Origin of the sequence: Tsukamurella strandjordii (genome assembly GCF_039525985.1) — a bacterium.
Lineage (GTDB): Bacteria > Actinomycetota > Actinomycetes > Mycobacteriales > Mycobacteriaceae > Tsukamurella > Tsukamurella strandjordii.
The window spans coordinates 56,507-114,177 of record NZ_BAAAII010000011.1; the positions used below are offsets into that span (position 1 = coordinate 56,507).

General features: G+C 69.7%; 47 protein-coding genes (1 of these 47 cut by a window edge). 15 read left to right on the forward strand and 32 right to left on the reverse strand.

All coding sequences use genetic code 11. The features are described from left to right. Nucleotides 1–6 precede the first annotated feature (6 nt). From ABD108_RS18430 to ABD108_RS18445, 4 genes are all read left to right on the forward strand, one after another. A complete protein-coding gene (locus tag ABD108_RS18430; protein WP_220656834.1) occupies nt 7–1,839 on the forward strand; it encodes an acyl-CoA dehydrogenase in 1,833 nt (610 codons plus the stop codon). A 125-nt stretch (nt 1,840–1,964) separates the two neighbouring features. Next, the gene (locus ABD108_RS18435) at nt 1,965–2,630 is read left to right on the forward strand and encodes a hypothetical protein (protein ID WP_343931026.1); all 666 of its coding nucleotides are present in this window, start codon (nt 1,965–1,967) and stop codon (nt 2,628–2,630) included. 83 nt (nt 2,631–2,713) lie between these two features. Continuing rightward, complete coding sequence (locus tag ABD108_RS18440; RefSeq protein WP_220658491.1) at nt 2,714–4,672, forward strand: YhgE/Pip domain-containing protein; 1,959 nt, start codon at nt 2,714–2,716, stop codon at nt 4,670–4,672. A gap of 42 nt (nt 4,673–4,714) precedes the next feature. Next, entirely contained in the window at nt 4,715–5,749 is a 1,035-nt protein-coding gene (locus tag ABD108_RS18445; protein ID WP_343931081.1) for an acyltransferase family protein, read from the forward strand. Here the strand turns inward: ABD108_RS18445 and ABD108_RS18450 are convergent. The 3 genes from ABD108_RS18450 to ABD108_RS18460 all read right to left on the reverse strand — a co-directional run bounded on the left by ABD108_RS18450 (nt 5,727) and on the right by ABD108_RS18460 (nt 8,036). Further along, nucleotides 5,727–6,230 carry a hypothetical protein gene (locus ABD108_RS18450; RefSeq protein WP_343931027.1) on the reverse strand — a complete coding sequence of 168 codons (504 nt, stop codon included), beginning with the start codon at nt 6,228–6,230 and terminating at the stop codon, nt 5,727–5,729. The two genes, ABD108_RS18445 and ABD108_RS18450, sit on opposite strands and share 23 nt — an antisense overlap. A 7-nt stretch (nt 6,231–6,237) precedes the next feature. Next, nucleotides 6,238–6,666, reverse strand: coding sequence for a CoA-binding protein (locus ABD108_RS18455; protein WP_220656837.1), 429 nt, complete (start codon nt 6,664–6,666; stop codon nt 6,238–6,240). An 86-nt stretch (nt 6,667–6,752) separates the two neighbouring features. Next, the gene (locus tag ABD108_RS18460; RefSeq protein ID WP_343931028.1) at nt 6,753–8,036 is read right to left on the reverse strand and encodes an acetyl-CoA C-acetyltransferase; all 1,284 of its coding nucleotides are present in this window, start codon (nt 8,034–8,036) and stop codon (nt 6,753–6,755) included. 105 nt (nt 8,037–8,141) lie between these two features. On the opposite strand from ABD108_RS18460, the gene ABD108_RS18465 reads away from it, so the two are divergent. The 3 genes from ABD108_RS18465 to ABD108_RS18475 all read left to right on the forward strand — a co-directional run bounded on the left by ABD108_RS18465 (nt 8,142) and on the right by ABD108_RS18475 (nt 11,087). Then, a complete protein-coding gene (locus tag ABD108_RS18465) occupies nt 8,142–9,500 on the forward strand; it encodes a 3-oxoacyl-ACP reductase (protein WP_220656839.1) in 1,359 nt (452 codons plus the stop codon). Nucleotide 9,501: 1 nt separating this feature from the next. Beyond that, nucleotides 9,502–10,386, forward strand: coding sequence for a MaoC/PaaZ C-terminal domain-containing protein (locus ABD108_RS18470; RefSeq protein WP_343931030.1), 885 nt, complete (start codon nt 9,502–9,504; stop codon nt 10,384–10,386). Between the two features lie 137 nt (nt 10,387–10,523). Further along, on the forward strand, nt 10,524–11,087 hold the full coding sequence (locus ABD108_RS18475; RefSeq protein ID WP_343931031.1) for a hypothetical protein: 564 nt from the start codon (nt 10,524–10,526) through the stop codon (nt 11,085–11,087). 54 nt (nt 11,088–11,141) lie between these two features. On the opposite strand, the gene ABD108_RS18480 is transcribed toward ABD108_RS18475, so the two are convergent. From ABD108_RS18480 to ABD108_RS18490, 3 genes are all read right to left on the reverse strand, one after another. Next, a complete protein-coding gene (locus ABD108_RS18480; protein ID WP_220656843.1) occupies nt 11,142–11,738 on the reverse strand; it encodes a TetR/AcrR family transcriptional regulator in 597 nt (198 codons plus the stop codon). A gap of 78 nt (nt 11,739–11,816) precedes the next feature. Then, nucleotides 11,817–12,971: a glycoside hydrolase family 3 N-terminal domain-containing protein gene (locus ABD108_RS22140; protein WP_220656844.1), complete on the reverse strand. Its 1,155-nt coding sequence runs from the start codon at nt 12,969–12,971 to the stop codon at nt 11,817–11,819. Between the two features lie 980 nt (nt 12,972–13,951). Continuing rightward, nucleotides 13,952–14,689, reverse strand: coding sequence for a hypothetical protein (locus ABD108_RS18490; RefSeq protein ID WP_220656846.1), 738 nt, complete (start codon nt 14,687–14,689; stop codon nt 13,952–13,954). Between the two features lie 147 nt (nt 14,690–14,836). On the opposite strand from ABD108_RS18490, the gene ABD108_RS18495 reads away from it, so the two are divergent. Further along, on the forward strand, nt 14,837–15,331 hold the full coding sequence (locus tag ABD108_RS18495; RefSeq protein WP_305110322.1) for a universal stress protein: 495 nt from the start codon (nt 14,837–14,839) through the stop codon (nt 15,329–15,331). A 2-nt stretch (nt 15,332–15,333) separates the two neighbouring features. Here ABD108_RS18495 and ABD108_RS18500 read toward each other — a convergent pair whose 3' ends face one another. Beyond that, on the reverse strand, nt 15,334–17,190 hold the full coding sequence (locus ABD108_RS18500; RefSeq protein WP_343931033.1) for a hypothetical protein: 1,857 nt from the start codon (nt 17,188–17,190) through the stop codon (nt 15,334–15,336). Nucleotides 17,191–17,287: 97 nt separating this feature from the next. Here ABD108_RS18500 and ABD108_RS18505 point away from each other — a divergent pair, with 97 nt between their 5' ends. Both ABD108_RS18505 and ABD108_RS18510 read left to right on the forward strand, forming a co-directional pair. Beyond that, nucleotides 17,288–17,488: a DUF2613 family protein gene (locus ABD108_RS18505; protein ID WP_220656849.1), complete on the forward strand. Its 201-nt coding sequence runs from the start codon at nt 17,288–17,290 to the stop codon at nt 17,486–17,488. Next, entirely contained in the window at nt 17,475–21,728 is a 4,254-nt protein-coding gene (locus tag ABD108_RS18510) for an alpha-(1->3)-arabinofuranosyltransferase domain-containing protein (protein ID WP_343931034.1), read from the forward strand. Before ABD108_RS18505 ends, ABD108_RS18510 begins: the two co-directional genes overlap by 14 nt. On the opposite strand, the gene ABD108_RS18515 is transcribed toward ABD108_RS18510, so the two are convergent. Continuing rightward, nucleotides 21,725–22,942, reverse strand: a complete 1,218-nt coding sequence (locus ABD108_RS18515; protein ID WP_343931035.1) for an acyltransferase family protein — start codon at nt 22,940–22,942, stop codon at nt 21,725–21,727. The genes ABD108_RS18510 and ABD108_RS18515 overlap by 4 nt on opposite strands. Nucleotides 22,943–23,098: 156 nt before the next feature. On the opposite strand from ABD108_RS18515, the gene pgfA reads away from it, so the two are divergent. Next, nucleotides 23,099–24,451 carry a cell envelope lipid trafficking protein PgfA gene (gene pgfA, locus ABD108_RS18520; protein WP_305110326.1) on the forward strand — a complete coding sequence of 451 codons (1,353 nt, stop codon included), beginning with the start codon at nt 23,099–23,101 and terminating at the stop codon, nt 24,449–24,451. On the opposite strand, the gene ABD108_RS18525 is transcribed toward pgfA, so the two are convergent. Then, nucleotides 24,381–25,547 (reverse strand): polysaccharide biosynthesis protein, encoded by a 1,167-nt coding sequence (locus ABD108_RS18525; protein ID WP_343931082.1) that lies wholly within the window; start codon nt 25,545–25,547, stop codon nt 24,381–24,383. The two genes, pgfA and ABD108_RS18525, sit on opposite strands and share 71 nt — an antisense overlap. 60 nt (nt 25,548–25,607) lie before the next feature. Between ABD108_RS18525 and ABD108_RS18530 the strand changes: the two genes are divergently transcribed. Next, the gene (locus tag ABD108_RS18530) at nt 25,608–27,290 is read left to right on the forward strand and encodes an MmpA family trehalose lipid delivery protein (RefSeq protein ID WP_343931036.1); all 1,683 of its coding nucleotides are present in this window, start codon (nt 25,608–25,610) and stop codon (nt 27,288–27,290) included. 145 nt (nt 27,291–27,435) lie between these two features. Here ABD108_RS18530 and ABD108_RS18535 read toward each other — a convergent pair whose 3' ends face one another. From ABD108_RS18535 to ABD108_RS18555, 5 genes are read right to left on the reverse strand one after another with little or no spacing between them, the layout of a single operon-like run. Further along, nucleotides 27,436–28,113 (reverse strand): hypothetical protein, encoded by a 678-nt coding sequence (locus ABD108_RS18535; RefSeq protein WP_343931037.1) that lies wholly within the window; start codon nt 28,111–28,113, stop codon nt 27,436–27,438. Nucleotides 28,114–28,115: 2 nt separating this feature from the next. After that, complete coding sequence (locus tag ABD108_RS18540) at nt 28,116–28,805, reverse strand: hypothetical protein (protein ID WP_343931038.1); 690 nt, start codon at nt 28,803–28,805, stop codon at nt 28,116–28,118. 41 nt (nt 28,806–28,846) lie between these two features. Next, nucleotides 28,847–29,557, reverse strand: a complete 711-nt coding sequence (locus ABD108_RS18545) for a hypothetical protein (protein WP_220656856.1) — start codon at nt 29,555–29,557, stop codon at nt 28,847–28,849. A gap of 42 nt (nt 29,558–29,599) precedes the next feature. Continuing rightward, nucleotides 29,600–30,277 (reverse strand): hypothetical protein, encoded by a 678-nt coding sequence (locus ABD108_RS18550; protein WP_343931039.1) that lies wholly within the window; start codon nt 30,275–30,277, stop codon nt 29,600–29,602. A 33-nt stretch (nt 30,278–30,310) separates the two neighbouring features. Then, nucleotides 30,311–31,027 (reverse strand): hypothetical protein, encoded by a 717-nt coding sequence (locus ABD108_RS18555; RefSeq protein ID WP_305110332.1) that lies wholly within the window; start codon nt 31,025–31,027, stop codon nt 30,311–30,313. A 304-nt stretch (nt 31,028–31,331) separates the two neighbouring features. Between ABD108_RS18555 and ABD108_RS18560 the strand changes: the two genes are divergently transcribed. Next, entirely contained in the window at nt 31,332–32,672 is a 1,341-nt protein-coding gene (locus ABD108_RS18560) for a condensation domain-containing protein (protein ID WP_255585730.1), read from the forward strand. Between the two features lie 16 nt (nt 32,673–32,688). Here the strand turns inward: ABD108_RS18560 and ABD108_RS18565 are convergent, their stop codons facing one another. From ABD108_RS18565 to ABD108_RS18595, 7 genes are all read right to left on the reverse strand, one after another. Next, on the reverse strand, nt 32,689–33,315 hold the full coding sequence (locus ABD108_RS18565; protein ID WP_343931040.1) for an MBL fold metallo-hydrolase: 627 nt from the start codon (nt 33,313–33,315) through the stop codon (nt 32,689–32,691). After that, nucleotides 33,312–34,397: an S-(hydroxymethyl)mycothiol dehydrogenase gene (locus ABD108_RS18570; protein ID WP_220656861.1), complete on the reverse strand. Its 1,086-nt coding sequence runs from the start codon at nt 34,395–34,397 to the stop codon at nt 33,312–33,314. Before ABD108_RS18570 ends, ABD108_RS18565 begins: the two co-directional genes overlap by 4 nt. 43 nt (nt 34,398–34,440) lie before the next feature. Then, nucleotides 34,441–35,913, reverse strand: a complete 1,473-nt coding sequence (locus ABD108_RS18575; RefSeq protein ID WP_305110334.1) for an ATP-binding protein — start codon at nt 35,911–35,913, stop codon at nt 34,441–34,443. Then, nucleotides 35,913–37,586 (reverse strand): NAD(P)/FAD-dependent oxidoreductase, encoded by a 1,674-nt coding sequence (locus ABD108_RS18580; RefSeq protein WP_343931041.1) that lies wholly within the window; start codon nt 37,584–37,586, stop codon nt 35,913–35,915. Before ABD108_RS18580 ends, ABD108_RS18575 begins: the two co-directional genes overlap by 1 nt. 9 nt (nt 37,587–37,595) lie before the next feature. Further along, on the reverse strand, nt 37,596–38,225 hold the full coding sequence (locus tag ABD108_RS18585; protein ID WP_343931042.1) for a hypothetical protein: 630 nt from the start codon (nt 38,223–38,225) through the stop codon (nt 37,596–37,598). A 94-nt stretch (nt 38,226–38,319) separates the two neighbouring features. Then, nucleotides 38,320–38,538: a hypothetical protein gene (locus tag ABD108_RS18590; protein WP_305110336.1), complete on the reverse strand. Its 219-nt coding sequence runs from the start codon at nt 38,536–38,538 to the stop codon at nt 38,320–38,322. 27 nt (nt 38,539–38,565) lie between these two features. Further along, nucleotides 38,566–39,708: a glycosyltransferase family 4 protein gene (locus ABD108_RS18595; RefSeq protein ID WP_343931043.1), complete on the reverse strand. Its 1,143-nt coding sequence runs from the start codon at nt 39,706–39,708 to the stop codon at nt 38,566–38,568. A gap of 25 nt (nt 39,709–39,733) precedes the next feature. Here ABD108_RS18595 and ABD108_RS18600 point away from each other — a divergent pair, with 25 nt between their 5' ends. Next, complete coding sequence (locus ABD108_RS18600) at nt 39,734–40,501, forward strand: class I SAM-dependent methyltransferase (protein ID WP_344183382.1); 768 nt, start codon at nt 39,734–39,736, stop codon at nt 40,499–40,501. A gap of 62 nt (nt 40,502–40,563) precedes the next feature. Here ABD108_RS18600 and ABD108_RS18605 read toward each other — a convergent pair whose 3' ends face one another. The 11 genes from ABD108_RS18605 to ABD108_RS18655 form a co-directional block, all read right to left on the reverse strand. Beyond that, the gene (locus tag ABD108_RS18605; RefSeq protein WP_343931044.1) at nt 40,564–42,675 is read right to left on the reverse strand and encodes a magnesium transporter MgtE N-terminal domain-containing protein; all 2,112 of its coding nucleotides are present in this window, start codon (nt 42,673–42,675) and stop codon (nt 40,564–40,566) included. 522 nt (nt 42,676–43,197) lie between these two features. Beyond that, a complete protein-coding gene (locus ABD108_RS18610) occupies nt 43,198–45,324 on the reverse strand; it encodes a magnesium transporter MgtE N-terminal domain-containing protein (protein ID WP_343931045.1) in 2,127 nt (708 codons plus the stop codon). Between the two features lie 215 nt (nt 45,325–45,539). Then, the gene (locus ABD108_RS18615) at nt 45,540–47,477 is read right to left on the reverse strand and encodes a DUF5107 domain-containing protein (protein WP_343931046.1); all 1,938 of its coding nucleotides are present in this window, start codon (nt 47,475–47,477) and stop codon (nt 45,540–45,542) included. Then, on the reverse strand, nt 47,474–48,574 hold the full coding sequence (locus ABD108_RS18620) for an ABC transporter ATP-binding protein (RefSeq protein ID WP_343931047.1): 1,101 nt from the start codon (nt 48,572–48,574) through the stop codon (nt 47,474–47,476). Before ABD108_RS18620 ends, ABD108_RS18615 begins: the two co-directional genes overlap by 4 nt. 16 nt (nt 48,575–48,590) lie before the next feature. Continuing rightward, nucleotides 48,591–49,556, reverse strand: coding sequence for a carbohydrate ABC transporter permease (locus ABD108_RS18625; RefSeq protein ID WP_220656871.1), 966 nt, complete (start codon nt 49,554–49,556; stop codon nt 48,591–48,593). A gap of 11 nt (nt 49,557–49,567) precedes the next feature. Continuing rightward, complete coding sequence (locus ABD108_RS18630; RefSeq protein WP_220656872.1) at nt 49,568–50,512, reverse strand: carbohydrate ABC transporter permease; 945 nt, start codon at nt 50,510–50,512, stop codon at nt 49,568–49,570. A 1-nt stretch (nt 50,513) separates the two neighbouring features. Continuing rightward, nucleotides 50,514–51,872 (reverse strand): ABC transporter substrate-binding protein, encoded by a 1,359-nt coding sequence (locus tag ABD108_RS18635; protein WP_343931048.1) that lies wholly within the window; start codon nt 51,870–51,872, stop codon nt 50,514–50,516. Between the two features lie 74 nt (nt 51,873–51,946). Then, complete coding sequence (locus ABD108_RS18640; RefSeq protein WP_343931049.1) at nt 51,947–52,825, reverse strand: RNA polymerase sigma-70 factor; 879 nt, start codon at nt 52,823–52,825, stop codon at nt 51,947–51,949. Further along, nucleotides 52,822–53,865 carry an NAD(P)/FAD-dependent oxidoreductase gene (locus tag ABD108_RS18645; RefSeq protein WP_343931050.1) on the reverse strand — a complete coding sequence of 348 codons (1,044 nt, stop codon included), beginning with the start codon at nt 53,863–53,865 and terminating at the stop codon, nt 52,822–52,824. Before ABD108_RS18645 ends, ABD108_RS18640 begins: the two co-directional genes overlap by 4 nt. Before the next feature lie 68 nt (nt 53,866–53,933). Continuing rightward, entirely contained in the window at nt 53,934–56,465 is a 2,532-nt protein-coding gene (locus tag ABD108_RS18650; RefSeq protein WP_343931051.1) for an ABC transporter permease, read from the reverse strand. Between the two features lie 38 nt (nt 56,466–56,503). Further along, entirely contained in the window at nt 56,504–57,256 is a 753-nt protein-coding gene (locus ABD108_RS18655; RefSeq protein ID WP_343931052.1) for an ABC transporter ATP-binding protein, read from the reverse strand. A 54-nt stretch (nt 57,257–57,310) separates the two neighbouring features. Here ABD108_RS18655 and ABD108_RS18660 point away from each other — a divergent pair, with 54 nt between their 5' ends. Then, nucleotides 57,311–57,671, forward strand: partial view of a hypothetical protein gene (locus tag ABD108_RS18660; protein ID WP_220656878.1) — the 5' portion only. Its footprint extends 122 nt past the window's final position; 361 of the gene's 483 nt are visible here — the first part of the coding sequence; its start codon is at nt 57,311–57,313; the stop codon falls past the right edge of the window.

The window sequence follows — 57,671 nt, forward strand, 5'->3', positions numbered from 1 at the left end:
AGCCCCATGGGCCATTACAAGAGCAACGTGCGCGACATCGAGTTCAACCTCTTCGAGGATCTCGGTGTCGGCGAGGTGCTGGCGTCCGGCGCGTACGGAGACCTCGACGCGGACACCGCCAAGGAGATGCTGCGCGAGGCGGCCCGTCAGGCTGAGGGCCCCATCGCCGAGTCCTTCGCCGAGGCCGACCGCAACCCGCCGGTCTTCGACCCCGAGACCCACGAGGCCAAGATCAACGAGGCCTTCAAGAAGTCGCAGGCGATCTTCGCCGACGGCGGCTGGGCCTACCTGGGCCTGAACGACGAGCTGGGCGGCACCGACGTGCCCCGCTCGCTGTACTGGGGCATCGGTGAGCTGTTCCTCGGCGCCAACCCGCCCATCTTCATGTTCGCCGCCGGCCCCGGCTTCGCGCAGATCCTGTTCGACGAGGGCACCGACGAGCAGAAGAAGTGGGCCAAGATCGCGGCCGACCGCAACTGGAACGCCACCATGGTGCTCACCGAGCCGGACGCCGGCTCGGACGTGGGCGCGGGCCGCACCAAGGCCATCAAGCAGGAGGACGGCTCCTGGCACATCGAGGGTGTGAAGCGCTTCATCACCTCGGCGACCGTGGACGACATGTTCGAGTCCACCTTCCACCTCGTGCTGGCCCGCCCCGAGGGCGGCGCCCCCGGCACCAAGGGCCTCGGCCTGTACTTCGTGCCGAAGTACCACTTCGACGAGAATGGCAACCTGGGCGAGCACAACGGCGCCTTCGTGACCAACGTCGAGCACAAGATGGGCATCAAGTCCTCGACCACCTGTGAGCTCACCTTCGGTGGCCACGGCATCCCGGCCAAGGGCTGGCTCGTGGGCGAGGAGATCAAGGGCATCGCGCAGATGTTCAAGGTCATCGAGCACGCCCGCATGATGGTGGGCACCAAGGCCATCGGCACCCTGTCCACCGGTTACCTCAACGCGCTGGACTACGCCAAGCAGCGTGTGCAGGGCGCCGACCTGACCCAGATGGCCGATAAGACCGCGCCGCGCGTGACCATCACGCACCACCCGGACGTGCGCCGCTCGCTGCTCACCCAGAAGGCCTACGCCGAGGGCCTGCGCGCCGTGTACCTGTACACCGCCGCGCACCAGGACGTCCGCACCGCGACCCCGGTCTCGGGTGCCGACGAGGAGATGGCCTACAAGGTCAACGACCTGCTGCTCCCGATCGTCAAGGGCGTCGGCTCCGAGCGTGCCTTCACGCTGCTCGGCACCGAGTCGCTGCAGACCTTCGGTGGTTCGGGCTTCCTGCAGGACTACCCGATCGAGCAGTACGTCCGCGACTCGAAGATCGACTCGCTGTACGAGGGCACCACCGCCATCCAGGCGCAGGACTTCTTCTTCCGCAAGATCCTCCGGGACCGCGGCGCCGCCCTGGGCCACGTGGCCGGCGAGATCACCAAGTTCATCGAGGCCAACGCCGGCGGCCCCTTCGCCGCCGACGTCGCCCTGCTGAAGACCGCCGCCGAGGACGTGCAGGCCATGGCCGCCACGCTCACCGGTTTCGCGCTCGCCTCGCAGGAGGAGCCCAAGGAGCTGTACAAGGTGGGCCTCGGCTCGGTGCGCTTCCTGATGGCCTTCGGCGACCTGATGATCGGCTGGCGCCTGCTGCACCAGGCCGTCATCGCGCAGGCCAAGCTCGACGGTGGCGCGACCGGCGCCGACAAGTCCTTCTACGAGGGCAAGGTGGGTGTCGCGAAGTTCTTCGCCGCGAACATGCTGCCGCTGCTGACCTCGGTCAAGGACATCGTCGCCGCTGTCGACAACCAGGCGATGGAGCTGGACGAGGCCGCGTTCTGATAGCCGCCTCCGGCCTCTGATTCGACGGGCGCCCCGACCACCACGACACGTGGCGGTCGGGGCGCCCTCGTTCCTCCACCGTAGGATCGACACCTGACCTGCGCCCTCGAACAGCGGAGACTCTCATGGCGGATGCACAGCCGGACGACGTCCAGATCAGAGCCACCGATCTGGGTGTCGACGGGGAACACGGGCCGTTGTTCCAGGGCATCGACCTGGAGATCGCCCCGGGTTTCCACGCCATCCAGATGCCGGCCGGACCGGAGCAGAACGCGCTCCTGCTCACGCTCGCCGGACGGCTGAAGCCCAGCACCGGCACCGTCCAGGTGATGGGTGACACCACGCCGGCCGCGATCCGCAAGCACTGCGCCATCGCCGGATTCGAGGGCATCGACGAGCTGGACGACTCCGTGACCGTGGAGACCGTGCTCGCCGAACAGCGGCGGTGGCTGGCGCCCTGGTACTCGATGGTGCCGCTGAGCGCGGGCCGGCTCGAGATGGACCAGGTGTTCGGCCCCGTCGACCGGCCCGCCCCCACCGACCTCATCGTGGAGCTGAGCGATCTGCAGCAGCTCCTGCTGCGCATCACGCTGGCCCTGCTGAGCGACCGCCCCATCGTGATCGTGGGCGATCTGGAGCAGGTGCGCGACAACCCCGGTCGCGCCGAGGCCGTGCAACGCCTGGGTGCGATCGCAGCCCGCTACACGGTGATCGTCGGCGTCACCAATCCCCTGGGCGGCGATGCGCCCGCGCACACCGATCACGACCGCCGCGCACTCCGGAAGGACTGACGATGCCCGAGAACGAGAAGCCCGATACGGACACCCCCGAAGGGGAGAAGAAGTACCTCTCGTCGAAGCAGTCGCTCGTCCCGATCGCGGCCGGACTGGCCTTCGGTTCGGAGATCAAGCGGTTCGGCCGCAGCCGCATGACGCGTGCCGCGATCGTGGTGCTGATGCTGCTGCCGCTGGTGTACGGCGCGCTGTACCTGTGGGCGTTCTGGGATCCCTTCGGCAACGTCAACAAGATGCCCGTCGCACTGGTCAACGCCGACAAGGGCACCACGGTCAAGGACCAGAAGATCAACGCCGGCGCCGAGGTCGAGAAGTCGCTCAAGGACGACAAGAGCCTGGACTGGAACATCGTCTCGCCCGAGCAGGCGCGGCAGGGCGTCAAGGACGGCACCTACTACTTCATGCTGGAGCTGCCGGAGAACTTCTCCTCGGCGATCGCCTCGCCGATGTCGGGCAAGCCCGAGAAGGCGCAGCTCAAGGCCGTCTACAACGACGCCAACAACTACATCAGCTCCACCATCGGCCAGACCGCGATGGCGCAGGTGCTCAACGCCGTCTCCACCCGCATCTCCGGCCAGGCGGTGAACCAGGTGCTGTCGATGATGATCACCGCCGGATCGGGGATCGAGCAGGCCGCCGACGGTGCCGGGAAACTGGCCGACGGCCTGGTGACCGCGAACGACGGTGCCGCCAAGCTCGCCGACGGCCTGGCCACCGCGAAAACCGGTTCGGCGCAGCTGAAAACGGGATCGCAGCAGCTCTCCGACGGCATCAATCAGGCCACCGATCCGATCATCGCGGTGACCCGCGCATTGTCCGGCCTGGGCGGTAACACCGCCGAGCTGCAGCAGAGCGCCACCGCACTGGTGGAGGCGGCCGATAAGGCGGGGGTTTTCGTCAAGTCCCAGGACACCGTGCTGGCGGGGATCGACGCCGCGATCCGTCAGCTGGCCGCGAGCCCCGATCCGGCCGCGCGGCAATCGGCGGACACGCTGCGCACGGTGCGAGGTCAGCTCGCCCAGGCCTCGGTGACCGAGCAGACCAAGCAGCAGATCATCGCCGCGCAGAACGGGGCGATCGCCCTCACCGAGCAGTTGCGCACACCGGGCAGCCCGTTGCAGACGGTGCTGGCGAAGGTGGGCGGCACGGGCGAGGACCTGACCGCCAAGCTCAGCCAGTTGCGCGACGGTGCCGCACAGGTCGCCGCGGGAAACGCACAGCTCGACAGCGGCATCACCCAGCTCTCGGCGGGTGCCGGACAGCTCTCCTCCGGCACGGTCCAGTTGCGTGACGGCAGCCGCGAGCTGGCCACGAAGCTCGACGAGGGCGCGCAATCGGTGCCGAAGTGGTCGCAGGAGCAGACCTCCCAGGTGGCCTCGACCATCGGCGGGCCCGTGCAGCTCGATGCGACGCACGAGAACCGGGCTCCGAACTTCGGCACCGGCATGGCGCCCTTCTTCCTCACCCTGGCCTTGTTCTTCGGCGCGCTGGTGCTGTGGATGGTGTTCCGGCCCTTGCAGAACCGTCCGATCGCCGCAGAGGTACTGGCGATCCGCGTGGTGATGGCCAGCTATCAGCCGGCCGCCGCGATCGCCCTGTGCCAGGCCGTGATCCTGTACTGCGTGGTGCGATTCGCGCTGGGCCTGCAGGTGGCGCACCCGGTGGGGATGCTGTTCTTCATGATGGGGGTGTCATTGGCCTTCGTGGCCTTCACGCAGGCGGTGAACGCCCTCGTGGGTCCCGCGGTGGGCCGCGTGCTGATCATGGCGCTGCTGATGCTGCAGTTGGTGAGCTCCGGCGGCATGTATCCGGTGGAGACTACGGCCAGACCGTTCCAGATACTGCACAAGTACGACCCGATGACCTACGGCGTGAACGGATTGCGGCAGCTGGTGTCCGGCGGCATCGATCACCGGCTGTGGCAGGCGGTGGCCGTGCTGGTGTTCCTGTGGGTCGCCTCGGTGACGATCTCCTCGCTCTCGGCGCGACGGAACCGGCTGTGGACCCTGGACCGCCTGATGCCCCCGATCAAGATCTGACCCATCTCCGCACCCGCCGCGCCCACCGACCGCATCCCCGCCCTGACGGGGCTGCGGGCGCTGGCGGCGTTCGCGGTGTGCGTGACGCACGCGGCGTTCTGGGCCGGCGATTTCACGCCGGACGCGTGGGGCGCCGCGTACGCCCGCCTGGAGACCGCCGTCCCGGTGTTCTTCGCGCTCTCCGGTTTCCTGCTGGTGCGGCCGTGGCTTTCCGGGACCGCCGATGTGCACAGGTACTTCACGCATCGCGCGTGGCGGATCCTGCCCGCCTACTGGACGGTGGTCACGGCGGTCTACGTGATCTACCTGTGGCGTCCCGATCCGTCGACCTCCGGTCACGGCTGGGGCGGGTACCTGCGGAACATGCTGTTCGTGCAGGTCTACGGGGTGGGGCACGTGCACACGGGCCTCGCGCAGATGTGGAGCATGTGCGTGGAAGTGGCCTTCTACCTGGTGCTCCCGTTGCTCGGTATCGCGGTGGCGCGCTGTGCCCCGCGGTCCTGGGTGGTGCCCGCGGCGATGACGCTACTGTCCGCCGGATGGGTGGCGCTGGTGACGGCCACCGAGCTGTTCGGCAAGACGGCCCGCACCTGGCCGCCGAGCTACGCCGCCGCGTTCGCCGCGGGAATCACGGTGGCGCTGTACGTCGATCGCGTGCGGTGGACGCGACGGCGGCGGTGGGCGCTCCTGGCGGTGTCCGCCGTGAGCTACGCGGTCCTGCTGACACCCGCCGCCGGTCCCATCGATCTGGCGCTGCCGAATCCCGGGCAGGGCGTACTGAAGTACCTGCTGGAGGCGCTGATCGGCGGGCTCCTGGTGGCCTGGGCGGCCAGCGGACCATCGCGCATGCTGGCATCGCGCCCGCTGGTGTGGCTGGGCGGAATCAGCTACGAGTACTTCCTGATCCACGTGATGGTGATGGACGTGGTGGTGCTGGACCTGTTCGGCTGGTCGCTGTTCCAGGGGTCGACATGGCCGATCGTCGCGGTCACCACGGTGCTGACCGTGCCCGTGGCATGGCTGCTGCACACCGGGGTGGAGCGGCTGCGGCGCGCTACCCGCGCAATCGCGCGATGACGGCGTCGATCAGCTCGTGCCGCTTGTGCGACGGTGCGTCCCACAGCTTTCCGGTGAGCCCCTCGAGCGCCGCGACGGCGGGCTGCAGTTCGGCGAGCGCCTTGGTGCGCTCGTCCTCGGGGAGCTGAGCGGCGGCGATGATCCGGTCGTCGAGTTCGAAGACGGCGTCGTCCAAATCGTCCAGATCGCCCGGGGTTCCCTTCACCGCCGAGTCCGGGGGCGGCGGCACCGCGACCGGGTTCCCGCCGCCGTGCACATCCGCGATCGCGTAGCGGACCCGCTGGTGCAGTTGGGCTTCCGGTGCGCTGGAGGTGGACCACTCCGCGGGCGCGCGGCCGGGACGGCCCGGGATCAGGTCGGAGGAATGCGCGAAGGTCTGGATCTGCTTGTTGGAGTCGCGCAGGAACCAGACGACCCCCACCAGCAGGGCGACGGCCACGACCGCGACCACCACCACGATCACGATTCCGAGAGTGCTCACACCCATATCAGCTCACGTTCCCTCGTTTGACGATGTGCGACCGGCGCTGCTCGATGATCAGGCACCGGTCTTCGATGTAGAGCAGGCCTGCGGATTCCGCGATCTCGCGCGCCTCCGCCGACCGGATCCCCAACTGCAGCCACAGCGCGGTGGCACCGGCGGCCACGGCCTGCCGGGCGATCTCCGGGGTCTGCTCGGAGGGCCGGAAGACGTCGACCAGGCCCACCTGTTCCGGAATCTCGGCCAGCGAGCGGTACACCTTCTCGCCGACGATCTCGTCGGCGTGCGGGTTGACCGGGATGATTCGCCACCCCCGGCGCTGCATGTAGGCGGGAACCTCGTTCGCCGCCTTCTCGGGATCCGCGCTGGCCCCGACCACCGTGATGGTGTCGTAGTCGCGCAGGATCCGCTCGATCAGCTCGTCCGTGGCGGTCATTGCCTCAGTGTAGGCCCGGCCGCAACGACTTCGGGCCGTCCAGGTGCTTGCAACAGCACCCGAACGGCCCGAAAGGTCGTGCGGAATCAGCCCTCGATGATGGCGGTGATGCCCTGACCACCGGCGGCGCAGATCGAGACCAGCGCGCGACCGCCGCCGTTCTCCTTGATCTGCTTCGCGGTCGAGGCCACGATGCGGCCGCCGGTCGCGGCGAACGGGTGGCCGGCCGCCAAGGAGGAGCCGTTGACGTTGAGCTTGCTGCGGTCGATCGAGCCGAGCGGCTTGTCCAGGCCCAGCTTCTCCTTGCAGTACTCGGGCGACTCCCAGGCCTGCAGTGTGGCCAGCACCACGGAGGCGAAGGCCTCGTGGATCTCGTAGAAGTCGAAGTCCTGCAGCGTGAGTCCGTTGCGCTCCAGCAGCTTCGGCACCGCGTAGGTGGGCGCCATGAGCAGGCCGTCCTTGCCGCCCACGTAATCGACGGCCGCGTACTCGACGTCCTTGAGGTAGGCGAGCACCGGCAGGCCCTTCTCCTTGGCCCACTCGTCGCTGGACAGCAGCACCGTCGAGGCGCCGTCGGTCAGCGGGGTCGAGTTGCCGGCCGTCATGGTGGCATCGCCCAGGGAGACGCCGAAGACGGGCTTGAGGGTCGAGAGCTTCTCGACCGAGGAGTCGGGGCGCAGGTTGTCGTCGCGGGTGAGGCCGAGGTACGGGGTGATCAGGTCCTCGAAGAAGCCGCGGTCGTAGGCGGCCGCCATGTTCTTGTGGCTCAGCGCGGCCAGCTCGTCCTGCTCGGAGCGTGCGACACCCATCTCCTTGGCGGTGATGGCGGCGTGCTCACCCATCGACATGCCGGTGCGGGGCTCGCCGTTGCGGGGGATGTCGATGCCCAGGTTGCCCGGGAGCTTGCCGACCAGCTTCACGCGGTCGACGTTGCCCTTGGCGCGGTTGAGGTCGAGGAGCACCTTGCGCAGGCCCTCGGAGACGCCGATGGGGGCGTCGGAGGTGGTGTCGGTGCCGCCGCCGATGCCGGCCTCGTACCGGCCCATGGCGATGCTCTGGGCGACGAGGTTGATCGCCTGCAGGCCGGTGGCGCAGGCCTGCTGCACGTCGAACGCCGGGGTGTACGGGCTCAGCGGGCTGCCCAGCACCGACTCGCGGATCAGGTTGAAGTCGCGGCTGTGCTTGAGGACGGCACCGCCGACCACCGCACCGAGCTGCTCACCCTGCAGGTTGAAGCGGCTCACGAGGCCGTTCAGCGCTGCGGTGAACATGTCCTGATTGCTGGCCTTGGCGTACGCCCGGTCGGAGCGGGCGAACGGGATCCGGTTGCCGCCGAGAATCGCGACCGGACGAATTTCGGAGTTTGCCACGGGTTTCTCCCAGTGATCGAGGGTTGCTACTACCGAGTATTCTTACTCTGGAGTAAGTTGCTTGTCGATAGCCTATCGGAACCCCACACGGATGAGGAACCTCACATGCCTGATGCACCCAGCACAGACTTCTACGCAGCGTTCGTGAAGTCGGGCCCCGGCTCCTTCCTGGCCAGCCGTCTCGGCCTCCCGCAGCCCCCGTCGCTGCGCCGCTACCAGCCCGGCAAGCCCGCGCTGGCCGGCCCCGTCCTGCTCGGCGGCAGCGGCCGCCTCGTCGAGCCGGTGCGCGAGCTGCTCTCGGACTACGACCTCGTGGTCAACAACGGCGGCGCCCGCGGCGCCGAGAAGCTCGGCGGCGCGGTCTTCGACGCCACCGGCATCACCAACATCGACGATCTCAAGGGCCTGTACGAGTTCTTCGGCCCGCAGATCCGCTCGCTGGGCAACAGCGCCCGCATCGTGGTGCTGGGCACCACCCCCGAGCTGATCGAGGACCTCGACGAGCACATCGTCCAGCGCGCGCTGGAGGGCTTCACCCGCTCGGTGGCCAAGGAGCTGCGCGACGGCGCCACCGCCCAGCTGGTGTACGTGCACCCGAAGGCCTCCACCGGCGCCTCCGGCCTGGCCTCGACGCTGCGCTTCCTGCTGTCGGGCAAGTCGGCCTACGTCGACGCGCAGGTCATCCGGATCACCGACAAGGACGCCGAGGCACCCGCCGATTGGGACAAGCCGCTCGCCGGCAAGGTCGCCCTCGTGACCGGCGCCGCCCGCGGCATCGGCGCCACCATCGCCGAGGTGCTCTCGCGCGACGGTGCGCACGTGATCGCCGCCGACATCCCCGCCGCCGGCGAGGCCCTGTCCGAGGTGGCCAACAAGGTGGGCGGTACCGCGCTGCCGCTGGACGTGACCGCCCCCGACGCCGGGGCCAAGATCGCCGAGCTGGTGAAGTCGCGGCACAGCGGCCTGGACATCGTCGTGAACAACGCCGGCATCACCCGCGACAAGCTGCTCGCCAACATGGATGAGGGCAAGTGGAACTCGGTGATGGCCGTGAACCTCAAGGCCCCCAAGCAGCTGGTCGACGACCTGCTCGCCGCCGGTGCGCTGAACGAGGGCGGCTCCGTGGTGGACGTCTCCTCGATCGCCGGCATCGCCGGTAACCGCGGCCAGACCAACTACGGCGCCACCAAGGCCGGCGTGATCGGCATCGTCGACGCCTACACCCCCGTGCTGGCGGAGAAGAACATCACGATCAACGCCGTGGCCCCCGGCTTCATCGAGACCGCCATGACCGCCGCGATCCCGCTGGCCACCCGCCAGGCCGGTCGCCTGATGAACTCGCTGCAGCAGGGCGGCCAGACCGTGGACGTCGCGGAGACCATCTCCTACTTCGCGGCCCCCGCCTCGGCGGCCGTGACCGGCAACGTGGTTCGCGTGTGCGGTCAGAGCCTGCTGGGTGCCTGACATGGCGAAGAACGTGACCGTGCTGCAGGCCCCGCCGTCGAGCCTGTCCGTGCTCACCCGCGGACTCAAGGGCATCCTCCCGGTGATCGGCAAGCAGGGAAAGCTCACGCCGGAGACGCCGCTGCCCACCCGGGCCGTGGAGCTCACCGTGGACGTCGACCCCGCGCGGGTAGCCGAGTACTGCGATGTGGTGGGACTGCAGAACACCGGCGAGGTGCCGGTGATGTACCTGTACGTGCTGTCCTTCCCACTGATCATGGACCTGTTCCTGTCGGACGATTTCCCCGCGGCGGCAGTCGGTTCCGTGCACGTGGAGAACACCATCACGCGGCGCCGTGCGGTGTTGCCGGGCGAGAAGCTGACGCTGCGCACCACCGTGGGCAACCTGCGGGAACACCGCAAGGGCATGCTGATCGACTTCACCACCGAGTTCACCGACGCCGAGGGCGCCTCGGTGGCGTCCGAGGTGTCGACGATGCTGATCCAGCAGCGCACGTCCCTGTCGGGCGAGCCGGCCGGCCCGGCGCCGAAGGAGGGCCGCCCCGGCGCCCCCGATGCGCTGCTCTCGGTGGACGGTTCGCTGATCCGGCAGTACGCCTCCGTGGGCGGCGATCGGAATCCGATCCACATGTCGCCCTTGGGCGGCAAGGCCTTCGGGTTCCCGTCGTCGATCGCCCACGGCGCCTGGACCGCCGCGGCCGTGCTGCGCATGGTGGAGGGCCACGTGCCCGATGCGGTGATCTACCACGTGCGGTTCGGCCGACCCGTGGTGCTGCCCGCGAAGATCGGCCTGTTCGTGACCCGCACCGACGAGAGCACCGAAATCGTCGCGAAGGATCTCAAGAAGGGTTACCCGCACGTGACGGCCACCGTCACCCCGCTGTAGTCCGCTGTTCGACGGTGCCCGCCCGGCTTCGGCCGCGGCGGGCATCGTCGTTTCCGGGCTGGTCGACCCGGCGAGGTGGGCGGGGCACCCGTCCAGAACAGCGATGCGCGCCGTGCCGAATCTCGTATCGTCGCTGCATGCCGCCAGACCGACAGGAGCAGCGCAACTGGACCCATTTCGGGTACGGACTGGCGCTGTTCATCCTGCTCGACGTCGCGGCGCTCCTCTGGGCCGGGACATTCCCCGGTGACCCCGGCCTGGGAGTGCTGTCCTTCCTCGGCGGTGTGGTCCTGCTCGTGGCGTGGCTGGTGTACCTGGCGGCCTGGACACGCACGATCCGCCGCTTCGCGTGGCAGCTGCTGATCATCCCACTCATCGGGGCGATCGCGATCGGGCTGGGCGTGACGAACGCCGTGCCCCAAGCCCGGTGGAATTACGACGAGCCCCGGCTGCGAACCGCCGCCGAGCGGATGCTCGCCGATCCGCGGGTGGACCTCAATGACTACGAGGAACGGACGATCGGAACGCAGCACGTGTACTCGGCCAACAAGACGGGCGGCGTCGTGCGGTTCCACATCGCAGGCCCGTCGATCAGTACCACGAGCCTGGCGTACCACCCCGAGGGAGTGACACCGACCAACCCGACGCGGACGCGCGTCCGGCACATCGACGGCCGGTGGTGGCTCGAACTGTCCGACTGATCACTGCGACGACCCACCGGCCGAGCCTCCGGCGCGGCCGGCACCGTCGGAGAGCTACTCCGGGCGTTCGCCGCGGATGCCGCCCCAGAGGAAGGAGGTCATGATCTCCACGGCGCGGTCGAGTTCGACCTTCCCGGTGGCGAGGCGATCGGCGATGGCCTCGCCGGAGCCGACGAGGGCGACGGCGTAGAGCTCGAAATCGGTGTCCTCGGGCGCGTACTTCGCGGCCTCGCGCAGCAGCACCGCGGTCATCTCGACCACCCGCTCCCGGTTGGCCTCGACGAGCGTGGCGAAGGACGCCTGGCCACTCGCCTCGCGGTACATCACACGCCAGGCGTCGCGGTTCTGGTCGACGTACTTGAGGAAGCCCTCGATCACCGAACGCAGGCGCTGCGAGGGTGGCAGCGAGGGGGTCGCATCGAACTCGATGCTCCGCATGAACTGGCCCACCTCGCGCGTGACGCACGCGGCGAACAGCTCGTCCTTGGATCCGTAGTACAGGTACAGCATCGGCTTGCTGATCTCCGCCTCGCGGGCGACCGCATCCATCGACGTCTCGTAGAAGCCGTTGCGGGAGAACACCTTGATCGCGGCGTCGAGCATCTGCTGCTCGCGCACCGCGCGCGGCAAACGCTTCGTACCACCAGCCACCGACACACTCCTTACTCTCCGGTCAGATACTACGGCACGTGGTTACCGCGAAGTAAGTTCCGCGCAGATCCACCTGTTTCAGCAGCGCACGGCGTGCTTCGCCCGCGCCACCCGGAGCACGGAGGCGTCCAGTCGCTGCAACGGGAGCTTGCCGGCCTTCACCGCGGCCTCGACCTCGGACACCGCGGCGCCCAGCTGGTCGGTGGAGATCCACAGCGCGACGTCGGCGCCCGCCACCAGGGCCTTGGTCACCGCCTGCGGCACGGTGAAGTCGTTCGTGATGGCCTTCATCCCGGACAGGTCATCGGTGAAGATCGGCCCGGCGAAGGGCGCGGCGCCGTATCCGACACCGTCGCGCAGCAGACGCATGGTGTTCGCACTGAGGCTGGTGGGCAGCCCCTTCTCGGTGAGCCCGGGAACGGTGAGGTGCCCCACCATCATCCCCGCGTCCTCCTGCGCCGCGGCGCGGAAGGGCACGAGGTCGCGCTTCTGCAGCTCGCTGAGCGGCGGCACACTCACACCGCCCTGGTGCGAATCGCCCGACGACCGGCCGTGTCCGGGGAAGTGCTTGAACACCGGGTACACGCCGCCGTCGCGCAGGCCCGCCGCGAAGGCCTTGGAGTACTTCGTCACCACCGCCGGATCATCGGAGTACGAACGATCGCCGATCACCGAATCATCGGGTTGCGCAGAGACATCCGCATCGGGCGCGAAATCGACGGTGATCCCCATCGAGGCCATCAGCTTGCCGACGCGCTTGCCCTCGGCCCGCGCCTGCTCGACCGTCTTGGTCTTCGCCAACTGCCGCGCCGACACCAGGTTCGCGCCGGGCACACGGGAGACGCGCCCACCCTCCTCGTCGACCGAGACCATCAGCGGCACCTTGCCCTGCGCCGAAACCTGTTTGAGCGCACCGCCACTGAAGATCGCCTTGTCGGTCCAACTGCCCACGAAGACTCCGCCCACGCCGAACTGCTGCACGGCGCGACGCGCGTCGGCGGCGTCCTTCACGCCCACCATGAGCAACTGCGCGATCTTCTCCCGCACACTCAACGTGCGGAGGAAGTCCGTCTCGCAGCTCACCGGGCGCGCGGCGGCCGACGACGGCGCCGTGGTGCTGCTCGGCGGTGGGGCCGCTGCGGTCGTGGACCCGTCCGGGCCGGAGGGCGTGCCGCACGCGGCGAGTCCGGCCGCGGCGATCACCATGATCGTGAGGTTTCGAAACAGTCGCATCGTGGTCAGTCTCGCAGATCCCGGCGACGGGGTCAGCCGCAGCAGCTTTCCGGTGAGCGTGGTGGCGTACAGCGACCGCGCGTCCCAGCCGGGTCCGCGGCCGAACCGCACCGAGGTGACACCGCGATGACCGGTGTCGATGACGCACTGCGCTCCCGTCTGCGGATCGAGGCGCACGATCTTCCCGGGCAGGTCGAGCGCGGCGTACACGGCACCGTCGGGTCCCACCGTGAGATCGTCGGCGAAGTTCGCCGGGCCGAGGCCCGCGACGGCGTAGTGCCGCGGCTGCGCGGGTCGCGCGGGGTCGATCGCGTAGAGGCCGGTCCGGGCCGACGTCGCCGTCGATGCCCAGAGGCGCCCCGCGGCACCGTCGAACCAGAGACCGTTCACCGATTCGCCGGGCAGTGCGAACGGGGTGGGCGCGGCGCCGCGCGCGGACGCGACGATCCCCTGCTTCGGCCCGAGAACCGTACTGGTGACGAACCTTCCGTCGGGGAGCTCGGCCAGACCGTTCGGCATCGTCAGCCCCGCGGCCCAGGTGCGCGGCGCCCCGGTACGGGGTTCGAGTTCGGCGATGGTGCCGTCCGTCTTACCGAGCAGGCCCGACGGTGCGCTGTTCGCCGTCGTGACGAACACCCGCCCGTCCCGGATCACCAGACCGCCGGGATTGGGCAGGTCCACCAGCCGCTCCAGCGCCGCGGGCGAGGCGCCGCGCAGCACCTCGCCGCGCCCGGTGACGGCGTTCTGCTTCGAGACGTACACCGCCCCCGCACCGTCGAAGGCGAGATTCTCCAGCGTGCCCATCCCCGCACGCAGCACGGTGGTCCGCCAACCGCCGCAGTCGGCCGCGGGCGCCGCCGCGGCCACCGGGGCGACGGCGAGGCCCGCCGCGGTGGCCAGGACGACGGCCGCCGCAGCGAGTCGGGTGGGGTGAATCCGGTTCAGTCGCACGGGGAGCAGTCTGACAGGTCCCCGATCGATCAACCCTTGGCGACCTTGGCGACGGCGGCCACGAAGACCCGGTCGAACAGGGCGGCGTCGGGTTCACCGGTCATGCCGATCGCGGTGACCGACACCGAATAGCCGCCCACCTGCGCGAAGCCCAGCAGCATCCGCTGCGTCACGTTCTGTCCGGCGGTGGTGGACACGTTCACCTGGTGCAGGACCACGGCATCGGTGGCGCTGGTCTTGGGGGCGTCACGCAGGGTGGTGGTGATCTCCGAGCTCACCTGCTGGCCCTGCACCGACATGTCGGCGCGCATGGAATTGCACTTGCCGGCGAAGTTCTCGCGCAGCTTCGCGATGTCGGGCTTCTCGCTGGCGACGGTCTCGCTGACCGCGCCGGTGTCCGTGCTCCCCGTCACCAGGCCCACCTGGCTGACGTCCAGCTTCTTCGTCGCGTCGGTGAGCGCGGTGGCCGATGCGCATCCCGCCGGGCTGAACTTCGCCGTGGAGGCGGCACCGGACATCTGATCCACGACCTCCTTGAGCTGCGCGTCCGACACCGGCACCACCGTGATGCCGGCCGGGAGCTCCGCGGCCGTGAGCACCAGATCCTTGGCCGGCGTGGTGATCGACGGTGCGCTCGACGGCGCCGTGGACTCCTTCGCCGGCTCGGCCTCCCCCTTCGTCGATCCACCGCAGCCCGCGGCCAGGACCGCGATCGCGGCCAGCCCCGCCGCGACCTTCGTACGCCGCCTCTGTCCGTACGTTTCCATCCCACATCCCCCTATCGAATAGTGAAATTCGAATGTACCGGCATGCCGGAAAGTGGGACCGCGAAGCCCCAAATTGCACCGTGCAACAACAGGGTTCCGGCGTAGGCTCGGAGGTACCAGGAAGCCGAGAACATCGAGGTGATCCCCATGAGTGCACCCGTCAAGGTTCTGATCGCATACGACGGCACCGAGTCCGCACAGCGCGCCGTGAAGTACGCCAGCAAGGTCCTCGCCCAGGGGCGCGACGCCGAAGCGGTGGTCGTGACCGCCTGGGAATCGACCATCCATCAGGCCGCCCGACTGTCGGCCATGTCCGGTGTCGCGGGCGCCGGAGCCGCCGAGACCGCACTCACCCGCGAGAGCGATGTGGTGCACACCGAGGCCAAACGGACCAACGCCGAGGGCGTCGAGCTGGCGCAGGCCGCCGGGTTCACCGCCCGCGGAGAACTGGTCGAGGTCGCGACCACGGTGTGGACGGCCATCATCGGCGCCTCCGACGCCGAGAACGTGGACGTGATCGTCACCGGCAGCCGCGGCACCACCGGCCTCAAGGCGCTGTGGCACTCGTCGGTGTCAGAGCACGTGCTCCGCGGTTGCAAGCGCCCCGTGATGATCGTCCCGTCGGGCGTCCCCGAGCTCTAGGCTCACCCGCGGCCGTCGCGCACCTTCCCGACCATCGCGGACATCAGGGTCCCGATCGGAGCGGGTGACGTTGTCGTCAGGCGCAGTTCCGATCCACCGCCCTCGATGAGGAAGGCCGTCGACTGGCTGCGACCCGCGGGAACGGACACGGTCGTGGGCGTACCCGACTCCAGCTCCGCGGTGATATCGGCGGGTCGCGTCAGGTGAGTGGTGAGCACCACCACCCACTGCCAGTCGAAGAGCGGCTGCGGCAATTCGATCGTCGTGGTACCCGCCAGCGTGGTCGAGGTGACGAACGCGGGCGCCGCCACCTCGAGACCCGCCTGGACCAGCGCGCCGTCGGTGCCGATGGTCGCGAGGTTCGCGTAATCGGTCGAGCGCGCGACCCGTGGCGCGCCGTCGCCGTAGAGCCCGCGCAATCCCGTCTCCAGATCGGGTGCGGTGCGCAGCATCTCGGAATCGATGCGCTGGTCCAACAGCACGCCGCCGGACCCGCGGGCCGACGCCAGCGTCGCCTCCAGGCGCGCCGCGTAATCGCCGGTGGGATCGAGGTCCCAGATCCGCGAGAACTGCACCGTGCTCACCGCGCCGCCGACCATCGACACCGCGACCAGCAGGACGACCGCCGATCCGGCCACCCCGTCCCGCACCCGGGCGCGACCGGTCCGGCCCCGCCGCCCCCGCGCGTACGCCCCGACGCCGATCGCGACGAGCAACGCCCACACGACCGCGATGTCCGACTGCGCGCGGTTCGACAGCGCGAAGAGCACGGTGGTCGTCTCGCCCGCCCGGGACCAGTACACCGGCGCCAGCGACAGCACCGGATAGACGATCAGCGCCGCCGCCCACAGCAGCCAGCCGCGCCGCACCAGCCACACGGTGACCGCGCCCACGATCAGCGCGACCGCGACACCGGCGAGGAACTGCGGCCGGGTCACCTCGACCCAGGGCACCGCCGTTCCCATCCGCACCCAGCGCCACGGCCCACCCGCGACACCGGGCACGACGGTGTGCGCGAAGGCGTGCACCAGCCCGTCCACCGTCTGGCCGAAGCGCCGACCCGCCGGGAACTCGGCCGGATAGTCGGTGGTGGCGACCACGACCGCTCCCCAGATCGCGGCCATGCCCGCGAAACCCGCCCACAGGAACCGACCCGACCGGACCGCGCGACGCACCGCGCCCCGTCCACCCCGCACCGTGAGGAACAGGAGCGCGGCACCCACGGCCGCGGGCACGATGATGAGCGCCTTCTCGCTGCACGCCAACCCGAAGGCGAGGGCACCCAGTGCCACCACGGCATGCCTGCGCCGACGCGTCCGCACGAAGGCCACGGACTCCGCCACCGCCGTGGCCAGCGCCGCGTGCAGCGGAAGGCTGTTGAGGGCCGCCGACACCCACGTCGACGAGGCCACCGTGAACGGCGACGCCAGGTACACCGCCGCCCCCGCGACGACCGCGGCCGCGGACGGGGCGGCGAGCACGACGAGCGCCCGGATCACCGCCAGCGACGCCGCCACCTGCCCCAGCACCAGTAGAACGGCCGCGACCTCCCAGTTCGCGTGGAAGGTCCGCCCGAACCATCCGGACACCGCCAGGGGCAGCGGCATGGTGTGGCCCGAGTACTGGAGCCCGTCGATCACCGGGCCCGCCACCTGCGCCTTGAACAGCAGATCGAAATCGTCGCCGTAGAAGTAGCCGCGGTGCGCCAGGAACCCCCGTAATACCGCCTGGCCCAGGAGCAGGCCGCCGAGCACCCCCACGGCCCATCTCGGCAGGCCGAACGGGCGCTTCCATCGGATCCGGTCGACGACGGGACGTTCCCACGCGCGTCCCGGCCGCAGTGCTGTGGCGTGACTCACTGCATCGACGTTAGCAATCGCAATGAAATCGGTCACGGCACCACACACACGCCTTCGGCGACCGGGACCGGAGCACCGGACCTGTAGACTCCCCTGCATGGACCGCACCTCGATCATCGCCAGCGCCACCGCAGCGCTCGCCGGCATCGTCGTCGCCGTCGCCCTCGCACTGGTGAGCGGTGCGGCCGTCGGCCAGTCCACCCCGTCCACCGATGTCGGCGCCGTGAACCCCGACAAGGGCTTCCTGCAGGGCTCGTCGAACTACGGCGAGCGCGACGACTCGGGTGCCAACAAGTAGCGCCCAGCTCCGCACCGAACCGCTCCCCCGCCGCGCAGGCGCGTGGGCGTTCGTCGCCCTCCTGGCACTGAGCTTCCTCAGCTCACCGGGCAAGATCGTCGCCGATACCAAGCTCGATCTCACGGCCAACCCGATCGGCTTCCTCGCCCGTGCCGCCAACGTCTGGTCCAGCCAGTCCCCGCTCGGCCAGGTGCAGAACCAGGCATACGGCTACTTCTTCCCGCACGGCACCTTCTTCGCCCTCGGGCAATTGCTGCACGTGCCGCCGTGGATCACCCAGCGGCTCTGGTGGGGGCTGCTGCTGTTCGCGGGATTCTGGGGGATCGTCCGGCTCGCGGAGGCCCTGAACACCGGCTCGCGCGGCTCCCGGATCGTGGCCGCCGCCGCCTTCGTGCTGGCCCCGCAGGTGCTCACCACGCTCGGCGCGATCAGCTCCGAGACCGCGCCCGTGATGCTCGCCCCCTGGGTGCTGCTGCCACTCGTCCAGATGCTCCAGGGGCACGACGCGCCGCTGCGGAACCTCGCGGCCAGGTCCGCCGTCGCGGTCGCGCTGATGGGCGCCGTGAACGCCGTGGCCACCGGTCTGGCCTGCGCCGTCGCCGCGCTCTGGTGGCTGCTGCACGTGCGCTTCGGCGCCGGGACCCGACGGTTCTGGACCTTCAGCGCGTGGTGGACGGTGTGCGTCGTGCTCGCCACCACCTGGTGGATCGTGCCGCTGCTCATCATGGGCCGGGTGAGCCCGCCGTTCCTGGAGTTCATCGAGTCCGCGCGGGCCACCACCCAATGGGCGTCACTGCCCGAGGTGCTGCGCGGCACCGTCTCGTGGAGCCCGTTCATCTCCGACGAACGCGCCGCGGGCGCCATGCTCACCACCGCGCCCGCCGCGGTCGTGGTCACGGGTCTGCTCGCCGCCGCCGGTATCGCGGGCCTGACGATGCGGCACACCCCGAAGCGGGGCGTGTGGATCACGGTGCTGCTGGTGGGCCTGGTGGGCATCGGCGCGGGCTACGCCGGCGGACTCGGGTCGCCGGTCGCCGAACCGGTGCGAGTGTTCCTGGACAGCGTGGGCGCGCCGCTGCGCAACGTCTACAAGCTCGAGCCCTTCCTCCGGCTGCCGCTGGTGATGGGCATCGCCCACCTCCTGGCCCGGGCGCCGCTGCCCGGCACCGTCGGGCTGCGGCGCGCGCGGGCCGCACTGGCCCACCCCGAACACGACCGGCTCGCCGCCGGCGCGCTCGCCGTCGTCGTGGTGCTCGCGCTCGCGGGCGGCATGGCCTGGGTGGGGAAGCTGGCCCCGCGCGGGCCCTACGAGACGATCCCGGACTACTGGGGGCAGGCCGCGAGCTGGCTCTCCGACCACGCCTCGGGTACCGCCCCCGGGCAGGCCCGCGCCGAGCGGGCGCTGGTGGTGCCCGGCGCCCCCTTCGGCGCGCAGCTGTGGGGCCTCACCCGCGACGAGCCGCTGCAGCCGCTCGCCGAGACGCCGTGGGCGGTGCGCGACGCGATCCCCCTCAACCCACCCGGCGCGATCCGCGCGCTCGATTCGGTGCAGCGACTGTTCAGCGCCGGCACACCGTCGGCCGGGCTGGCGGCCACGCTGCGCCGCCAGGGCATCGGCTACCTCGTGCTGCGCGCCGATCTCGACCCGGACACCTCCCGCTCGGCGCGCCCCGCGCTGGCGCGCGCCACCATCCTGGGTTCGCCGGGGCTCTCCGAGGTCGCGCGGTTCGGCCCCGATGTCGCGCCGCCCACCGTCGAGAAGGTCACGGTGGATTCCGGTCTGCGGCCGCCACTTCCGGCGATCACGATCTACAAGGTGGACGACCTCGACATCGGCGCCGGGCCGTACCTCGCGGACCTGCGGTCGATGCCCCGGATCGCCGGCGGCCCCGAGTCGCTGCTGCCGCTGCAGACCGAGGCCGCCGCGGGACGGCGGGAGCTGGGGCCCGCGCTGCTGGCCTCCGATGCCGCCGCCGCGGGCCTGCCGCCGGGACCGCTCACCGTGACCGACAGCCCGAAGAACCGGGAGACCGACTACGGCAAGGTGGACGATCACAGTTCCTCGATCCGGGCGGCGGGCGACCCGCGCCGCACCCTGAACCGGCTGCCCGACTACCCCGTGGACGGCGCGGGCCTGGTCGACGGGACATGGGCGGGCGCCTCGGTCAGCACGTCCAGTTCCGCCGGTGACGCCACCCAGCTGGGAACGGTGCTCCCCGGCGCCGGGCCCGCCGCCGCGGTGGACGGCGACAAGGACACCTCCTGGGTCTCCTCGGGCCTCGATCATGCTGTCGGCCAGTGGTTCCAGTTCGATCTCCCTGAACCGCGATCCGACCTCGCCGTTACGGTGACGGTGGGCCGTGCCCTCGGGCCCGCGGTCAGCCGGCTGGTGATCTCCACCGAGGCGGGCAGCGTGTACTCCGATCCCGTCACCGCGGGCACGCCGATCACACTGGTCGCACCCTCGGAACCCACGCGCTGGCTCCGGATCACCGCCGCCGAGACGACGAATCGTTCCTGGGGCAACCAGTTCGCGATCTCCGAGGCACGGCTCGCCGATGCCCGGACCGACACCACCATCCCCGCCCGACACGATGTGGTGCTGCCCCCGTCCGGTGCGGCGAACCGGTGGATGTTCGGGCAGGAGAGCATGGGGCGGTCCGGCTGCGTGCCGACCCCCGGCCGCGACGGCACCGACGGCCCCGTGCAGTGCGCCGATATCGGGATCGGCCCCGAGGAGCCGGGGGCGTTGCGGCGCACCGTCGATGGGCCCGGCGCCCCGGCGGTCACCCCGTCCCTGACCCTGCGGGCGCGCTCCGGACAGGCGCTCACCCGACTGCTCGCCGAGCCCGGCGCACCGTCGTCCTTCGCCGATGCCGCCGTGACGGACGGCCGGGGCAGCGGCGCCGCGGCCTCGGACGGCGACCCGAACACGGTGTGGAGCGCGCCGCAGTCCGCGACCGCACCGACCGCACCGAAACCGATCCTGCGGCTGCGACTTCCGAGCCCACAATTGGTCTCGGGCATCCGCCTCGAACTGCCCCGCGGCGAGGCGCCGGCCCGGCCCACCCGGGTGGGCATCGATCTGGGCACCGGCCGCCAGGTGCGGGAGGTCTCCGAACAGGACGATTCCGTCACCGTCCCCCTGGAGGCCGCGGTCACCGACTCGATCGCGATCTCGCTGCTCGACTGGGACGAGCGGATCAACATCAACGCGCTCGGATTCCCGGAGAAGATGGCGCCCGGTCTGGCCGATGTGCAGGCCCTCGGGCCCGACGGTGCGCCCGTCCCCGGCTCGCGGCCCGCCGCCCTCGACCGCGCGGTGACGGTGCCCTGTGAGACCGGGCCCACCGTCCGGATCGGCGACCGCACAGTGCGATTCCGCATCGACGCCACCGCACGCGCCCTGCGCGACGGTGCGCCGATCCGCGCCGTCGCGTGCGAACCGGAACCGCTGCCCCTGCCTGCGGGACGGCAGGACGTGATCGCCACACCGGGTGCCGGGTTCAGCGTGGAGACCCTCACCCTGGACACCCCGGCGGCGGCCGCCGGGCCCGCCGACACCTCCTCGCCGCGGATTCAGAGCTGGACGCCGGACCGCCGCATCCTGGCCGTCCCGCACTCCGAGGCGGACCGCGTGCTCGTGGTGCCGGAGAGCCGGAACACCGGATGGTCGGCCACCGCGCCCGACGGTACGCCGCTGCGCGCGGTCACGGTGAACGGCTGGCAGCAGGGCTGGGTGGTGCCGGCGAGCACGGACGGCAATGTGACGCTGCGGTTCTCACTCAACGCGCCGTACCGGATCGGCCTGTTCGGCGGGCTGATGCTGCTGCTGATCCTGGCCTCGCTGGCGATCACCCGCGGCGCGCCGGCGGGCCGCGCGGAACCGGTCCGGGCCTGGCAGCCGGGCATCGTCGCGGGGCTCGGGCTCGGCCTGGCCGCGTTCGTCCTGAGCGGATGGCCGGGCCTGGTCCTGTGGGGTGTCACCGGGCTGGCCGCCGCGCTCGTCTCCGGCCTGCACGTGAGCGCCGACCGGCGGGCAGCGATCCGGGTGTTCTCCGCCGCCGGATTCGTCGCCGCCGGAATGCTGGTGCTCGCAACGGGTCCCTGGCACGCCGAGACCGGTTACGTGGGCCACGGCCCGTGGCCGCAGGGTCTCACGCTCACCGGCGTGCTACTGATGGCCTGGTCCGCGATCCCGCTGCGGCGGCGCGAGCCGCCCGCTGAGTCCGCCGACTAGGGCGCGGCCTCCTCCTCGGCCTCCTCGATCACCGCATCGCGCGGGGCGGGGGCGGACCGTCGGGCCTCGTAGCGGGCCAGTGCACGCCGGGCGGGCTCCTCGATCCAGGCGTAGCTGAGGGCTGCCACTGCGGCGGAGAAGACGATGGTCAGCGCCGAGACCCAGAGCATCTTGCCGTTGAAGGGCAGCATGCTGAACAGCGGGAACATCGCGCTGAGCACCACGAGGTGCCAGATGAAGATGCCGTACGACCAGCGGCCGAGTGCGAGCATCGGGCCGGAGCCCAGCCGCCCGGGCGGCGTGCTCCGCGGCGCCAGCACGAGGGGCGCCAGGAGCAGCAGCGCGAGCAGTCCACCGAGCGCCATCCGGGTGGCGAACTGCCAGTTCGTGGGGCTGGTCGCCAGATCGACCGGCCCCCCGAGCGGCGTGGCCACCACGGCGAAGACCAGGACGGCGGCGGGCCAGCAGATCCGCCGGGTGGCGAGGCGGCGCAGCGTCCGGTAGCGGTCCGTGGGTGCGAAGGCCACCTCGGCCAGCACGATCCCGGCCGCGAACCACGGGATGTACGCGGGCAGCCAGTTGTGATGATTGACACCACGCGGAAGGGCCAGCAGATCGCCCACCCACGCCCAGCTGAGCGACAGCGCGGCCACGGCGAGTACCACCGGGATCCGCCACCGCGCCCGCGGCCCGCGCAGCCGCATCAGGAGCACGGCGGCCAGTGGCATCACGAGGTAAAAAGCCATCTCGACCGAGAGGCTCCACATCTGCGTGAGACCGTTCACCAAGGCGTAGGGCACGAACACCTGCGTGAGGGTGAGGTTCGCCAGCCAGGTGGCCGCGGCGGGGGCATCGCCTCGCGGCAACAGCGTGAGGGCGACGACCACCACCAGCAGGTACGCCGGCATGATCCGCACGAGGCGGGAGCGGTAGTAGCGGCCGGTGTCGGGGCGCGGTGCACTCGTCCATGCCGCACGCGCATGCGCCCGCCAGAGCAGGAAACCGGAGAGGGCGAAGAACACCGCCACCGCCATATCGAACCGGCCCCACACCCGCCCCATCACGGAACCGTCCACCTGGCCGGTCTGGAAGGCGGTGTGCGTGAGCAGCACGGCCACCGCCGCACAGGCCCGCATACCTTCGAGCGCAGGCACGAATCCGGCAGCGCCGGCGGGCGTTGCAATCGTGAAGTCGCTGGTATCGGGTCTGGTCATCGCCTCCGCAATCTACCGGGGCCGCCGTGTGAGGGGCCGGTGACCGCCGGTGCCCCTGTTACGCTCGGGTACTTGAAAGGGGCACGTCACCCTCGTGCCGCCGTGGGCGCATGCAACCCAGCCTGCACCCGCGCAAGACCGTGAGGAGACATTTCGATGGCGGAAGGCCGCAGCCGGCTGGCACGCGTAATCGGTCCGATCCTGATCTTCCTGGGCGCCCTGCTGATCACTTCCGCGATCGCCGGGCCGACCTACGTGGCGGGCAAGCTCAAGACGATCCCGCTGGACCTGGACGTCACCACCGTCGCGAAGTCGGTCAAGTCCGCGGATTCCCAGGCGGACGCCGAGTTCCCGGCCAAGCAGCTCGATCTGTGCTCGATCAACAAGCAGCGGGCCGTGGTCAACGAGGTCTCCGTGACCACGCAGACCCGCACGCTGGTGACTTCGCCCTCGGACAAGTCCACGATGACGGTCCAGTCGGGCAGCTCGATGGTGGTCCCGTCCGTCAAGACCAAGGGCGAGCCCCGGCACCCCGCGCTGACCGACGCCGCGAAGGGCGAGCGCCCCTGCGACGACGGCCTGGTGCAGGCCTGGGTCGACCGGGTCTCGCTGGACCGCGAGACCGGCGCCCCCACCGGCAAGACCTCGGAGACCGTCTACAGCCCCGGTGAGAGCGCCCCGGCCGTGAAGGTGGCCGACCGCAAGGGCCTGCAGTACCGCTTCCCCGCGGACACCAGCTCCGAGAACGGCAAGTACGCCTTCTTCGACCTGATCACCCGCAAGAACGTCTCGCTCGACTTCGTCGAGGAGAAGGAGGTCAGCGGGACTAACACGCTGCACCTGCGCGGTAAGCAGGACTGGGTCGACCTCTCGACGGTCCGCGACGGCAACGATCCGACGCTGGGCACCGTGCTCACGATGCCCGCCGGCTGGTGGGGCATCGGCGGCGTGGACGCCAAGGACGACATCACGCTCAACCGCTGGGCGAAGGTCGACGTCGAGCTGTGGGTGGACCCGAAGACCGGCGTCATCGTCGATCAGTCGCTGCACTACAACCAGCAGTTCCGGCTCCCCGGCCAGGTGGCACCGAACACCCCGAAGCCGGTCCGCGATTTCAAGCTGGACGTCTTCGACGCGCAGCAGCGCTGGGTGGACGAGACGGTGCGCTCGCAGGCCGAGTACGCGAAGACCGAGCAGAACAAGATCGCCATCGCCAAGTCCGTGGTCCCGATCGCGGGCGGCGTGCTCGGCGTGATCGCCCTCGCTCTCGGTGTCTTCGCGCTACTCCAGGGCCGTACCGCGACCGCGGGCGGCAGTGGTTCGGGCGGCTCGGGCGGCGGCCGGCGGTCTTCGGGCGGCGACGCCAAGACCCTGCCGATCGACGACGATGCCCAGACGGCCGCTGCACCGGTCGACGATGAGCCGGTGACGGAGGCCTTCAACGCCCAGCCGAAGCCCGACGAGTCGCAGACCGAAGCGATCGACCTGAGGAACCGCGACCAGAACTGATCGCGATCACCGATCCCACCACCATCACCGCCGCGGCCGCACACAGCGCCGCGGCGGTGATCATTTCTCCGACGGTGTGCGGCAGCGTCAGCAGCACCGCGGCCTCGACCGCGAGGATCACCCAAGCCAGTGCCGACATGCGGGTGCGCTCGGTGGCGATGCTGTAGAGCAGCAGGCCCTGCAGCAGCGCCAGTAGCGCGCCCTGCGCGGCGAACAGCCACAGCCAGCCCTGCACGGGCCGGTACTCCTCGCCCGCGAGGAGGGTGGCGAGCGGCGCGGCGACGGCCGCCCCCGCCACGCACAGGATGCCCAGCCCGGACAGCAGCAGCACCATGGTGCGCAGCGCCGAGCGCGAGCGCTCCGGCGTCGCGAGCTGCGGGAAGAAGACCACACCCACAGCCTGCGGCAGCCAGAACGCGACCTTCGCCGCCACCGCGCCCAGGGCGTAGGTGCCGGCGGCCGTGGCGCCGAGCACGGGCCGCGACAGCAGCAGGTCGAGGGAGGCGAAGACCGCCAGCACCAGCTGCACCGAGCTGGCGCCGAGCACGGCGCGCACTCCGGCGTCGGCCGAGGCGTCGTGCCCCGTCGGGCTTCCGGCCAGGGAGCGTCCGACGACGGCCGCCACCAGGGCGCCGATCGTAGTGCCGAGCAACGCCGGGCCCACGCCCAGGAGCAGGCCCGGCACCGTGAAGACGAGTTTCCCGAGGCCGGCGATGCCGAGCAGCACCGCGAGGCGGCGGAACCGTCGTTCGCCCTGGAGCAGGCCCTGCTCGACGGCGAGCAGCACGAGCGCCGGTGCGGCGGCCAGCGCGGCCGCGGCGGTTCCCACCCCGGTGTGCAGTCCAGCGGCCGCGAGCGGGACGGCCAGGGCCGCGAGAACGGCGCTGCCGAGCGCGATCCGCCAGCCCAGGCGGCGCATCTGCGCGGCACCGGCACCGCGGACGATCTGGCGGGCGACCACGGTCTGCAGGGCCAGCGCGGGCACCGCGAGCACCAACAGCAGTTGCAGCAGCGAGGCGAACTCGCCGTAGGAGGCCGGCCCCAGCCAGCGGCTGGCGGGCAGATGAACCAGGTACGAGCACAGGTTCGCCAGCATCGAGCCCAGAGTCACCCACGCCAAACCCACGGCCCCATTGTGTCAGTAGGCTCGGCGACGATGAGATCGCGCGATGCGGCACTGGCCGCCTGGTCCGCGGTCCTGGCCTTCGTGATCCTGGGACCGCTGGCGACGGCCGGGCGGTACCTGCTGTTGCGCGATGCGGTGTCGACGCCACGCTCGTACGTCACCGATGCGGCGCTCGGCCTCGGCGGCAACGCCGCGCGCGCCACCCCGCAGGACTGGTTGATCGCCCTCGGCTCGCAGGTGGTGGACGGTGGCCTGCTGGTGACGGCACTGCTCTTCGTCTCCCTCGTCGCGGCGGGCTGGGGTTTCGGACGGTGCGCTCTGGCGGTGCTGTCGGCGGTGGGGCGTCCCGCCGGCACCGGATCCGGTCTGGCAGCGGCCACGGTGGCGTTGTGGAATCCGTTCGTCGCGGAGCGGCTGCTGCAGGGGCATTGGAGTCTGCTGGCCGGGTACGCGGCGATCGGCTGGATGGTGGTGGCCGGTCTGCGGCTGACGGGGTGGCGGCAGGTGGGTGGTTTCGCGGCCGCGCTGGCCGCGGGTGGTCTCACTCCCACGGGTGCGGTGTTCGCACTGATCGCGGGGCTGGTCGCGGCGCCGCGGCGGTGGGCGGTGCAGCTCGTGCTGTTCGTGGCGGCGGCCGCGCCGTGGCTGTACCCGTCGCTGGTCTCGGGCAGCGGGGTGCGGGCAGATCCGGCGAGCGTCGCGGTCTTCGCCGCGCGCGCGGAGCCGGGGCTCGGCACGGTCGGTTCGCTCCTGGGGCTGGGCGGGATCTGGAACCGCCAGGCCGTGCCCGACGGTGCGCCCTGGCTCTGGACGGCGCTGTTCGCGGTGCTGCTGGTGGGTGGTCTCGTGGTGCTGCGGTCGGTGCTGACGACGCCGCCGCTCGGCCGGTTCGCGGTGCTCGCGCTGGCCGCGGTACTGCTGCCCGCGGTGGCGGCGACGGGTCCGGGGATGGCGCTCCTGGAGCAGGCGGTGCAGGCGATCCCGGGGATCGGGCTGCTGCGCGACGGGCAGAAGTGGGTGGCGCTCGCGGTGCCGCTGTACGCGACCTGCGCCGCCGCGCTGGTGGCGGCGGTACCCGCGGTCGCGCGGCCCGGTGCCGCGGTCGCGGCGATGGCGGTGCCCCTCGCGGTGCTGCCGGGGCTGGCGTGGGGCGTGGGTGGCGCGCTGGTCCCGACCTCCTATCCCGGATCGTGGCGGCAGGTGGCCGCGGCGGTGCCCGCCGATCACGGAGCGGTCGCAGTGCTGCCGCCGGGCATGTTCCGCACCTTCGCCTACGGTCCCCCGGCCGCCGTGCTCGATCCGGCGCCGCGGATGCTGCGGGCGCCGGTGCTGCAGACGGGTGAGCTGCGGGTCGGCGGGAAGTCGATCGACCGCGTGCCCGGCGCCGCCTCCGATGCCGAGGAGGCTCTGGCCGCGGGCGGCCCGCCGTTAGCGGGTCGGCTCGCGGAGCTCGGAGTGGGCTGGGTGCTGGTGGAGGCCGTGATCATCGACGGTGCCCCCGCCTTCCCGACGGTGCCGCTCCCCGGACTGTCGCTGGCCGTCGATACACCGCAGTTGCGGCTCTACCGGGTGCCCGGGGCGATCGCCGCCGCGGACGCACCGTCGGGTCCGGAGCGGGGCGGCGCCTGGGCGGCGCATCTGGTGTGGCTGGGCCTGTTGGTCAGTGGCGCAGCGGTTCTCGCGGTCCGACGGGGCCGCGACCTCGCTTCCTGACCGCTCCCTCCCCCACGCCGCGCCAGCTCCCCTCTCGCACACCGATTCCCGCACATTGCGTTTCGTCCCCCATCGGAGGTTGTTCTCCGGGAGGGGGACCACCTGTGCACCAGGGGAATCGGTGCGGGGCGGGGGACGCGCCGTCTCACATGAGGCGGGGGCGGTACTTCGACAGCCGATCGGGGACCTGCAGCGGCAGGATATCGGCGGGAGTTCCGCCCACCTGCTCGACGAGTCGGCGCTGCAGATCGTTGCGGTCGAACTCCGCAGGGATCCGGTCCGGCTCGGCGACGCCGAAGGTCATGGCCCCCTCGTGGTCGTCGACCACCACGCCGGTCACGATCAACGACGGTGACAGCGGGTCCACATCCGCGTCGGGGACGGCGACCAGTGTCGGTTCCTCCAGGCCGTGCGGTGCCCGATCGTCGTCGAAACCGATGCGGCTCATGGCCTCCGCTACCGTCATCCCGACCAGGCTCTCGGACGGGATCACGCTGGAGCGGAGTCCACGCTGCGCAATGAGCGTGGGCGTCAGCACGGCAACGGACCACGCCATCATGCCGACGCTGTACCACTGACGGATCAGGGCGTAGGAGATTGCGGACGCTGCCAGCAGTCCCACGCCCAGCCATCGAGCCGTGCGACGCGCGGTCTCCGCGTCCAGGTCGCCGGAAATCATCACCAGTGCGCCGCCGAGGAAGGCCGCAGCGGAAGGCCAGTCGCTCCTCATCGCTTGGATCGCGCCGATGAACAGCAGGAGGAAGCCGATCACGCTCAGTCCTCGACCGCTGGGCAACCCGAGTTCGACTCTGTCGCGCGCCATCGCTATCGACCCTCCTGCGCCGTGCTCGCCGACTCGGCCGTCGCGGGCGAATGGAGCGGGCGGAGGTCGGCGGGGAATCCGCCGACGCGATCCGCGAGTGCCTGCTGCCACTCGGCGCGGTAACGCCTCGTGGGCCCGGGCAGCGAATCACGTGATGCCACACCGAAGGTGATAACACGGTGCGTGGGCTCGATCGTCACCGCGGTGACGATCAGTGAGGGATCGTTCGGATCGATATCTGCCGGCGGGATCGGTACGCACACCGGCCGAAGCAGGCCACCGGGCTGCCGCCCGGCATCGAATCCCACGAGACGGGTGGCCTCGGCGACGGTGCGTTCCACGAGTTCCTCGGTCCGGAACCGGCACGCTGGGACTTCGCGGCGCACCTTGGGGGTGAGGAGGACCACCACAGCGACCATGACGAGGGCCAGAGCGGTCCAGAACCACGAACCCTGCTGATAGGCGAGGGCGGCCGCGACCGCCATGGCGCCGCCGGCGAGTAGCCAGCTGATCCACGACAACCGGAGCGACCGCGCCGCCTGCGTTCCCGCCGCCGCGAGCGCGCCCGCGACGAAGGCGAAACGCATCCCGTTCCCGTCGAGATAGGCGCTGACGCCGTTCAACCCGAAGAGGACGACGTAGAAGTACCACCACCGGCTCACCCGGGGCCCCATCACGATCCTGGTCGTCACATCGAAGATTCTATACGGCGAATCCTGGGGCGAAGGCGTGGTCAGGTGCGGCGCTCACCCGCGGGAACCGACGGGACCCGCAGGCCCGCAAGACCGGCGGGTGCCGGTCGGGCGGGAAGGGGCCGGAGGTCGGCGGGGAAGCCGCCGATCCGGGATACGAGTTCGCAGTGGTAGCGGGCGTAGGCCGCGCGCCCTCGGGTGAGGCCGGCACCGTCGGCCACACCGAAGGTGATGGTGGACGCGTTCGGGTCCACCGTGACCGCGGTGACGATCAACCCGGCGCCGGTGAGATCGACGTCCGCGGCGGGCACGGCGACGAGCACCGGCGGCCGGAGCCCGCCGGGTTGGCGATTCGCCCGGAACCCGAGCAGCCGCGTGGCCTGCTCCACGGTGTGCCCCACCAGTTCCTCCGTGCGCACGCGGGAGTCGGAGGTGTTCCACCGCCGGTGCCAGCAGGTGGCTCCCACCACGACGGCGAGCACGGAGCCGATGATCACGCCGAAGATCTGGCCGCCGGCCAGGCCGAGAACGGCCACCGTCGCGAAGCCGAGCACCATGACCGCGGTGAGCACCGTCTCGGCCCGTCGCGAGGGCGCGCCGTACGCGGCGATGCCGGACGATACGGCCAGCACGAAGGCGGCGACGGCCCAGTTCCCGATCGAGGCTTCGAAGGCAGCGCCGACCGGGCCGTAGGCGGCGGCCACCAGCGCACCGCGGCGGTTCGGCGGCGGCCCCATCTGAATCCTGGTCACACCAGAATTCTAGACCGTGAATTATGACTTTTCAGAGACAATCTATGCCGGCAGAGCGGAGCCGAGCGGGCCACCCGACGATGCGGCCACCCGATCGGCGAGCTGCCGCTGCAACTCGCCACGGTCGAACTCCGCGGGCAGGGAATCCGGCTCGGCGACACCGAAGGTCATCGACATATCGCTGTCGTCGACCACGACGCCGGTCACGATCAACGACGGCGACACCATGTCCAGATCCGCGACGGGGACAGCGACGAGCGTCGGCGCATCGACGCCGTGCGGCCCACGGTATTCGCCGAATCCGATGCGCCGCTTCGCCTCCACCACCGTGAGCCCCACGAGGTCCTCGAACCGGAAGGCGCCCGTATCGGACGAGCGCTGGGCGAAGATCCACGGCGAGAAGACCGCGATGGCCCACAGCATCACGCCGACGCTGAACCACTGATGATCCAGCGCGTAGGCGGTCACCGCGACCGCCACCAATCCGAAACCCACACAGCGGAGGCCCCGACGAGGACCCCGCGACGGCAGGTCATCGGCGAGGAAGACCAGGGCGCTGCCGAAGAAGTTCATCGCGGAGCGCCAGTCACCGCGCACCGTCTGGATGACCGCGAGCAGCAACAGCAGGCATCCACCGATGCGCCCGCCGATGCCGATACGGGGGCCGCCCGCGTGCGGGCCGCGTCGGTCCCGCAGCCGCGCCGCTGAGAACATGGCCACGGGCGCGATCGTAGTCGAATCTCGGATTGCGAACTAGGACTTCTCCGAGGCGGCGGAGCTGGGGAAACGGCTGGGCCGGATGTCCGCGGGCCCGCCACCGACCAGGCCGACGAGCCGGTCCTGCACCTCGCTCTTCGTGAGCGCGAGGCTGGTGGAGCTCCCCGCGGCCGGAATGGCGGGATCGTCGGAGTCAGTGATGCCGAAGGTGATCGTCGCGGCCTCGACGGCGGTCTCGGTCCCGGCGGTGACGACGACCGCGACCGAGGTGACCACGAGGAGCGGATCGCCGAGATCCTGCTCCCCCGGAGGCATGGGCACCAGCTCGGGCCGCGCGAGGCTGTTCGGCTGGCGGCGATCGTCGAAGCCCAACAGGTGCGTCGCCTCGGCGACGGTGCGCCCGACGAGTTCCTCGGTGCGGATCCAGCAGGTGGGCACGTCCCGGCGGATCTTCGGCAGGAAGGCGATCAGCACCAGCGCGATCATCGCGCCCAGCGCGACGGCCAGCCAGTCCCGTTCGACGTAGCCCAGGATCGCGGCCGCCGCCCCCAGAACGCCGGCGAGACCGTAGGCGATGTTCCGTTGCCGCAGCGATCTCGCGACCTCGGATGCCGCAGCGGAGAGGATCGCGAGCCAGAGGAGCACGGTGGCCCACTGACGATCCTGCACGCTGGCGACAACCATGACCGCCACCACGGCGAACCACGCGTACCACCAACGACCGGACGGGACACCCAGCTTAGGCCTGCTCACGACCTCATTCTAATCATGCAAAATTCCGACACGGGGTGAACCACTGCACCAGATCGTTTCTTTTGCGAATTCATAGCAACCCAAGCGCATGTTCACGCTCTTTTCCTTACCTAAAGTGCATAATAGCGGACGAACCTGAAAGCGCCACCCCGAGAATTGTCTAATTTCTCACTCGGTTTACATCTTTTGCCGCGCTACTGTTTTGGGGATCATGTTCTCCATGATTTCGGGATTCGCAGAACACTGGCAGTGCCCCACCGGGGAGTGGGTCGTCTGGACTCCGGACTCGACCACCCGCGCGGCGATGGAAACTGCCCCCGACCTGGGGGTTGAGACATCGTTCATTCAGGCCGATCACCTTCGTAGCGGCATCGAAGGTGAATCGTGCGTACGCCGTCTGGTATTCACCTCATTCACTGTGCACGATCACTTCGACGCAGAAATCATTGCGAATGTATTCACTGAATTCGTGCGCGCACATGAGGCTTTTCATACGGCGTTTCCGGTCAGCACCGACCTCCGTCCTCGGGGTCGAACGCTGCGCCCCGAGCAAATTTCGCTAGCTGTTTCGGCGCGATCCGTCGATCATCCGGGGAGCACCGTCAAGCAGCACCTGATGGACTCGGTGCCCACCCTGCACGAGTGGGCGGCGTTCGCGTTCGCCGTGAACGGCATCGAGAACGCGGGTCCGGACGCGGTGGACCCGCACTTCCAGGTGGTGGTGGGCTCCGACCACATGTTCACCGATGGCGTCTCGCAGGCGATCAGCTTCTTCGAGATCCTGTCGCGGTACACCGCCGCGCGTGCGGGCACTCCGTACACCCCAGTGCCCGTGCGCCCGTACCCGCAGTTCTGCGCGGAGCAGCGGGCGCTCGCGGGCACGCTGACGCCCACCCACCCCGACGTGCAGCAGTGGCGCGAGACGATCGCCCGGGCCGGCGGCATGCCGAAGTTCCCGCTGCCGCTGGGGCTCGCCCCCGGCCAGGCGGCTCCCGGCAAGATCGCGGTGCACAGCTCGTTCGTCGACGTCGAGCAGGCGGCCCGGTTCGGTGCAGCGGCCAAGCGTGCGGGCGGCAACATGAGTAGCGCCCTGTTGGCCGTGATGGGCCAGGTGCACCACTCGCTGACCGGCGAGCGGCTGTTCACCATGCTCATCCCCCGCGCGGATCGCTCCGCGACGGGCGATGCGATGGCCGTCGGTTGGTACGTGACGCTGGTGCCGGTGCAGTTCGATGCCAGCGGCTCGTTCGAGCAGACGACGCGGAACGCGCAGGAGGCGCTCGGCGTCGCCCGGCAGTTGGACCGCACCCCGGTGTTCCCCGTGATCGACATGCTGGCCGACGATCCCGCGTTCCCGGTGGAGCACGGCTTCACCTCGCCGATGCTCTCCTACATCGATGTCACCCGGGTCCCCGGCGCGGAACTGGCACGGCAGCACGACTTCTCGGTGTTCGCGAACGCCACGCCCTCGCGTGAGGTGTTCATGTGGATCAACCGCGACGAGTCGGGACTCGATTTCAACGCGATGCACCCCGACACGGTGCAGGCCGAGCGGGCGGTGGACACCGTCTTCCGGCTGCTGCGCGACCACATCGTCGAGGTGGCCGACGATGCCCGACCCCGTCTGGTGGCCAGCGCGTCCTGACGGTTGACCGCCGGGGTCAGTGACCCCGGCGGATCCACTCCTCGAGGTGCGGCGATTCGGTGCCGATCGTGGTGCCGTCGCCGTGCCCGGTGTGGACGCGGGTCTGCGGCGGAAGCGCGAACAGCCGATCCCGGATCGAGTCGATGATCACCGAGAAATCACTGTACGAGCGGCCGGTGGCCCCGGGGCCACCGGCGAACAGCGTGTCGCCGCTGAACAGCTCACCGGATTCGGGCAGGTACAGGCACACCGATCCCGGCGAATGCCCCGGCGCGTGGATCACCTGGATCTCCGTGCCCGCCACGGGTATCCGGGTGTCGTCCGCGAGATCCTCGTGGGCCACACCGGCGTGGGTCATGTCCCACAGGACGTCGTCGCCGGGGTGCAGGTAGATCGGGGCGTCGAGGCGCTCCGACAGCTCGGGGGCCACGGTCACGTGGTCGTTGTGGCCGTGGGTGCACACGATGCCCCGGACCTTCCGCCCGGCCACGGCGGCCACGATCGGATCGGCGGTGTGCGCCGCGTCGATCACCACCACCTCGGAGTCGTCGCCGATCAACCAGACGTTGTTGTCCACGTCCCAGGTGCCACCGTCGAGGCTGAACTGCCCACTGGTGACCACCTTCTCTACGCGCAGGCTCACAGCACGACCACCGAGCGCAGCACCTCGCCGCGGTGCATGGTCTCGAACGCGGCCTCCACCTCGTCGAGCGCGATCCGCTCGGTGACGAACTTCTCCAGGGGCAGCCGGCCCTGCTGGTACAGGTCCACGAGCTGCGGGAAGTCGCGCTCGGGTAGGCAATCGCCGTACCAGGACGACTTCAGGGAGCCGCCGCGCGAGAAGAAGTCGATGAGCGGCATGTCCAGCGTCATATCCGGGGTGGGCACGCCCACGAGCACCACGGTGCCGGCGAGATCGCGGGCGTAGAAGGCCTGCTTCCAGGTCTCGGGGCGGCCGACGGCGTCGATCACCACATCGGCGCCGAATCCGCCGGTGAGGTCCTGGATCGCCTCCACCGCATCGGTTTCCGCGGCGTTGACCGTGTGGGTGGCACCGAGGTCGCGGGCCCAGTCGAGCTTCTTCGGGTCACGGTCGACGGCGATGATGGTGCGGGCACCCACCAGCCGGGCGCCGGCGATCGCCGCGTCTCCCACACCGCCGCAACCGATCACGGCCACCGTGTCGCCGCGGGAGACGCCGCCGGTGTTCACGGCGGCCCCGAGACCGGCCATCACACCGCAGCCGAGCAGGCCCACCACCGCGGGGTCGGCGGTGGCGTCCACCCGGGTGCACTGGCCCTGGTGCACGAGCGTCTTCTCGGCGAAGGCGCCGATGCCGAGGGCGGGCGAGAGTTCCGTGCCGTCCTCCAGCGTCATCTTCTGCGTGGCGTTGAAGGTGTCGAAGCAGTACTGCGGCTTGCCCCGCTTGCAGGCGCGGCACTGCCCGCACACGGCGCGCCAGTTGAGCACCACGAAGTCGCCGGGCGCCACGTGATCGACACCCTCGCCGACCGTCTCCACGATCCCGGCGGCCTCATGCCCCAGCAGGAACGGGAACTCGTCGTTGATGCCGCCCTCGCGGTAGTGCAGATCGGTGTGGCACACGCCGCAGGCCTGCACGGCCACGACCACCTCACCCGGCCCGGGATCGGGGATCACGATGGGCACCACCTCCACGGGCTCGCCCTTCGCGCGTGCGACGACTCCTCGAACGACCTGTGGCATGCCTGATCCCTTCAGCGACGGCGAACGTATGCCACCCGGTTTATCACACGGCGGTGTCGAGCTTCTCGGCCTCGTCGGGCTCGCGGGGCGGACCTGCGATCGGCAGCTTCACGCGGAACCAGGTGGAGCCGGGCTCCGACTTCACCGACAGGTCGCCGTGGTGCTTGTTCACCACGATCCGCCACGAGATGTCCAGCCCCAGACCCGTGCCCTCGCCCACCGGCTTGGTGGTGAAGAAGGGCTCGAAGATGCGGTTGACCACACCGTCGGGGATGCCGGGGCCCGTGTCGCCCACCTCGACGAGCACGTGCTCGTCGTCGTGCGAGGTGCGCAGCGTGAGCGTGCCCGCCCCGTCCTGCTTCATCGCGCCGAGGGCGTTGTCCACGAGGTTGGTCCACACCTGGTTGAGCTCCGCGCCGAAGCCGCGGATCTCCGGCAGGGCCGGGTCGTACTCCTTGACCACGGTCACATCGCCGAACTTCTGGCTGAGCATCACCAGGGTGCTGTTCAGCAGTTCGTGCACGTCCAGGGTCTGGAACGGGGCGCGGTCCATCTGGGAGTACTGCTTCGCGGCCGAGACCAGCGTGGAGATCCGGGTAGTGGAGTCGCTGATCTCGTTGAGCAGCAGCTCGGTCTCCACGGTGTAGTACAGCCAGGCCACGGCCTTCGGCAGCATGTCGGCACCGACGCGTTCCAGGACCGCCTCGAACCAGTCCAGGCCGAGCCCGGCGGCCACGTAGGCGGGGGCGAGGTCATAGCCGTTCTGCACATCGTGATCGTCGAGCCAGTCGGCGATCTCGTCCTCTCGGTCGGAGGCCTCGAGCGGACCGAGGGCGGGCGCGTCGGCCACGGATGCCACGGCCTGCTCCTGCAGGTCGACCAGCTGCACCAGTAGATCGTGGTGCCAGGCGCCGTTGGCGATCACGGCCAGCTTGTGCCGCATGCCGCTCACCCGGGTGCGCAGCGTGGACGCCGCGCGTACCGCCGCACCCGCCGGGTTGTTCAGCTCGTGCGTCAGGCCCGCGGACAGTGAGCCGAGAGCCAGGAGCCGTTCGCGCTCACCGATCATGCGCTGGGTGCGCTTGCTGCCGTAGAAGACGCCCTCCAGCAGGTGCACTGCCATCGGGAACCACTGCTGCATCAGCTGGCCGAAGTCCTGCGAGGGCAGGATGTAGAACCGGCAGTCGGTGACCGCGCGCATCGACGAGTTGTAGGTCGACCCCATGCCCTCGCCGAGGAAGCTGCGCCAGGCGCCCGCGTACACGCCGCGGTGGTCGGTGCGGTTGGTCTCGACATCGGAATCGCCCACCCGCATCGACAGCGAGACGGTGCCGTCGAGCAGCACGAACAGCGAATCGGCGGGGTCGTCCTCGCGGTACACGGGACCGGCGGGGAATTCCTCGATCCGGCCGCGTTCGCACAGCCACTCCAGCTGCTCGTCGGTCAGCTTCTCGAACAGGAAGAGCGTGCGCAGCTCGTCCTTGAGACACTCCTGCGTCCCCTGGTGCTCCGTCATCAGTCCTGCCCCGCCAGGTACCTGTGCACGAACATCACTGCCATCGCTCCTTCTCCCACGGCCGAGGCCACGCGTTTCGCGGATTCGGACCGGACGTCGCCGGCCACGAACACTCCGGGCACGCTCGACTCCAAGTGGAACGGCGGACGGTCCAGTGGCCATTCCCGGCGTGACGCATCCGGCCCGCCGATGTCGGGTCCGGTGATCACGAAGCCGTGCTCGTCGCGCACCACCACCCCGTCGAGCCACTCCGTGCGCGGGGCGGCCCCGATGAACACGAACAGGTAGTCGGCGGGAACGGTCTCAGTGTCGCCGGTGGTGCGGTCGCGCAGCGTGAGCTTCTCCAGGTGCTCCTCGCCGTGCGCTTCGACCACCTCGGTGCAGGTGCGCACGTGGATGTTCTCGATCGCCGCGAGCTGCTGGATGAGGTAGTACGACATCGACGCTTCGAGCGATTCGCCGCGCACCAGCAGAGTGACCGATTTCGCGCCCTTGGCGAGGTAGACGGCGGCCTGTCCGGCCGAGTTGGCGCCGCCCACGATGTACACGTCGAGGTTCTTGCAGTTCGGGGCCTCGGTGAGCGCCGAACCGTAGTAGACGCCGGCACCGGTGAGGCGTTCGACGCCGGGCGCCTGCAACTGCCGGTAGGCGACGCCGGTCGCGAGGATCACGGTGTGCGCGCCCACGGACGTGCCGTCCGCGAACTTCACGGTGCGCGACGATCCGGTGACGTCCAGTTCCACCACGTCCGAGGTGGTGATCACCTCGGCGCCGAACTTCCCGGCCTGCCGCCGGGCGCGGTCGGTGAGCTGGGTACCCGAGACGCCGTCGGGGAAGCCGAGGTAGTTCTCGATGCGCGAGCTCTGTCCGGCCTGTCCGCCGGTGGAGTGCCGCTCCACGAGCACGGTGCGCAGGCCCTCCGAGGCGCCGTACACGGCGGCGCCGAGTCCGGCGGGGCCGCCGCCCACCACGACCAGATCGTAGAAGTCCTCCGACGGTGCGGTGGTCATGCCCACATGGTTGGCCAGCTCCTGGTCCGACGGTGCGCACAGCGCCGCCCCGTTCTCGGCGACCACGAGCGGCAGGTCGAGGCCGTCGCTCCCGGCCGCGGTCAGGAGTCGTTGTCCCTCCGGCGATTCCGAGGAGAACCAGCGGTAGGGAACCTGGTTGCGGGCGAGGAATTCGCGGACCTCGGAAGAGCGGGCCGACCAGCGGTGGCCGACGACCTTCACCTCGGGGACCGGACGGTGATCGGTGCACGCCCAGGCCTCGATCTGCGCGTCGATCACCGGGTAGAGCTTCTCCTCCGGCGGATCCCAGGGCTTGAGCAGGTAGTAGTCGAGGTCGACCACGTTGATCGCCTCGATCGCGGCGCCGGTATCGGCGTAGGCGGTGAGCAGCAGGCGCCGCGCGGTGGGGAACAGGTCCATGGCGGCTTCGAGGAATTCGAGGCCGCTCATCTCCGGCATCCGGTAGTCGGCGAGCAGCACGGCCACGGTCTCGCCGCGCAGTTTCAGTTCGCGGAGCGCCTCGAGCGCCTGCCCTCCGCTCTCGGCGCGGACGATGCGGTGCGTCTCGCCGTAGCGTCGCCGCAGGTCACGCGCGACGGATCGGGAAACACTGGGATCGTCGTCGACGGTGAGGATCGCGGGGCGACTCTGGGGTTCTGCCACCCCTCCAGCCTACGACGGTGCGCTGTCCGGCGTCGTCGTAGCGGCCGCCTCCGCCGCGGTCAGCGCCGCCGCGAGCGAGGTCATCGAGTCGGGCCCGTACGCCGGTTGCAGCAGGTAGCCCGACGGTAGCCCGGTCACCGACAACCACGTGATCCATCGGTCCTGCGCCGATTGCGGCTGCCCGATCCGGATCGCCCTCTCGCCCAGCTGCGTCGCCACGGTCCGTGTCACGATCGGCACCTGGATCTGGTCCGCGTACCGCTTCCGCGTGCGGTAGTGCTGAATCGCGATCGCGCCGGCGACGAGGAGTGAGGCGATCGCAGGAATGGATTGCAGCGGTGTCGTGTTTCCGATGCTGCCCCACAGGATCACGACTGGAATCCCCGCGGCGACCATCCCGGCTGCGTAGTACTGCGCGTCGCGGACCGAGGGCGTTGAGCTCCCGATCGCGACGCGCCACACCTGGCTCACCAGGTTCGCGATCGCCAGCAGCGATCCGAGCGCCAGCCCGTAGGACAGGCGGCCGGACCACGATTCGTATCCCATTCCGCGCAGCATCGTCGCGACGAAGACCATCACCGTGATCACGAGCAGGCCGCCGGACAGGAGCTTGAGCACCGTCGCGGGGACCACGCGCACCGTCGGGACTTCCCGCTCCCGTTTTCCACTCCCGCTCCCGTTGTTTCCGGAGCGGGAATCGGAAACGGGAGCGGGAACCGAGCCTGGGCGTGGGCTACTCATCGGGCTCGGACTTCCACGGCGCCTTCCACAACGCGTACACGCCGGTGCCCAGGATCATCACGCCGAAGACGGCCATCACGGCACCGAGGATGGTGCGGAAGTCGGGCCACTGCGACCAGTCGCGGATCAGCGACGAGCCGATGATCACCAGCCCCAGCACCACGTACATCCACGCCACCCGCGGCGTCACCTCACGCTGCTGCTTCACCATTCATTCACGATAACGAACAGTGGGTGATCAGACGAGTCCTCCGATGCGCGCACCGTCGACCGACGACGCGAGGACCTTGCCGACCCCGTCGGCGGTGGCCTCCCAGGAGAACTCCCCCGCCCGCTGCCGCGCCTTCTCCCCGAGCTCGGCGCGCAGCCGCTGATCGGCGAGCAGACCGGCCACCGCCTCGGTGAGCCCGGCCAGATCGCGCACGAGGAGGCCCGTGGCACCGTCGACCACGGAATCGGTGAGACCCTTCGACGAGACGTACCCCACCGTGGGCACGCCGTGCTGCGCCGCCTCGATCACGGTGATGCCCCAGCCCTCCTTGCGGGAGGGCATCACGTGCACCCACGCGCGGGAGAGCAGGCGATGCTTGCGCTGCTCGGTGACGTGGCCGTGGAAGGTCACGCGATCGAGCACGCCGAGCCGCAGGGCGTGGCGGTAGAGCTCCTCGTCCCACCAGCCGCTGCCGATCACGTCGAGATGCAGATCGGGCACGCGGTGCCGCAGCCGGGCGAGCACGAACAATGCGTCCTCGATCTGCTTGTGCGGTACCAGCCGGGACAGCACCACGATGCGGGGGGTCGCGGACCGCACATCGTCGATGCCGGGTTCGAGCGCGTCGATTCCGTTGCGCACCACGGCCACCCGCTCCGGTCCCACGCCGAGCAGTCCGAGTTCTTCGGCGGAGGGCAGAGAGACGGTGAGGTACTGCGAGTCGCGGTGCACCCACGGCGAGAGCCGCGATTCGATGAACCAGCCGATGCGCGCCACCAGCCGGCCGGCCACCGGCCACTGCTCGCGGTGGCAGTGGTGCACGAGCACCGTGACGGGCACGCCGGCCACGAGGCGGGCGAAGAAGGGGATGCCGTTCTGCGTATCGATCACCGCATCGGGGCGGATACCGCGCAGCGGGCCGCGGCCGAACCGGGCCGCGACGATGGCGAGCAGCGCCAGCGGGTACACCGTGAACCGGCCGCCACCGCGGGAGATGCGCACGCCGTTCACCGTCTCGGTGCGGGCGGCACCCGGGTACATCGCGGTGCGCAGGGTGACCGTCATGCCGCGCCGGGCCAGCTCCTGGCCGACGCGCTCGAGGTACAGCTCACTGCCGCCGCCCTGCGGGTGGCGGGTGTCTCGCCAACACAGCAGAAGGACTTCACGCACGCGTACTAGGGTACCGTCCGGTGGCGTGGACTCTCTGACCTCGAAGAACGCGACCTCGCGGTTCCGTCGCCGGGCGACCCTGCGCAGGTCGGTGGGGCTGCTGTCCGATTTCCGGTTCGAGCAGTCCGAGCCGGCCCGGTTCTACGGCGCGCTGGCGCGCGACACCGTGGAGTTGACGGCCGATCTGTTCCCCGAGCCGCTCGACGGTGCGCTCGTGCTCGATGTGGGCGGCGGGCCCGGGTACTTCGAGGACGCCTTCGCCGAGCGCGGCGCCGTGTACATCCCCGTCGAGCCGGATCCGTCCGAGGCGCACGCGGCGGGCATCACCTCCTCGCGGGGCGTGCGGGGCTCGGGACTCGCGCTGCCGATCGCCGACGGTGCCGTGGACGTCTGTCTCTCGTCGAACGTGGCCGAGCACGTGCGGGACTGGCGGTCGATGGGCGAGGAGATGCTGCGCGTCACCCGGCCCGGCGGGATGGTGATCCTGAGCTACACCTGCTGGTACGGGCCGTTCGGCGGCCACGAGATGGGGCTCACCCACTACCTGGGCGGCGACCGCGCGGCCCGGATGTACACCGACAAGCACGGGCATCCACCGAAGAACCTCTACGGCACATCGTTGTTCAAGGTGGGCGCGAGGGACGGACTGGACTGGGCCGGCACGGTCGACGGTGCCGATCTGCTGGCGGCGTTCCCGCGCTACCACCCGTCGTGGGCATGGTGGATCGTGCGCGTACCGGGACTGCGCGAAGTGTTCACCTCGAACCTGGTTCTGGTGTTCCGCAAGCATTGACGACGAATGCCCCTCCGCCGCAGCGGAGGGGCATTCACCGAACTGAGTGACCGAGGTGCGGATCAGTTCTCCGCGCCGGCAGCGTCGGAGCCGGAGGTGCCGGCGTCACTGCTGTCGGTGGACGTCGTCGGGGTCGCCTCCGACGCCTTCGCCTCGGGGGCCTCAGCGGTCTTGGTGGGCACATCGGCCTCGGCCGTCGCCGACTCGGTCGTCGTCGGCTCGGTCTTCGTCGGCTCGGTCTTCGCCGAGTCGGTCTTCGTGGCGCCGCTCGTCGTGCCCGAATCCTGCTCGGACGCCGCGCCCTTCGTCGCCTCGGTGGTGGAACCCGCGGAAGTGGTGGCCGTCGCGGGCTTCGTCGCGCCCGTCGTGGAGGCGGACGACGTGGGAGCGGACGAGGAGGCGCCGGTGGTGGGCGCGGACGCCGACGCCGTGGTCGGGGCGTCCCCGGAGCCGGAGGCGTCGTCCTGCTTGGCGTGCCGGCCGGCGCTGGCGAAGGTCTCCACCTCGGCCACCGAGACGGCGCCCGTGCCGTCGTCCGCCTTGGCGTGCTTGCCACCGCTCACGGCGGTCACCACCGAGTTCACCGTGTCGGTGAGCGCGGCACCGATTCCGTTGCCGGCGAACAGGTTGTTGAGCCCACCGCCGTTGAGGAAGGGCCCCATCGCCTGCATCGGCAGCGAGATGATGGCGCCGATCAGCTCGGCGATGGGCCGGGCGATGCCGTGGACGAGGGAGGCGCCGGCGTTGAGGATCCCGCCCGCCACCTGCAGCGGAACCTGGGCGAGCGGGCCGACCACGGGGACCGCGCGGACCAGATCAGCAGCGATCGGAACCAGGCCGGTCGCGGAGTAGTACGCGGCGTCGACGAGCAGCGGCGGCAGGTTCTTCGCGCCCGCCGGCGTCACGAGGCTGCCGGCGAGGGAGGTGACCACGCGGCCGATCAGCTTGCCGTCCATGATCGCCAGCAGCTTGTCGTCGGGAAGGCTGCCGACGATGTCCTTGAGCTTGTCGTCCGGGATGGCCGCGACGAGCTGGACCAGCGTCGCCGAGGGCAGGCCCGCCACCACGGGACCGAGCTTCTCGACCGGGATGCCGGCCACGATCTTGCCGAGCGTGTCGTCGGGCAGGGTCGAAACGACGGTGGTGAGCTTGTCGATCGGGATCGAGCCCACGAGCGAACTCAGCTTGTCGGCGGGCAGTCCGGCGACCACCGGTGCCAGCTTCTCGACGGGGATGCCGCCCACGAGCTCCGCCAGCGTCTTGTCCGGCAGGCCCGAGACCACGTCGGTCAGCTTGCTCACCGGGATCCGGCTGACGAGCTCGGTGAGCTTGTCCGACGGGAGGCTCGCCACCACGGGGCCCAGCTTCTCGACGGGGATGTCGCCCACGATCTGCTTGAGGGTCTCGTCCGGGAGGCCCGAGACCAGTTGTGTGAGAGTCGAAGCCGGGAGGCTCGCGACCACCGGGCCGAGCTTCTCGACGGGGATGCTGCCGACCAGCTTCGACAGGGTCTCGGTGGGCAGGCCCGCCACCACGGGGCCGAGCTTGTCGACCGGGATACCACCGACGACCTCGGTCAGCGTGTCACTGGGCAGGCTGGAGACCACCTGCGCCAGCTTGTCCGTCGGGATGGAACCGACCAGCTTGGAGAGGGTCTCGGCGGGAAGACTCGCCACCACGGGGCCGAGCTTCTCGACCGGGATGCCGCCCACCAGCGCGGAGAGCTTGTCGTTCGACAGGCCCGCGACCACCTCGGAGAGCTTCGCGGTCGGCAGACCGCCTACGATGCCGGTCAGTGCCGATGTGGGCATCTCGTTCATGATCGCGACCACGGTCGAGGTCGGCATCGCGGACATGATCGCGGCGACCTTGGACGGTGCGATCTGCCCCATGATGCGGGCGATCCGCTTCGGGTCGGTGCTCGAGAGCTCGCTGACGAGAACCGAATCCGGCATGAGGTCGATCAGGATGCCCACCGGCGTCACGTCGGCGTTGAGCGCCGACGGGGGCTGGGCGAGTACCTGCGCCGGGGTGGGTACCGCGGTGATCGAGGTGGCGGGAAGCGCGGTCAGTGCCACCGACGAGACGAGCACCGTCGCCGCCGCGGCCTGCGTCACCACGCCGAGCTTTCCCCACTGTCCCTTGGCACCGCTGTGCTGAACTGCTACGCGCATGTACTTCTCCTGAATGTGTGCTCAACGAGGAGACCGCGCGCACTACCCGCGGCGCACGGTCGGGAGACTGAACGATTCGCAATTCAAAAGAAGTACTGGTTCATTTTCAGTCCGCGACACAGTTAACGACACACCTCCGATGTCTACCGCCGGTATATCTATTCGTGATTAATTCGATATCCTTTTGTTATCTGGAGATCTTCACAGTTCGATGTGTGAATCAACGATCGCGAATCACATCTGACCTCGCTTTGACCTGGGACGACGTCGGCGATTCGCACGTCCCACCCCGTTAGCTGAACTACAATTTGCGAATGTAACTTGCAACTTCAAGCGAGAAGTCCAGGCCAGACAGCGGATCTATGTCCTTTTCGATAGAGAATCTTCTCTCACATGATTCCGGTTGTGAATCGCATACGTGATCTCTCCACCGCGTAGGTCCCCGTCGATATCGCGCACCGACGGACAAACGGCGGTGCCGGCATCCCAGGGGATACCGGCACCGCCGCAGTGTGGTCTGACTCAGCTCGCCGCCGAGGCGCTCGATCCACCGCTCGAGGTCGTGCCCGACCCGCCGGTCGACGCCGCACTCGATCCGCCGGACGACCCGCTTGCCGCCCCGGACGACGAGCCCGTCGAACCGGAGTCCCTCGCAGGGCTCTTCTCGGATGCACCGGAGGAGTCGGCGGCCTTCGCCTCACTCGCCGCCGGTGTCGATGCCGGCGTCGATGCCGACGAGTCAGCACTCTTGGCTGATGCACCGGTCTCCGCGGTGGCGGGTGTCTTCGCGGTGTCCGCGGTCTTCGCGGGGCCTGCAGCCTTCGCGGGGTCCGCTGCCTTCGCGGCCACCGGTTCGCCGGACTTCGGGCTCACCGCCGGCTTCGCAGCATCGGTGGCCGCGGTACCCGCGCGCGCCGCACCGTCCGGAGCGAGGGCGGCCGTCTTCGTCGGAACGACGGGAGCGGTCGCCGCCGCAGCGGTCGCGGGCGAGGCCACCGGTGCAGCGGATGCCGCCGAACCTGTCGCCGGCCCGGACACTGCGGGAGCCGCGACCGGAGCGATCTGACCGGTCAGCCCACTGAGGACGTTGTTCACCATGGCCGGGAGACCGGCGAGGCCACCACCGTTGTTGTTCAACACCGGGCCGAGCAACTTCACGGGAAGCGCTGCAACGGAGGAGAACAACGTGATGACGGGCTCGATGATCGCTCGAGCCAGGCTGAACAGGGGCGTGAACAGGCCGATACCCAGCGAGACCGGCCCTGCCAGTTGCGGCCCCACGAACGGTATCGACGCGACGGTGTTCCGGACGAGCGTCGGAATCGCATCCGCGACCCCCTGCAAGCCACCACCGATGACGCCGGACATGAGCGAGGGAAGCTTCGCCAGGCCCGCCGGGGTGGCGAACTCGGCGATGAGGGCCGGCAGCAGCTTCGCGATCATCGCGCCGTCGAGGAGGCCCGCGACCTTGGAGCCGGGCAGGCCGCCGATGACCTGCTTGAGCGTGGCGTCCGGCACCGAGCCGACGAGTTGCGTGAGCGTAGCGGTCGGGAGCGAGGTGATGAGCTGAGCGAGGGTCGCCTGCGGGAGCCCGGCGATCAGCGAGGCCAGCTTATCGTTGGGCAGGCCCGTGACCAGTGAGTTGAGCGTGCTCGCCGGCAGCGCCGCGATCACGGGCACCAGCTTGTCGGTGGGGACGCCGCGAACGAGTTCGGCGAGCTTCGCCGGGGGCAGGGTGGTGATCACCGGTGCCAGCTTGTCCACGGGCACAGTGCCGACGACCTCGGCCAGGGTGGCCGCAGGGAGACTCGACACCACCGAGGCCAGTTTCTGCTTCGGGACCGCGTTGATGAGCTCCGCCAGCTTGTCGTTCGGTAGACCGGACACCACGGAGCCGAGCTTGTCGAGCGGCACGACTCCGATGATGGAGCGCAACTTGTCCTCGGGTAGGCCCGAGACCATTTGCGCGAGCGTGTTGTTCGGGAGCGCCGAAATCACCGATGCGAGCTTGGCCATCGGAACATTCCCGACCACCTGGGCGAGTGCCTGCTCCGACAGACCGGAGATCATCTGCGACAGCGTTTCCGGCGGCAGGCTCGCTACGACCGGACCCAGTTTGTCGCTCGGGATCGCCGTCACCAGACTCTGCAGCTTCGCCGAGTCCAGACCTGCTACCAGCGGGGCGAGCTTCTCGACCGGCACCGCGTTGATCACCGAATTGAGCGTGCTACTGGGCAGATTGCCGACCAGCCCCGCGAGCTTGTCCGTGGGGATCTGGCCGATGATCTCGGTGAGCTTCTCCGGGGGCATCCCGTTGAAGATCTCCGCGAACTTCGCCGGCTTGACCAAGCCCAGGACCTCGGTCAACTTCGCGGTGCTCGTCCCCTCCAGAATCGAGGCGAGCGACGACGCCGACATGCCGCTCACGATGTTGGCGATCCAATTGACCTCCTGCACATCCGCCCGCAGGATGTCCGGCGCCTGGAGCACCTGCGCCGGGGTCGGCAGCGCCAGCGTCGAGGAAGGCAGTGCCGGTAGGGTCGCCACCGCGACCGAGGCCACCACCACGGTCGAGGTCATCGCCTTGGCGGCGACATCGAACCGCGCCCATGGCCGGGCCGGTTCGAGCGTACGAGTGGATTCACGCATGAGTTTCTCTCCTGAGAGTCGCTGACGAAACAACCCGCGCGGCGCTGCCGCTCGCGGGCCGACGACGTTCAGCGATCAGGGTCAGAACACCCATTCACTTATTGTCGCGAATCGAGTATGAGACGCTCGTCACATCCGCGGGATCGGAGTCGTTGTCTTCTTCATCGTTCCGTCACGGATCCTTCACGGCTGCTACACATCTCCACGAAAAGCACTCAGTCGATCGGTGCCGGGTCCGCCGGGCGTGCGGGTGTCATCCGGAAGTCCGCCCAGGACGGCAGTTCGTTCTCGGTGCCGAACGCCGCCCACCACGCATCGCCCACGAGCGTCTCACCCTCGCGGAGATCCGGCACCTCGACCGGCGTCGCGAGCAGGTCTCGTGCAGCCTGCTGCTCGCCGATACCGCTGAGGGCCAGCGCTCGCAGCACGGTGATGCGCCCGGGCGAGGTATCGGGTGCATCGTCGAGGATCCGCAGGGCGGCCTCGGGATCGGTTCCGATCACGTCCGTCGCCGCTTCCACGAGGAGGGGATACGACTGCGGGTCCAGCCGCAGGGCCGCACCGAAGGCGGCGGCACGGCTCCGAGGATCCGATTCGGCCAGAGCCGCGCCGCGCCAAGCGACGGCGGTCTCCCGGCATTCCAGGCTTCGCCGATACCCTTCGGCGGCCTCGGCGATGCGGCCATCGGCGTGCAGGGAGGTCGCGAGGGCGAACCAGGTCCACCAATTGGGTGCGTCGGCCACGGCGCGCTCCCACGTGCGCGTCCAGCGGGTGCCGGTCGGAGGAACGAACGGCGCCGGCGGCGGCTCCCACGGCGATGCGACGGCGGCGAGCACACCGGGATCGAGCGGTGGCAGCGGTAGCCCGTCGAACTCCTCCGGGAGTGTCTGAGGCCACGTCTCCGCACGCACCGCGAGATCAGCGGCGGCCCATCCCGATCCTCGGTGCACCACCCGGGGCGCGGCCGCAGACGATGCCACCGCGGACATCTCTGTCGGGCCGGCCACCTGCTCCCGCAGAGCGCCGACTGCGGCGTTCCAGTCGCCGTGCGCCACTGCGGCGTCCATGGCGACCGCGCCGTACGACTCGGCCCAGGAAACAGCGCTCCGGGCAGGGAGGACGGTGTGCTCGGACTGGGTCGGTACGAGTCCCGCCTGGATCTCCACGTACCGCCGGGGGCCGCCCCCCGCCGAATCGTTCAGCCAGTGTTGCCAGCGCTGTCCGCCGGGGCCCTCACCCCACAGGAAGAGCTTGCGGGAGGGCAGTTCCCGCGTCGAACTGAACGCGAACCCCTCGCCGGAACCGTCGACGATCCCCTCGAACGGGAGCTCCTCGGAGGCGATCTCGAAGAAGTAGTCGCGCGCGAAGCGGGCCTGCGCCGGATAGCTGATGTCGAGCCCCTCACGCTCTCCCTCGGCGAGCTCGTCCGCGGTGGGCCGCGGCACGGTGCACCGCCGGAGCCCACCCGTGTACGCCGAGTACCAGGCCGAGGACGAGGGTGCGATCACCCGCGACAGATCATCCTGCGGCACGGCGATATTGGTCCACCAGTACAGGGGCTTGGGTTCCGGATCCGGATTGACGATCTCCACCCGCGCATACAGGTGAGGACTGTCGGCCGGCAGGGTGAGATCGATCCGCACCATCATTCCCCGGATGCGTTCCCACTCCCACAGCCGCACCGTGTCGTCGCCCACGATGGCGGCGTTGACCGGCTGCATGCTCCACGGGGTGTGACCGGTGGCGCCCACGTTGTACTCGATACCGCCGGCGAACCAGGCACCTGTGAGCCCGAAGTTCGCGGGCTGGATCGCGCTGGGCTGGAACAACAGCTCGCGATCCGCGCGGAGATCGCGCAGGCTCCAGATGCGGCCACCGAAGTCCGGTAACACGGTCGCTCGGAGCAGGCCGTTGTCCATTGTGATGGTCGCGACGGACGTCGGCTCGGGCGAGCGGGTGTACTCGTCGTAGGTCGCATAGGGCAGGGGGTGTGTGATCCGGCCGTACCGGATCCGATCCTGCATGTCCACGGGGAGATCGCCGATCGCATCGAGCGGGACGAGGTTCTGGCGTCCGACGAACTGCGGATAGGGCGACGGTGCGCCGACCGCCGCGGCGGGGATCGTCGATGTCCCGTAGGCGATCGACGTCATCGGCACCGCTCGCCGGTGTTCGGATCGAAGACGTGCACGTGGTCGGGCACCACGGTCAGCGTGACCTCCGCCCCGCGTTCGAGCCCGGAACCACCGCGCACCACCACGGGCACATCGCTCGCCGCACCGGTCTCCGGGTCGACGGTGCTCACCTCGGCGCGGGCGTATCCGTAGCTGTCGGAACCCAGTTCTTCCACCACGTCGACCTTGGCCGCGATACCCGGCGCGCCCGCTGCGCCCACCACGAAGCCCTCGGGCCGAACGCCCAGCACCACTGCGTCGCCGTCGATACTCGCGAGCGTGTCGCGGGCTACGGGCACGATGAGACCGCCGATGTTCACGCCGCCGTCGGCCTTGGTCCCGAGCAGGAGATTCATCGCGGGCGACCCGATGAATCCCGCCACGAAGATGTTGCGAGGCTTGGCGAACAGTTCCGCCGGGGTATCCACCTGCTGGAGTACACCGTTCTTCAGAACCGCGACCCGGTGGCCCATCGTCATCGCCTCGACCTGATCGTGCGTGACGTACAGCGTGGTGATTCCGAGCTCCGCCTGCAGCCGGGCGATCTGGCCGCGCGTCTGGACACGGAGCTTGGCATCGAGATTCGACAAGGGCTCGTCCATCAGCGAGACCTGCGGTGACCGGACGATCGCGCGGCCCATGGCAACGCGCTGCCGCTGACCGCCCGAGAGCTTGGCGGGCTTGCGATCGAGGTACTGGGTCAGGTCGAGTGTTCGCGCCGCGGCCGCGACCCGGTCGGAGATCTCCGACTTCACCATTCCCGCGATCTTCAGGTGGAAGCCGATGTTCTCCGCCACCGTCATGTGCGGGTAGAGCGCGTAGTTCTGGAAGACCATCGAGATATCGCGCTTGGCGGGCGCGATATCGGTCACGTCCCGGTCACCGATCAGGATGCGCCCTTCGTCGACGCCCTCCAGGCCGGCGAGCATCCGCAGTGTGGTGGTCTTGCCGCATCCGGAAGGTCCGACCAGGACCATGAATTCGCCGTCCTCGATCGCGAGATCAAGACGGTCGACGGCGGGGCGTTCCACCCCGGTGTAGAACCGCGACGTCGACTCGAAGGTCACTGTTGCCATGAGATCTACTTTCCTTCTACTTGCCGGAGCCGAGTGTGAGGCCGCCGATGATGTACCTGGCGAGAACGAGGTACAGGATGAACATGGGAAGCACCAGCAGCGCGACACCGGCGAGCAGCGCTCCGTAGTCGGAGTTGTACTGCATGGTCCCGTAGAACGCCCAGAGCTCGCGTGCCATCGTGTATTTCGAATCGTCCCGGACCAGGACCACGGCCAACAGGGTCTCGTTCCACAGGCCGATGGCGTTGATGATGAACGCGGTGAGCAGGCCACCGCGGGCCAGCGGCAACATCACACCCACGAAGGTGCGCAGCCCGGTGGCACCGTCCATCGCCGCGGCCTCCTCGAGTTCGTCGGGGAGCGATGCGAAGAACCCGGTGAGCAGATAGATCGTGAAGGGCAGAGAGAGCGCCGTGTACACGATGATCAATCCGGTGAGCGAATTGTTCAGGGTGCCACCGGCGAAGGAGACCTTCGACATCGCCACCGACAGGGGGATCACCAGAGTCTGGAACGGAACACCCATACCCAAGACGAAGTAGCCGGTCATGGGGCGCGCCCACCGGACCTTGGCGCGGCTGAGCGCATAGGCCGCCGGCGCACCGATCGCGAGGATCAACAGTGACGAGACGAAGACGACGATCACGGTGTTGCCGAAGGCGGACTTGAATCCGGACACCTGCCAGGCGGTGGCCCAGTTGCGGAACGGACGCCCCTCCTCGAACAGGAAGCGGGGCAACGACAGTGGCCCCTCGTTCAGCTCCCGAGGCGTCTTGAACGACGCCGATACCAGCCAGAACAGCAGGAAGACGTTGATCACGGTGAAGGCCCAGACCACCGTTCGGCCCACGTACTTGACCAACGAACGGCCCTCATTGGCCGGAGCGGGACGCGAGCGGGTTCCCCGGCCCACCGTCCGGTCGGAGGTTCTGCTGGTGACGACGGCTGCGGCAGGAGAATCGGACTGCACGGATGTGTTCACGGCGTAGCTCCCTAGTACTGCAGCTGCTCGCGACGGGACATCCGTCTCAGCAGCGTCACGAAGACGATCACCAGCAGCAGCATCACCACGGCCACGGCGCTGGCCACGCCGAACTTGCCCTCACCCTGGCTGCCGAAGGTGTCGTAGTAGACCTCCAGGCCCAGGGTCCACGAGCCCACCGGTGGCGCATAGGTTCCCGGCCCCGCCATCACCCAGACCATCTCGAAGATCTTGATCGCCGAGATGGTCCACAGCACACCGGCGATGGTGACCACGTCACTGATCATCGGAAAGGTGATGTTGCGGAACTTCTGCCAGGACGAGGCGCCTGCGATCGATGCGTCCTCGTACAGGTAGGGCGGTATCCGGTCGATCGCCGACATGAGGATGGTGATGAAGAATCCGGCGCTCGCCCACATCACGGCGGCCAGCGTGAGCCACCGGACATTGGACTCGTTGAGGAACGGGAAGGGTTCGGAGAGGCCGAGGTCGGCCAGCACCTGGTTCACCATGCCGGGCGGCTGGGCGTTGAAGATGATGCCGAAGAACATGCCGATCGCCAGCGGTGCAACGATGTTGGGGAAGAACAGGACGGCCCGGATCACCCGGCTCCCCTTCATGTCGGCGAGCACCATCGCGAACAGGAAGGCGAGCGCGAAGGTTCCGACTCCACCCACCACGATGTAGAGCAAGGTGTTCAGGAGCGCGGTCCGGAACGGGCCGCCGTCGACCAGTTCCGAGAGCAGGCCGCCGTAGTTCTCCAGACCGGCCCACACGGGAGTTCCCGAGCCCGACCAGTCGGTGAAGCTGAGGTATCCCGTGTACACGGTCGGCACGACGAGCACCGCGGTGTACAGCAGCAGTGCAGGAGTGATGAACGGGCCGAAGAGCTTGCGTCCGGCGGTCTCGTGCGCCGCCGGCTTGGGGTCCGGCCGCGCCTGTGTCGTCACGGTCATATCAGTTCTTCCTCGCCCAGTAGCGCTGTGTGTTCGTGGCCATGGCCTCGACGAATGCCTCCGCACCCAGCTGCCCCAGCATCAGCTGCTTGTTCAACGGATAGAAGACCTCGGTCGCCCAATCGGGCTCCTCGCCGTCCACCGCATCCATGGCCACCACCTTGACCTTCGACGGATCGGCGAAGTTCGCGGCGATGTCCTCGAGTCCGGGAGGCGCCGCGATATCGGACCGTGGCGTGAGATTGAGCGCCTTCGTCGCGATCGGCTCCAGGTTCTGCTTGTGCAGGATGTAGGCGATCAGCGCCTTGGCGGCGGCGGCATTGCGCGCCTTGGCCGTGATGCCGAATCCGATCGGGAGCTGCTCAACGGTGTCGAACTTCGCATCGTCGGGCTTCGGGATCTGGAACGAGCGGAGCACCAACGGATCCGCGCCGCTCTTGATCCGGTACTGCCCCGCCTCCGAGGTGATCCAGGAGCCGACGAACAGGTAGGCGGCCTGGCCGTCCGCCCACTGGTTCTGCACATTGGGGAACTTCGATGCGTCCCAGCCCCGGATGAAGACCTTCTCCCGCGCCATGCGCTCCACGTGCCGGGCCGCTGCGAGGAAGGACGGATCGGAGCGCCACACGCCGCCCGTGCGGTCACGCGCTGCGGCGAGGAAACCACCGGGGCCGACGTACTTCTCGGCCCACTGCGAGTAGAAGTAGGCGTTGTAGAAGTCGATATCGCCGTCCTGCGCCACCGGTGCGACTCCGCGCTCGCGTGCCTCCCGGAAGAGCGTGAAGAGGTCTTCCGTGGTCTTGGGAGCGACGAAGCCCGGGACGCGATCCGGAGCCATCCACCATCCGTTGCCGATCATCTCGTACGGGATCAGTTTGATTCCGCCGGACGGCAGCTTGTTCTGCGGATAGTCCCAGCTGGTGCGCTGCAGCACCGCTTCGACGGTCTTCCCCTCGCCGGTGTCCATGCCGAGGACGTCGGACACGCTCTGCACACCCCCGGACGACGCGATCGCCGCGTTCACCTGACTGATGTCCTGGTCGATGAGGTCGGGCACGCTCGCGGTATTGAGCGCCGGTGCCACGCTGGTGGTGAGAACCTTCCGGCCGATCCACTGGACGTCGACCTCAACGCCGGTCGCCTCGGTGAAACAGCGGAACGCCCTGTCCAGGACCTGCATCTGGGGTTCGCCCGAGGTCCACATCGACCAGTACGTCACCTTGCCGGTGACCTTCGGTGCATTTGCGACCGGCGCGCAGCCGGCCTCGACGAGGGCCCGATCCGTCTCGTCGAGCTGGCTCGCGCAACTCGTCGCCCCCAGCGTTACCACCAGGGCGAGCGCGCCGGCGATGACCGGCATTCGTGCTGATCCGGGGAGTTTCACCCCCCGATTGTTGCAAACATGCGATTACTTTGCTCGCTATTCGATCATTTTCACTCACTTACCCGGATGGCGGTCAGCTTCGCAGGATTCCGCACGGAGTACACCCCCGTGATCGCATCCCCACTCACCTCGATGCACGTCACCATGTCGACCACCCCGTCGAAGGAGACGACCATCGCCGGCATGCCGTTGTAGACGGCGAACCGCAGGCCCATCTCGCCCATCGTCGAACCCTTGCGGAACAGCCCGATGAGCAGCCGCGCCACCCTGTCGGCGCCGTGCACCGGGCGGCGCGCGGCGGAGACCACGCCGCCGCCGTCACCGAGGAAGACCACGTCCGGCGCCAGGACGTCCATGAGCGCCTGCACGTCTCCGGTCGCGGCCGCCAGCAGGAACCGCTCGGCCGCCCCCTGCGCCGCAGCGGGTTCGACCACCGTGTGCGGCCGCCGCGCCTGCACGTGGCCGCGGGCGCGGTGCGCCGTCTGGCGCACCGTCGCCTCGCTCTTTCCCACGGCTTCCGCGATCTCCGGGTAGCCGAACCCGAACACCTCACGGAGCACGAAAACCGCTCGCTCCGTGGGGGTCAGGGATTCCAGCACGAGCAGCATCGCGGTGGTCACGGCCTCACCGGTGAGCACGTGCTCCGCCGGAACGTCGCCCGACGGTGCCTCCAGGGGCTCCGGCAGCCACGGCCCCACGTACTCCTCCCGGCGTCGGGCCGCGCCTCGCAGCGCGTTGAGCGACTGCCGGGTCACGATGCGCGCCAGGTACGCCCGTGGATTGCCGACCGATCCCGGATTCACCTCACTCCACCGCAGGTAGCTCTCCTGCAGCACGTCCTCGGTGTCGGCAACGCTGCCCAGGATCTCGTAACCGATGGAGAACAGCAGCGGCCGGTACTCCGTGAACAGCTCGGCGGCGGTGGTCATTTCGGCGCGGGCAGCCAGGCGTAGTTCGCGGTCCGGGCGGCGCCGCGGGCCATCCGGCAGACCTGCTCCTTGACCACGGCGGCGGGCTTGCCGCCGAACCATATCCGGGTGGGGGTGTCATCGCGCCGCGCGGCCTGGATCACCGCGGTGCGGCGGCCGATCGAGACGTTCTGGCCGGTGTATCCCATCGAGTACTTCCGGGGGGCGGCACCGTCGAGGATGCGGGCGAGGTTGTCGGCGCCGTGCGCGCCCTGCGGGAGCGCCGTCTGGCAGCTGAGCCTCGCGTGCGGTACGGCCGCACCGTCGCCCACCGCAACGATCCGTGGATCGCTCACGCTGCGCAGGAACTCGTCCACCACCACCCGGCCGGACCCGTCGACCGCCAGACCGCTGCGCGCCCCCAGATCGCTGACCTGCGTGGCGATGGCCCACAGCACCAGATCGGCACCGTCGGCCCCGGCGTACCGGCCGCGCCGCAGCTCGACCCCGAGCCGCTCCAGTTCGCGCTGCACGCGGGAGCGCGCACCGTCGCCCAGCGAGGCCCCGATCTCCCCCTCGCTCAGCAGTCGCACCCGCAGGCCGGGGCGTGCCTCCGCGATCTCCGAGGCGGTCTCGATCCCGGTGAGGCCGCCGCCCACCACGGCGACCAGCGCACCGTCGGACAGCGCGGCGAGGGCCACCCGCGCCCGGGTGGCCGATTCGAGTCCGCCCACCGCGAGGGTGCCCGACGGTGCCGTGATCGCCCCGCCCGCGGCGTACACCAGGTGGTCGAAGGGCAGCACGGTGCCGTCGGCGAGCACCACGGAACCGTCGCCGATCTTCTCGGCCTCGCCCACCACGAGGCGGATGGCGGGGTTCAGCATCTCGGTGAGCGGCGTGGTGGCCGCGCCGGTGCCTGCGATGTGCTCGTGCAGCCGCACCCGTTCCACGAACTCGGGGCGCGGGTTCACCACCGTGACGTCCACGCCGTCGGCCTTCTTCATCAGCCGATTCGCGGCGATCGTCCCCGCGTACCCGGCACCGATCACGACGACCTTCATCTCTGTCTCCTTCAGGCGGATTCCAGTGTTCCGCACTCAAGACACCGGCCGACGCGGTTCTGTGACCGCTACCCCTCCGCGATCGCCGCCAGCGGGGGCGTGCGGGCCGCGCGGACGGCGGGCAGGATGGCCGCGCCCACGCCCACGAAGGCCGACGCGACCAGCATCACCAGCACCGTGGACCAGGGCACCACCACGGACCCGAGGCCCTCATCGCGCAGCGAGTACACCAGCGAGGTGCCCAGGAGTACGCCCAGCGCCAGCCCGAGGACCGCGCCGAACAGCGCGATGAGCATCGATTCCAGGTAAATCGACTTGCGCACCTGGGAGCGGATCATGCCGATCGCGCGCAGCATGCCGATCTCGCGGCGCCGCTCCACCACCGACAGGGCGAGGGTGTTGACGATGCCGAGGATCGCGATGATCACGGCCAGCCCGAGCAGCGCGTACAGCACGCCGGTGAGCGCGGTGATCGCCTGCCCCGCCTGATCCTTGAGGTCCTGCTGGTCGTCGACGTTCACCACCAGCAGCGGTTTGACGGCCTCCCGCAGGCGCTCCTTGAGATCGTCGACCGAGGTGCCCTCGGCGGCGCCGAGGAACACCGACTGCGGCGTGACGATCGGGCTGGTGGCGCCCTGCGCGGGCGGATACAGCTTGTTCACTTCGTCGACCGTGATCACCGGCCCGGACAGGGATCCGCCCTTCGCGTAGATCCCGACCACCGTGGCCTCGGCCTGCTCGCGCCCGGTCGCGGAACCGAGCCCGACCTTCGAGCCCACCTCCCAGCCCTCGGCGCGCGCCTTGTCCTCGTCGACCAGCAGCCCGCCGGGCTTCAGATCGAGCGAGCCGGACACCCGGGTGAGGTTGAAGACGGCGTTCACGTCGCCATCCACGGCGAGCAGATTCTGCCGATCGCCCACCACCCGCGCGGGCACCGCGTACAGGGTGGTCTTGGCGCCGATGCCCGGGACGTCCTTGATCGCGGCCAGCGCCGCCGGCGGCATCCCGAACTGCGGCGCCTGCAGCACGAGGTCCGAGCGGATGCCGGTGTCGACCTGGGCGTCGACCGACTTCTGCATCGAGGCGCTGAGCGTGCCGATCACGCCGACCAGGGCCACCCCGATCACGAGCGCGAAGGCCGTGGCGGTGGTGCGCTGCGGATTGCGCATCACGTTGGTGCGGCCCAACTGGCCCGCCGGCCCGAAGGGTTTGGCCAGTACCGTGCCGATGCCGCCGAGCACGGGGCCCACCAGCGCCGGGCCGCCGATCACCACGGCGAGCACGAGACCGAATCCCGCGATACCCACCATGATCGCCGCACCGGAGCCGGTCTCCGTGGTCGAGACGAACAGCAGCGCGAGCGCACTCAACAGCAGCCCACCGCCGATCGCGCCGCGCACCATCACCGAGGTCGCCGAACCGCCGTCCTGCGTGCGCATGGCGGCCACCGGCGGCACCCGGGAGGCGCGCACCGCGGGGATCAGAGCCGAGATCACCGTGACCACGGTGCCCACCACCATCACCGTGACCACGACCGAGGGTTCGACCACGATCCCGGTGTCCGGGAAACCCGCACCGGCGGCCTTCACCGCGGCCTGCAACAGCCAGGCCAGGCCGATGCCCGTGGCGAGTCCGGCGGCGCTGCCGAGGACGCCCACGACCAGTGCTTCGAGCACCACCGAGTTGCGCACCTGCGAGCGACTCGCACCGATCGCGCGCAGCAGCGCGAGCTCCTTGAGTCGCTGCGCGACCAGCATCGAGAAGGTGTTGTAGATGATGAAAACGCCCACCAGCAGGCCGATCAGGCCGAACGCCACCAGGAAGTAGTTGAGGAAGCTCAGGCCCTGGTTGATCTGATCGCTGAACTGCTTGCGCACCTCGTCGCCGGTCTTGACGTCGAGATCGGGCAGCGCGGCCGCGAGCCGCTCGCGCACCTGCTCCGGCGTGGTGCCGGGCGCCACGGCCACGTCGATGTTCGGGGTGGTGGCCCCGTCGCCGAAGAGCTTCTGCGCCTCATCCTTCGCGAACAGGGCACCGATGTAGCCACCGGAATCCACGGAGGCCGTGTACGCGCCCACGATCGTGACATCGATCGGTCCGGGCGAGTGCGGCGTGACCACGGTGGTCTTCGAGCCGACGGGAAGATCGAGGCGGTCGGCGGCGGAATCGTTGAGCACCATCTCGTTCGGGCCCGACGGCGCCCTGCCCGAGGTGATCTTCAGCCCCTCGGAGTCGAGGTTCTCACCGGGCGGCAGGTACGCGCCGCCGGTCTGCGGGGCCCCGGTCGGCGAGACCACGTCGCCCTTGCCGTCGCGCAGGGCGATGGGTCCGGTGACCGCGGGCTGCGCCACGCGCACCCCCGGGACCTCCCGCACCCGATCCACCACGGACAGCGGCACTCCCGGGCCCTGCGGGCCGAATCCACCCTGCCCCCGCGCGTCCTTGGGCGCCACCCGCGCGTCCACTCCCACCGCGATCCGGTCGGAGATCCCGTCGAAGGCCTTCGACAGCGTGCCGGTGAAGACCATCGAGCCGGCGATGAAGGAGGTGCCCAGCAGCACCGAGAGCACCGTCAGGAACAGGCGCCCCTTGTGCGCCATCAGGTTGCGTATCGCAACCCGATTCATCGGCGAGGCCATCAGCCCGCCACGAGCTCGTCGAGATGGATCATCTTGTCCATCACGGTCTCCGCTGTGGGCGAGCGCATCTCGTCGACGATCCGGCCGTCGGCGAGGAAGACGACGCGGTCGGCGTAGGAGGCGGCGCGCGGATCGTGCGTCACGATCACCACGGTCTGCTTGTAGTCGTCCACCGCGGCCCGCAGGATGGACAGCACCTCGGCGCCCGAGCGGGAGTCCAGGTTGCCGGTGGGCTCGTCGCCGAAGATGATCTCGGGCCGCCCCACCAGGGCACGGGCGCAGGCGACGCGCTGCTGCTGCCCACCCGACAGTTCGGTGGGCCGGTGATCCAGGCGCGGGCGCAGCCCGAGCCGGTCGATCACGGTGTCGAGCCACTGCTGATCGGGCTTGCGGCCCGCGATGTCCAGCGGCAGCGTGATGTTCTCCAGCGCCGTGAGCGTGGGCACCAGGTTGAAGGCCTGGAAGACGAATCCGATCCGGTCGCGCCGCAGCTCGGTGATCTGCTTATCGCTGAGCGAGGTGAGCTCGGTGCCGCCCACCTGCACCGATCCACTGCTCGCCGCGTCCAGGCCCGCCAGGCAGTGCATCAGGGTGGACTTGCCGGAGCCCGACGGCCCCATGATCGCGGTGAACTCACCGGCGAGGAAGTCCACGGAGACGCCGGCCAGCGCGTGCACCACGTTGTCGCCCTCGCCGTAGACCTTGGTGAGATCGGCGGCCCGGGCCGCCACCGCGAAAGTTGATTCGGACATGTCATCGAGCTTGCCAGATGCAACAGCTTCCGGCATCGGGGACAATACTGATCCATGCAACTCGAACCCCGCGTCCTCATGCAGCTCTCCGGCCTGCTGGACCTGCGCGAGGGCAAGTTCTTCGCCAGCTGTTTCGGCACCCGCGTGCCCGACGACCTCCTCGCCGCCGTCACCGTGCACGGCACCGCCACCAACAAGGCGACCGCCGGATTCGCGTCACCCTCGCGCACGCAGGCCGCGATGCCGGTGGAGATCGAGCACTGGGACGACGTGCCGCCCGCGGAGGGCGAGTGGGACACGGTGCTGCACACGAGGCTGTGCGTGGACACGTCGGGCACCGTCGAGCTGTTCTCCCCCGCCGAGGGCGCGGTCGGCGAGATCGTCGAATTCCCCATGGCGCGCGGGTTCTACGAGG

Bases quoted from the DNA above. Each gene is read 5' to 3' on its own strand.
- ABD108_RS18430 (WP_220656834.1), top strand. From the start codon at position 7: ATGGGCCATTACAAGAGCAACGTGCGCGACATCGAGTTCAACCTCTTC.
- ABD108_RS18435 (WP_343931026.1), top strand. From the start codon at position 1,965: ATGGCGGATGCACAGCCGGACGACGTCCAGATCAGAGCCACCGATCTG.
- ABD108_RS18455 (WP_220656837.1), bottom strand. From the start codon at position 6,666: ATGACCGCCACGGACGAGCTGATCGAGCGGATCCTGCGCGACTACGAC.
- ABD108_RS18465 (WP_220656839.1), top strand. From the start codon at position 8,142: ATGCCTGATGCACCCAGCACAGACTTCTACGCAGCGTTCGTGAAGTCG.
- ABD108_RS18470 (WP_343931030.1), top strand. From the start codon at position 9,502: ATGGCGAAGAACGTGACCGTGCTGCAGGCCCCGCCGTCGAGCCTGTCC.
- ABD108_RS18475 (WP_343931031.1), top strand. From the start codon at position 10,524: ATGCCGCCAGACCGACAGGAGCAGCGCAACTGGACCCATTTCGGGTAC.
- ABD108_RS22140 (WP_220656844.1), bottom strand. From the start codon at position 12,971: ATGCGACTGTTTCGAAACCTCACGATCATGGTGATCGCCGCGGCCGGA.
- ABD108_RS18490 (WP_220656846.1), bottom strand. From the start codon at position 14,689: ATGGAAACGTACGGACAGAGGCGGCGTACGAAGGTCGCGGCGGGGCTG.
- ABD108_RS18495 (WP_305110322.1), top strand. From the start codon at position 14,837: ATGAGTGCACCCGTCAAGGTTCTGATCGCATACGACGGCACCGAGTCC.
- ABD108_RS18505 (WP_220656849.1), top strand. From the start codon at position 17,288: ATGGACCGCACCTCGATCATCGCCAGCGCCACCGCAGCGCTCGCCGGC.
- ABD108_RS18515 (WP_343931035.1), bottom strand. From the start codon at position 22,942: ATGACCAGACCCGATACCAGCGACTTCACGATTGCAACGCCCGCCGGC.
- pgfA (WP_305110326.1), top strand. From the start codon at position 23,099: ATGGCGGAAGGCCGCAGCCGGCTGGCACGCGTAATCGGTCCGATCCTG.
- ABD108_RS18525 (WP_343931082.1), bottom strand. From the start codon at position 25,547: ATGCTGGCGAACCTGTGCTCGTACCTGGTTCATCTGCCCGCCAGCCGC.
- ABD108_RS18530 (WP_343931036.1), top strand. From the start codon at position 25,608: ATGAGATCGCGCGATGCGGCACTGGCCGCCTGGTCCGCGGTCCTGGCC.
- ABD108_RS18535 (WP_343931037.1), bottom strand. From the start codon at position 28,113: ATGGCGCGCGACAGAGTCGAACTCGGGTTGCCCAGCGGTCGAGGACTG.
- ABD108_RS18560 (WP_255585730.1), top strand. From the start codon at position 31,332: ATGGAAACTGCCCCCGACCTGGGGGTTGAGACATCGTTCATTCAGGCC.
- ABD108_RS18570 (WP_220656861.1), bottom strand. From the start codon at position 34,397: ATGCCACAGGTCGTTCGAGGAGTCGTCGCACGCGCGAAGGGCGAGCCC.
- ABD108_RS18575 (WP_305110334.1), bottom strand. From the start codon at position 35,913: ATGACGGAGCACCAGGGGACGCAGGAGTGTCTCAAGGACGAGCTGCGC.
- ABD108_RS18590 (WP_305110336.1), bottom strand. From the start codon at position 38,538: ATGGTGAAGCAGCAGCGTGAGGTGACGCCGCGGGTGGCGTGGATGTAC.
- ABD108_RS18605 (WP_343931044.1), bottom strand. From the start codon at position 42,675: ATGCGCGTAGCAGTTCAGCACAGCGGTGCCAAGGGACAGTGGGGAAAG.
- ABD108_RS18610 (WP_343931045.1), bottom strand. From the start codon at position 45,324: ATGCGTGAATCCACTCGTACGCTCGAACCGGCCCGGCCATGGGCGCGG.
- ABD108_RS18615 (WP_343931046.1), bottom strand. From the start codon at position 47,477: ATGACGTCGATCGCCTACGGGACATCGACGATCCCCGCCGCGGCGGTC.
- ABD108_RS18620 (WP_343931047.1), bottom strand. From the start codon at position 48,574: ATGGCAACAGTGACCTTCGAGTCGACGTCGCGGTTCTACACCGGGGTG.
- ABD108_RS18630 (WP_220656872.1), bottom strand. From the start codon at position 50,512: ATGACCGTGACGACACAGGCGCGGCCGGACCCCAAGCCGGCGGCGCAC.
- ABD108_RS18635 (WP_343931048.1), bottom strand. From the start codon at position 51,872: ATGCCGGTCATCGCCGGCGCGCTCGCCCTGGTGGTAACGCTGGGGGCG.
- ABD108_RS18640 (WP_343931049.1), bottom strand. From the start codon at position 52,825: ATGACCACCGCCGCCGAGCTGTTCACGGAGTACCGGCCGCTGCTGTTC.
- ABD108_RS18645 (WP_343931050.1), bottom strand. From the start codon at position 53,865: ATGAAGGTCGTCGTGATCGGTGCCGGGTACGCGGGGACGATCGCCGCG.
- ABD108_RS18650 (WP_343931051.1), bottom strand. From the start codon at position 56,465: ATGGCGCACAAGGGGCGCCTGTTCCTGACGGTGCTCTCGGTGCTGCTG.
- ABD108_RS18655 (WP_343931052.1), bottom strand. From the start codon at position 57,256: ATGTCCGAATCAACTTTCGCGGTGGCGGCCCGGGCCGCCGATCTCACC.